Genomic DNA, 56,619 nt, shown 5'->3' on the forward strand with positions numbered 1-56,619 from the left:
GCAGCAGCAAGTCCAACTCCGACAGCAGCACCTGGCAGAACACCACGCTCACCGGAAAGAACATCTCGCTGAAGGCAGAAGGTGACACCACCCTGCGCGGCGCAACCGCAACGGCCGACCGCATCGACGTGAAGACCGGCGGCACCCTCACCATCGAATCGCTGCAGGATATTGCCGAGAGCATGTCCAAGGACAGCCAGGTGGGCGGGCGCGTGCAGGTGTCGGTCGGCACCGCCTGGGATGCCAGCGGCTATGCCAGCGCCAGCAAGGCTAACGGCAGCTACAAGGGCGTGGGGCAACAGTCCGGCCTGTTCGCCGGAGACGGCGGCTACCACGTAGACGCCGGGCACGTGAACCTGGTGGGTGGCGCCATTGCCAGCACCAACGCAGCCAATAGCGAGCTCACCGCACAGACGCTCATCTTCACCGACCTCAAGAACGAGATGGACTACCGGGCCAGCTCGGCCAGCATCAGTGGTGGGTTCGGCGCCGGCGGCGAGAAACCAACCGATGCGGATGGGAAGCCGCTAGCCACGCCAAACGCCGCTGGCCAGTTCAAGGACATCGGCAGCAACGTAGCGAACGGCAAATACGGCCAGGCAGACGGCAGCAACTTCAGTGGTGGCGTGCCGATGACCACCAGCGGCAGCGACAGCTCTACGACGTACGCAACGCTGACCGAAGGCAACATCACCATCGGTGGAAAGAAGGTCACGGCTGCGGAGCTGGGCGTGAACACCGACGCCAGCAAGGCCCATGAGGCGATCAGCTCGCTGCCGGACCTGCAGAAGTTGATGCAGGAACAGCAGGCGATGTCGTCTGCCGCGGGCACAGTGGTGTCTACCAGCAAGCAGATTGCAGGGGACGTGGCAGCCGCGAAGACCAAGGCCGCCACGGACGCGTATCTCGCTTCTTTGGGTAGCGACAAAGACAGGGCCGACTTCCTGGCGAAGAGCTCGGAGGCCCAACGCGCAATCCTGTCCACCCGTGAGGACTACAAGGACGCACAGAAGTGGACGACGGGTGGCTCATATAGCCGGGCGCTGGATGCAGTGACTACAGCCATCGTTGGAAGCGTTGCAGGGCAGGGTGGCGGCCAAGTTGCAGCGAACGCGCTTGCGCCTTACGCAGCTGAGTTCATTGGCAGCAAATTCGATCCCAACCACGGTAAAGATCCGAACGCAACGCTTCAGTTAATCTCTCACGCATTGCTCGGTGCGCTTCTGGCGGAGGCGAATGGGGGATTGGCCAGCAACGGGGCAGTTGCTGCGGGCGGAGGAGAGCTCGCGTCCCAATACCTGACAGATGTCCTCTATGGGGGAGGGGACCCAGCAAAGCTGGAGGAGAGGCAAAAGGAAAACATCCTGGCGCTGTCGCAAGCGCTGGGCGCCTTGGCCGGAGGGTGGGGCGGCCAAGGGCTCTCTGGAGCCGCGGTTGGGGCAAACATCGCAGGCAACTCGGTCAAGAACAACCGAATGCTGAAGAGCGAGGAACTGGCTCGCATCAAAGAGATGAGCAATGGGGATGCGGTTAGGGAAGCAGAGCTGACGGCAGCAGCGTGTGCGATGGTCGAGTGCTCATCTGGATTTCCCGAGGGCAGCGAAGAGCGCGCTCAGTGGGCCGCTATTGAAGCAATTGGCTCTGCTCCGGAAGCACTTGATGACAGGGCATGGTTGAAGGCCCAAGTCCTGCCTGGCTATGTCTATACGGCCGGCAACAGCATGGCGGTCGACAACCTTCTATTCAACTATGACGGGACAGATGCATTCCTTGACTGGAACTCTAGAAACCAGATTGGCACGCGTGCGTTGGGCGGCCTTCAGCTCCTCGGCGGGGGCCTGCAGGCGGCAGGCGGTGTTCTGGTATCGACCACGTGTGAGACCGTCATTGGCTGTGTGGCGGCCGCCTACCTTGTGGGAACAGGATATGACAACGCAATCGCTGGGTACTCTACGCTTGTCAGCGGTTCGCCAACGACCACTTGGGGCTCTCGGCTGATTCAGGCAGGTGGCGTCTCACCTCAAGTGGCTGAGTTGCTGTACGGCCTGACGCAGGTGGGTGCGGCGGCAGGCGCGCCAGTAATCAAGACGGGCGCTGCGTCGCTCGATAGCATCATCCCTCCCTCATCAAGTGGCGCAGTCGACACTGCTCAATGGGCGAAGCGCGTGACCGATCTCCGTTCAGGGCTTACCTCCGACCTAAAGAGAAGCGGAAACGTCGCCGTCGCAGACGTAAATGTCGATGGTCTGCCCACCAGCATCGCGGCGCATAGCAGCATCGCGAATCCTACAGCGCAGCAGAAGCTTGGCGGTCTCGTCGGGGATGCGGGAGACGTGTTCGAAACTTTTTCAGTGCCAAACAAAAGCGGCGTCCCTGTGCCACGATCCGGCGACTCTGAAGCGAAGATACTGGGGAACCTGGCCCAGCAACTCGGAGAGAATCGAGGCGCCACGGGTACAATCTCTATCTTCACTGAGCGCGCCGCTTGCGCAAGCTGCATGGGAGTTGTAGAACAATTCATGGCGAAGTACCCAGGAATCAGGGTCAGCGTTTTTGACAACAAAGGCGTTCTCCTGCGCCCCCAATCCGCGAGTCCAAAACCGTGACTGACCGAGCTACTTATTCAGAAATAAAATCGATGATCCTTGCCTGCTACTGGCGAGGCTGCAGGGACCATGCGTTGTCTGGTTGGTCGCAGGAGCAGGTTTGCGCTTGGACGTACGGTGAGTTTGACGGAGCCTTTGACCTTGAGGTAGAACTCTTGATGCTCGAGGTTGCAAGCTTGATATTGAGTGGGGGTTGGTCATCTCAGCTCGTTGCACACCATGCCTCCGAGATTTCACAGATTCTGAGTAGTTCGAGCATTGACCTTCTCTTGGAAGGCGTTCCAGCGGAAGAATCTGAAGAGTTGAGGGGGGACCTGGCCGCTATAGGGCGGCGCACTTGAATTCCCAGTTATGCGTCAATGATCACTAAGGCGAGCGAGCCCGGACTAACAGCAAGGGTGATCGAGGTGAACTTCAAATGAGTAGCTACCTTCTCTCGGGAGGTGAGCTTTCAGAGCTCGCGGCGCAGGTCGGGATGTGTGACGTCAGCGCGATTTGGTACAAGACTTATGAGTACCGGCCGGAAATGGGATGCGAAGATAGGAAGAGGATGTTCTTCATCGTCCTGAGATTGATCCTGGAGGAGGGGCGCGCAAGGTTGCAGACTGCGGGCCAACTACTCGCCACCCCAATTCCGGAGCAGCTTGATGAGTTTTCGCGGGCTTGGCCGCCGGAGGATGACTGGGATGACGACATGTTCTGGATCACCAAGAGTGGCGTAGGCTGGACTCCAAGCGGCTTGGTCTGGAAGGTGGCAGACGGGAGCGATTTTTGGACTTGAACGCACCCATGCTGATGAATGGCTAACCCGTAGCGATCCTCAGATCGGATTGATCCGCCGTCAGCAGTGGTAGTTGATGAATCCCAAGAAGTTGGGCAATGCGAACCTCCAAATGACCCAAAGCGAGCATGAGCTCAAGTTCTGCCCTCTCACCTGCGCAGGTCCAGGCAAACAAGTACAGTGAGACCTAAGTGTACGAATACAGAATTCTGGCGATCGCTGACAAGCTCCTTGGCTGGATGGACCTGGTTCTCATCGATGGCGCATTGGATTTCTTGGAGCACAACGAAGCAAGGCGCGGATTCGAGATGCTCTGCGACAACATATGCGAGGTTGATGTGGCGTTGACGGAAGCGGAGTACATGGAGATGGTCTCACTTGGATATGACTTCGGTCTCGACTTGCATGGGGCGCGCTTCAAATGCATTGATGGATTGCGGACTTAGCCAGCAGCGCGTCGCGAAGAGACAGCTATGCGTCCTCCAAAGCCGCCGTGGGAAGCCACAAGTCCAGCACCGACAGCAGCATTGCAGCTTCTACTGTGCGCTCCTGCTTGCAGTATGGGTGTTCAAGCCCCAGCTCGAACTCATCTATCGAACGCCCGCTTACACTTCGCAGCCACTACGGGTAAGCAGGCAAACTTCGAAAGGTACAGCGTAGATCCGGCATCAGGCGATCGCACAAGATTGAGTAGCGGGCACCTCAACATTACTGACTAGGAAAATGCGTGAAAGCCGTTCTTCGTAGTATTTCAAGCGACACTTTCGATATTCAAACCTGGACTCCAGATGACACTGGATTCTTCAAGGTAGATCTCTTGCTGAAGATCGGCGCAGAGGGTTCTGCCGGGGCAGACAACTTCGACGTGACGGTGTGCAGCCCCGCCTGGTTGGAGAATTCGTCATGGCGTCCTCGCTGGGGTCGAGGATTATTGATAGTTGGGGAGTACGATCTCAGCGCAATCAAGAAGGAAATTGTGGCGCACGTCGCCGCTTGTCAAGGCGAAACCTGGTCGGACATTGCACATAAGCTGTCCCACACTTTGCTGTGGGAGTTTGACGACTACATTCAGTAGATATTCGTCTTTGAGAAGATGCGGGGTGGTCGCCACCGCATGTGTACGGTTGATGCCAGGGCCGCGCATCTGTTCAGCGCCATGAAGGCGAACGTGCTCAAGGGGAAATCGTGGGTCTAACAATGTGCATTGAGATCGAGCAGGGCGCGAGCATGGAAGGCATTGCCTGTTCCTTGAAGGCCCTCGACGTTCAGCTGGATGCTGAGGGGGCGTCAGTCTCGGGATTCTTTCAGCGTTCGCACTGTCAGTTTGGGTTCGAGTACGACTCATCTCCTCTGCACCTCTTGGCTGAATCGGTACAGGTAGATTGGCGCGTCGGGCTGAGAGGTTCGTTCCACTACAGGGCAGATAATCTGCACAGCAGCTGGGCGGACATAGTGGCGTTCATTCAGCGCTACGCCGCTTCGCAGCCATTCGAGTTCGTGGTGTCATTTCAGTTCGAGAGCGCTTACGCGGTGAGAGACACGGCAGGTCTACGGATTGTAGGGACAGTGGGCGAAACCGGATGACGAATGTCGCACAAGATGCGACCAAGCTCCCAAGCGCCGAGATAGGCTGCTACTACTTGCCCAAGCCAGAACTGTCTCTCGGCAATCGTTCTCGACTTGGTGGCCGGTACGCTGTACACAACTATCTGGCCGCGCGTTCTTGGCATGCTCGGCGTCAACAAGGCGACGTGACAAGCGCAGTGAACCGCCCGCTTGAGTAAGGATCAGGTCTTCCAATGAGTACATGGAACTGGGCCGCAAGAATGATTGCGGTGCCCCTCAGTACGGCGGTCGCCGGAAGCGTCGTTTTTCTGGCCCCGTCGCTCCATGCAGGCAACGTCCCGCTGGATGACGCCCTACGGGTGTTGCCCCTCTTCGCCATCATAGGCGCCGTGATTGGATTGATCGTGGGATGCCCGCTGGTGTGCCTGATCGATGGAATGTTCGAGCGCTGGCGGCTTCGTTACCTGATATTTGGCGCTGTAGGCGCGGTACTGGGTTGGCTCCTGATGGAGGGAGCGTTCGCCAGTGGCTCGTGGGATGCCATCTGGTCCAGTCGGACGTTCTGGATGACGTGGGCACCCAGAAGGATCCTGGTCTTCTCGATCATCGGACTCATGAGTGGGCTGCTCTACATGGGTCTGGTCTCTCTCATTGATCACGCCATACCCCGTGAGCGCTGGTAGAGCCACGCCCTGCGTGGGTGCGATGACTCTGGAACTCAGGCCTGCATGATCGCTGGCAGCCACGCATGGCGTGGCTCTACGCATGGTGGGCCCGAATGACGCACAATCAGGCCATGCGCCGAATCCGCCTTCCGCTCGTGCTGCTCGCCACTCTCCTGCTTGCCGCCTGCGCCAGCACCAGCACCGATGTGCGCAGCCCGCTGGCCACTTGGGTACCTTCGCCGAACCACAACGTGCGCAACCCGGTGATCATCGTGTTGCACCACACCGACCAGGACAACGTGCAGCAGAGTCTGCGCACGCTGCGTACCGCCAATAGCGGTGGCCGGGTCAGCTCGCACTATCTGTTGGGGGCGGATGGGCACATCTATCAGCTGGTCGCCGACAACCGCCGTGCCTGGCATGCCGGCGGCGGGCGCTGGGGCAGCATCACCGATCTCAACTCGGCCTCGATCGGCATCGAGATCGACAACGACGGCAGCAGCCCGTTCGCGCCGGCCCAGATCGCCGCGCTGATCCGTCTGCTCAACGATGTCTGTACCCGCCTGAACATCCCGCGCAGCCAGATCATCGCCCACGCCGACCTGACACCGGCCCGCAAGCAGGACCCCAGCCGCTACTTCCCGTGGCAGCAGCTGGCCGAGGCCGGCTTCGGGGTGTGGCCGCGCGTCAGTGATGGTCCTGCGCCGGAAGGGTTCGACCCGTGGCTGGCGCTGGAGGCCTTCGGCTACCCGCTGGACGACCGCGCTGCGGCAGCCGGCGCCTTCCACCGTCGTTTCCGCGGCCGCGACGACCTGCCGGGCACCCTCGACGCCGAAGACGCCCGCATCCTGCATTCGCTGCTTCAGCAACGCCTACCTACAATCAACCGCTGACACCGCCCAGAACGAGCATCCATGAAGGCCAAGCGCATCACCGCCGCACTCAAGCACCCCGCCTTGACCCTCCTCGGCCTGTCCCTTCTCACCGCCTGCAGCGTCAGCACGCCCAAGCCCGATGCGCCGCCGCCCGCCAGTCCCGCCACCTACGCCAAGGCCGACTGGAAGGCACTCCCCGCCGTCAGCGACAGCGACCTCCAAGCTGGCTTCAGCGCCTGGCGCAGCGCCTGCCCGCGCCTGAAGAGCGATGGCACCTGGGCGCCCACCTGCGCGGCCGCCGCCAATATCGCCAACACCCCAACCGCCATCCGCCAGTTCCTGCAGGAGAATCTCGAGGTCTACTCGCTCCGTGCCGGCGGCCACCGCGCCGATGGCCTGATCACCGGCTACTACGAGCCGGTGTACAGCGGCAGCCTCACCCGCACCGCGAAAACGCCCGTACCCGTCTACGGCGTACCGGCCGACATGGTCAGCGTGCAGCTCGATGAGCTCTACCCCGAACTCAAAGGCAAGCGCCTGCGTGGCCGCGTGGAAGGCCGCGTGCTCCGCCCCTACGACGACGCCGCGAAGATTTCCGCCAAGGGCGTCAACGCGCCCGTACTGGCCTGGCTGTCCAACCCGATGGACCTGCAGTTCCTGCAGATCCAGGGCTCGGGCCGGATTCGCCTGGACGACGGGCGCCAGCTGCGCATCGCCTACGCCGACCAGAACGGCCATCCCTACCGCCCGATTGGCCGCTGGCTGGTGGCGCAGGGCGAGCTGAAGAAGGAAGACGTCACCATGGACGCCATCCGCGCCTGGGCCGACGCACACCCGCAGCGCGTGACCGAGCTGCTGGCCAGCAACCCCAGCTATGTGTTCTTCACCAAGGGGCCGGATGGCGACGAAGGCCCGCGCGGTTCGTTGAACGTACCACTCACCGCCGGCTACAGCGTCGCGGTGGACCGCACCGTGGTGCCGCTGGGCAGCCTGCTGTGGCTGTCCACCACGCGCCCGGACGGCAGCCCGGTGGTGCGCCCGGTGGCCGCGCAGGACACCGGCGGCGCCATCGCCGGCGAAGTCCGTGCCGATCTGTACTGGGGCACCGGCGATGACGCCGGCAAGCTGGCCGGGGACATGAAGCAGAAGGGCAACCTATGGCTGCTGTGGCCGAAGGGCGCGGCGCTGCCGGCGGCGACGTCTACAGACAATTGATGCCACGCGACCATTCGTTCGGCCAGTACAACTACTGCACCACACACAGTGATTCTGCGCAGGCCCCCCCGCCAACCCCGGGCTAGCATTTCCGCTCATGCTGCGGAGACCGGACCATGCACGAAGGGCTGCTCAAAAGCTGGAACCACGGCGCCACCCGCCAGGCCATCATCTCCTTCGTTGCGCGGGTCACGCTGGAAGGCGGCCCGGACTACGTCGCGCCCGCAGCCCGCATCGCGGTCTTCGACAACGATGGCTGCCTGTGGTGCGAAAAGCCCATGCCCATCCAGGCCGACTTCCTGCTGCGCCGCATCGCCGAACAGGCCGATGCCGATCCCTCCCTCCGCGACAAGCAGCCGTGGAAGGCCGTGCAAGGTCGGGACCAAGGCTGGTTGGGCGATGTAATCACGAAGCACTACGAAGGCGATGACACCCAGCTCAAGCAGATGGCCGCAGGCCTGCTGTCGGCCTACGTGGATGATGAAGTCGGCGAATTCGCGAAGAAGGCCGAACACTTCCTGCGCACCGAGCACAACCCGGTGCTAAAGCGACCCTACCTCAAGACCGCCTACGCGCCCATGCGCGAGCTGCTGCACTATCTGGAGGCCAACCAGTTCACCAACTACATCGTCTCCGGTGGCGGACGTGACTTCATGCGCCCCATCACCCACGAGCTGTACGGCATCCCGCCAGAGCGCGTGGTCGGCACCACCGTCCTGCTGGAATACCGGGAAGAGAACGGCGTCGGCAAGGTGGTCCACACCTCGAAGCTGGATGTGTTCGATGACGGCCCCAACAAGGTGGTGCGGATCTGGAGCCGGATTGGCGCGCGGCCGATCTTCGCCGCCGGAAATTCCAACGGCGACATCCAGATGCTGCAGTTCGCCACGCAGGGCGAGGGACCTTCGCTGGCACTGCTGGTCACCCATGATGATGACGAGCGCGACATAGCCTACACCTCCGGCGCCCAGACGTCGGTGGCGCTGGCGAAGGAACGCGGCTGGCCGCTGGTCAGCGTCCGGGATGACTGGGCCAAGGTGTTCGTCGATTAGGCCACGCAGGCTGTGGCCCTACCGGGGGGCGGACCTGCTATGACCTGCTGGTTCGCGTCAGCTGCGCGCCCGGGGCCCGTTTCGTACTACATTGGCGAAACGACCGCTATCCGAATGCGGCCTTGCCCACTGCGGCCGCCGGCCCGAGGACTGAACATGTTGTTCTGGTACGCAATTGTCGGCGTGATGGCATTGGAAATCGTGCTGCAGGTTGCGTGGAGCCCGACCTACTTCGGGCTGGGCATCCGGATGTTCAACGAGCGGATCCCGGCCTCGGCGGAGATGCGCCAACGGCTGGTGCTCAACTGCCTGGAGCGCGACGTGGCCACGCAGCAGTGGACGCCACTGGTGTTCCGCTCGCTGCCAGACGGCCGCATGGCGTTCCGCGAAAGTTTTTTTGCCGGCTTCGCCGGGCGCTACTACCCGGTGATGCGTGGGATGGTGGTGGTGGACGCCAAGCGCAACCAGGTACGGGTGGAAGGCATCTGCAACTGGATGACCCTCGGGATTGCGGTGCTTTGCGTGTCCATGCCCATGGTGGTCGCGTCCACCTGGCCGATGTTGCTCATGCTGGCGATGTTCGTGTACTGCTACTTCATCCAGCGTCGCCGCTACCACGGCATTGCCGAAGCCTTGCGTGAGCAGATGCGCATCGAGCTGCCCGAGGCCATCATGCAGTTGCGGCGAAACTCCCGTTGAGCTGGCCGAACGCGAGCCACTGGCGGACATCCTGATGGATGCCCGCCAATGCGGTTGTTTCACTTCGGCATCAGCACCGTATCAACGACATGGATCACGCCGTTGGACTGCTTCACATCCGCAATCGAAACGCCGGCCTTGCCACCCTTCGCATCCACCACCCACAGCTTGCCTTCATGCAGCTTGATGGTCAGCGGCTCGCCCTGCACGGTTTTCAGGGTGGTCGCGCCGTTGTGCATCTTTGCTTCGGTGAGCAGCTGCGTCGAGGTGTAGGTACCGGGCACCACGTGGTAGGTCAGCACCTTGGTCAGGTCCGCCTTGTGCTCGGGCTTGAGCAGGGTCTCGACCGTGCCGGCGGGGAGCTTCTCAAAGGCTGCGTTGGTCGGTGCAAAGACGGTGAAGGGTCCCTTGCCGTTGAGTGTATCTACCAGGCCAGCAGCTTTGACGGCGGCGACCAGGGTGGTGTGGTCCTTGGAGTTGACGGCGTTTTCTACAATGGTTTTGTTCGGGTACATGGCTGCACCGCCGACCATGACCGTGTCGGCGGCGTAGCTGAACGAAGCGCTGGTCAACAGCACGGTGAAACCGGCAATGGCGGTAATGCGTTGTGCAATGGCGCGCATGGTGTGTCTCCAGGATTCTTGGTCCTCGGATTGAGGACATGGAAGGTACGTCCCAGCCCGCCAAATGGATGCAGTCCGATGCAGAAGCGGCACGGGGGGCCGTCCTGCACCATGTTGGTGCAATGACCCCCGGTCCGGGGTCCCCCGAAGGAGCCGCGAGCGGCGGCGCCCGAGACGCCAGCCCTCACGAAGCCCGTCAAGCCAGCTGCGGTGGAAGGCATTCGGTTGATCGGATGATGGCTTGCTGCGGCATGGATCTGGTCATGATCAGCCACCTGCCGCCTAGCGGCTGCTGAAAAGAGCCGCGACAGCTGGGTCCGTTGAGAATACGAAACGGTGCTGCAACTGGTCACCAAGCGGCTCATAACTGTGGACTGCGCCGTATCTGCGAGCGGCAGGATCCTTGACCAGGCGACGACTCCACGCTTCATGATCCGCCTGTGTAAGGGACGTAACCGAGCCAATGCAAAGGCTCAGGCCGCAGGTCAGGTCATTGACTACGCCAAGCTCTCCTACTGCACGCTCCAGCACCTCTCTATGATGCCTGGCGAGCTGCTGTGCCTCAGCGCTTGTCCCTTCTTCGCGCCGCATCCTCTCCAGTGCTCTCGAGAACAGCGCATTGTCGTCCAGTATCTCGTTGGACACATCGATCGAGAGGGAGCTGTGAACAATCAACTCCGACTCGGTTGCAAGATAAGGAGAGGCTTCAGTGTTCGCCGCCTTCCGATGCTCCGCCGGTGTTCGAAGGACCGCCGATGCGGCGATGGGATCGATATCGGCCCGCGTCGCAGCTGGTTCCCGCCTTGCATCTTTCCGTACCTCTGTCGCCGTACGCGCATCGTCGAAATCTGTATCCACTGTGTCAGCTGCACAGCCAGCACACTGCAGAGCAATTGCGACAGTTGTAATACGGACCAGACACTTGATCATCTGAAGCACCTTATCTGCGGAAATTGGTGTGGGGTGAAGCGATGCCTACAGCTGTATCCTTCGTGTCATTTGTCGCGCCTCGGCGGAAGAACGATGCCCTTGATGGCAGCATCGGCCGAGAACATAAATCGGTTATGAAGCCGGTCACCGTTCATTTCGAACACATCGAATGTCACATGTCTTGCGGCGTCGGCATCCTCATACAGGCGCTCCGCCCAGGCGTCACGATCGGCCCGTGATCGGGAAGACACCGAGCCCATGCAAAGGCTCACGCCGCAGGTCAGGTCGTCGATTGCGCCTTGTGCCCCCACGGCACGTTCCAGTGCATTCCTGTAACGCCTGGCGAGATTCTGCGCTTCCATGCTCTTCCCCTCGTCTTCGCTCATGCGCTGAAGCGCGTTCGAGAACAGCTCCCTGGATTCCAGAAAAAGGTCAGCCCGTTCAGATGAAATTCCACCCCGGTCGATGAATTCGGATTCGGTGGCAAGGTACGGTGAGGCTCTCGGATCGTCTTCCGCAGGTTTGGAACCCCAGGTTGGCCGATTCGCAGCAACGGAAGTGGTTATCGGGTCGCCCGGCTCACTCGAAGTGCCTTCAGAACCTGCAGCTTCCGCGAGGCTGCGCGCTGCACGTGCGTCGGAGCTGTCCATGCCCACGGCGTCGGCCGCACAGCCGATGCATTGCAGAACCACTGCAAGAAGTGCACACATGGCGGGCCACTTGATTTGCGTGCTCATCGAGTTCCCCCAATCGCTGACGGAACTGCCAGCCAGGACAATAGTTCAGCAAGGTGCAGCACCGCGCTCTCGTATAAGTCCCAAACCTGGTCTCGCCATCACAGCGTCGATGCGCCCGACGGGGTGAGCTGCCAGGCCGAGCCACCGCCCCCGTTTTGCACTACATTGGTGCAATGACCACCGCTCCACCGTCCCCGTCCCTTGAAGTCCTTGGCACCCCGGTCGCCTGGGCCGATGCCGAAGGCCGCGTGGCCGGCTGCAACCCGGCCTTTGCGCGCTGGCTGGGGGTGAGCGTGCGGCGCCTGCTGGGCCAGCCGCTGGCCTCGCTGGAGGTGCAGGGCGAGGCCTTGGCCCACTTCCTGGCGCGCGGCGAACGCGACACCCTGCGCCTGCACCGGCTGGCCCTGGCCCTGCCGGGCGAGGCCCCGCGCTTCGCCGAGGGCTGGCTGAGCCGGCATGAGGAAGACGGCTGGCTGCTGGAAGCGCACCCGGTGGACGAGTTCCCCGGGCTGGACCCGACCCAGGCCCTGCCCAGCGCGTTGAGTGCCGCCCTCAAAGGCCTGGCCCACGAGCTGCGCAACCCGCTGGCCGGGCTCAAGGGCGCGGCCCAGCTGCTGGCCCGTCGCAGTGCCCAGCGCGACCCGGACGAGCGCGAGCTGATCGAGCTGATCGGCTCGGAAATCGAACGCCTGAACGGACTGTTGGAACAGCTGCTGTCCCCGGCCCCGGCCGCACCGCACGCGCCACTCAACATCCACGCCTCGCTGGAGCGCGTGCTGCGCCTGGCCGAAAGCGAAGGCGGCTGGGCGGTGCGGCTGCAGCGCGATTACGACCCCAGCATTCCCGAATTCGAGGGCGACGCCGACCGCCTCACCCAGGCGGTGTGGAACCTGGTGCGCAATGCAATCCAGGCCGGAGCCGGTACCGTCACCCTGCGCACCCGGGTGGAACATGGCGTGCGCATCGGCGACCAGCTGCAGCCGATGGCGCTGCGCCTGGAAATCGCCGATGACGGCCGCGGCGTGCCCGAGACGTTGGCCGAACACCTGTTCCTGCCGCTGGTCAGCGGCCGCGCCGAAGGCACCGGGCTGGGCCTGGCACTGGCCCAGCAGGTGGCGCGCGAACACCGCGGCACGCTGACCTACCGCTCGCGCCCCGGCCATACCGTATTCACCGTGCAGCTGCCGATCGGGCAGGGCACCCCCGCTGCCGAGGAGACCGCGCATGGCGGATGACAGCCAGACCACCGCCCAGCGTGTCTGGGTCGTGGATGACGACCGCGCCGTGCGTTTCGTGCTGTGCACCGCGCTTCGTGATGCCGGTTATGCGGTGGAAGGTTTCGATGGCGCGGCGGCGGCGCTGGAGATGCTGGCCAGCCAGGCCCCGCCGGACCTGCTGTTCACCGATGTGCGCATGCCCGGCGATGATGGGCTGGTGCTGCTGGACAAACTCAAGGCCGCGCACCCGCAGCTGCCGGTGATCGTGATGTCGGCCTATACCGATGTGGCCAGCACCGCCGGTGCATTCCGTGGCGGCGCGCAGGAGTTCCTGTCCAAGCCGTTCGATCTGGACGATGCCGTGGCGCTGGCCCAGCGCGTGCTGCCGGAGCCGGACACCACCCTCGTCGAGACCAGCCCCCCGCCGGTGGAGCCCGCGCCCGACCAGCGCCCGCAGCTGGTCGGCGACACGCCGGCCATGCGTGCGCTGTTCCGCGCCATCGGCCGCCTCGCGCAGGCGCCGCTGTCGGTGCTGATCAACGGCGAAACCGGCACCGGCAAGGAACTGGTGGCGCATGCGCTGCACCACGAATCGCCGCGCGTGCAGGGCCCGTTCGTGGCGCTCAACACCGCCGCCATTCCCTCCGAATTGTTGGAGAGCGAGCTGTTCGGCCATGAAGCCGGCGCTTTCACCGGGGCGCAGCGCCGCCACGTGGGCCGCTTCGAGCAGGCCAACGGAGGCACGCTGTTCCTGGATGAAATCGGCGACATGCCGCTGCCGTTGCAGACCCGGCTGCTACGCGTACTGGCCGAAGGCGAATTCTTCCGCGTTGGTGGCCGCGAGCTGATCCGGGTGGATGTGCGCGTGATCGCCGCTACCCACCAGGACCTGGAAACGCTGGTGGCGCACGGCCGCTTCCGCGCCGACCTGCTGCACCGGCTGGACGTGGTGCGCCTGCGCCTGCCCCCGCTGCGCGAACGCCGCGATGACGTCGCCCAGTTGGCCGACACCTTCCTGGCCGCGGCGGCCCGCAGGTTGGATACGCCACCCAAGCGGCTTACCGCCGCGGCGTTGCAGGCGCTGCGCGAGCACGACTGGCCGGGCAACGTGCGCGAGCTGGAAAACGTGTGCTGGCGCATGGCCGCGCTGGCCGCATCGGACACCATCGGCGTGGCTGATGTGGACAGCGCGCTGCATCGCGGCGCCGGTCCGCGCGCCCGCGTGCAGGGCGACCCCAGCCAGTGGGAAGCCATGCTGTCGGCGTGGGCGCGGCAGCGCTTGGCCGAAGGCGCCGAAGGCCTGCATGCGCAGGTGCGCGACCGGGTGGACCAGGCACTGCTGGAAGCGGCCCTGCAGATCACCCACGGTCGCCGTGCCGAAGCCGCCGCGCGCCTGGGCATGGGCCGCAACACGCTGACTCGAAAGCTCGGCGCGGGACGCCGACGCGGCGGATGAATCCCTGTTCATGGCATGTCAGCACCGCGTCGCGGTGCCTTTCATGGTCCGTGGACGACCATGACGTTAGTTTGCACAGAAGGAGTTCCAGATGCGTCGTTCCCACCTCGCCCTGCTGATCCCGTCACTGCTGGTGCTGGCCGCCTGCGGTACTGCGCCCGAGCAGCGCAGCGCGCCGGTGCCCGCCGTACCGGTGGCGAGCACCGCCAAGCTGGCCGAAGCCAACCTTGCGCCGGCGTCGGCCAGCATTGTCAGCGGTCGCCTGGCGCTGGTGCCCGATGCGCGCGGCGTGCACATCACCGGCACCATCGGCGGACTGCAGCCGCTGCAGACCGCCGCGTTCCACGTCCATGAGCGCGGTGATTGCAGTGCCGTTGACGCCAGCAGTGCAGGGCCGCATTTCAATCCGGCCAACCAGCCGCATGGCCGCAACAGCGCGGGTGCGCATCACGCTGGCGACATGGACAACCTGCGCGCGGATGCGCAGGGCCGGGTTGCCGTCGATGTACGCCTGCCAGCGGTTACCCTCGGCGGCGGTGCAGCCACCGATATCGTGGGCCGCGCGCTGGTGGTGCATGCCGACGCCGACGATTACCGCAGTCAGCCGGCAGGCAATGCCGGCGCCCGTATCGCCTGCGGCGTCATCAAGGTCACGCGCTGAACGCGCCGCCCCCCGACGTCGCTCTTCCACTCGTTACCCGCAAGGAGATCCACATGCGTCTGATCCACACCTCATTGTTTGCCGCCATTGCCGCCATCGGCCTGACCGCCTGCAACAAGCCGGCCGACGCGCCGGCCGATGCCGCCACCGCCACCCCGCCGATCGCCGAAACCGCGCGCACCACCGAAGCGCCGCCGGCCATGACCAGCGAAGCCCACGCCAACCACACCGCCGTGGCCGACCTCGCGCCGACCCAGGGCAATGACGTCAAGGGCAACGTGACCTTCAGCGTCGTCGACGGCAAGGTCCACGTGAAGGGCCAGGTCAGCGGCCTGAAGCCGAACAGCGAACACGGCTTCCACATCCATGAGAAGGGCGACTGCAGCGCGCCGAACGGCGACAGCGCCGGCGGCCACTTCAACCCGAGCAAGGAAGACCACGGCAACGTGGCCACCAGCCCGCACCACGGCGGCGACATGCCGAACATCAAGGCGGACGCCCAGGGCAATGCGGTGGTCGATGCCGACGTGTCCACCAACGTCAACATCGGCGAGGGCAACGACAACGACATCATCGGCCGCGGCCTGATCGTGCATGCCGATCCGGATGACTACAAGACCCAGCCGACCGGCAATGCCGGCGCGCGCCTGGCCTGCGCGGTGATCAAAGCCGCACCGTAACCGGTTGCGCCGGCCGTTGACCGGCCCCGCGTAATGATAAACGCCGGCAATGCCGGCGTTTTTTTATCGCGTCAACAGTTCCCGCGCATCCTGCCCGGCTTCGCAATGCACGAACAACACCGGCAGCCCGTGCGCTTCCAGCACGGCGGCCATCTGCCGCTGACGCATCAGGTACTGGTCGTAGATCCCCTGCAGGCGATCGCAGTTGCCGGTGTCGTGCCTGTAGTAACTGCACCAGCCCGCCGGATCGAACAGCGCCATACGCACTTCGCCATCGGCGTATCGAAGCAGCGGTTCCGGTGCGTCGTCCAGCCACTGCTCCGCCTGCGGCGCCATCAACGCTGTTTCAATCAGCGGCCACAACGCGGCCAGGCCCTGGTTGTCGTACTGCATCGACATCATCGCGGCCAGGTCGTTCACGGTGAAATACCGGGCGTGCTCGATCTGCGCACCGAAGGCGTTCTGCGCCTGCAGGGCGGTATCGGCCTGGGCCATGCCCTGGGCCAGCAGCACTTCTTCCAGTGCTTCGGCCACCGCCGCGGTCTGCGCCACGTCGGTGCCGGTCAGCAGGAACGGCACCACGCGCAGGCCGCCGCCGGTAAGGCTGGCATCGGCCTGGAACGGCAGTGGCACTTCGCCGTCGGCAGCGGCGCCGAACGCCAGCAGGCGCGGGCCTTCGTTGCGGCCGGGCGCGCGCATCTGCAGTTCTTCCAGGCGGCGGTGGATCGGCCAGCCGGGGCGCAACACCTCGGCGGGGTCGAAATGGGCGCCGGCGAACACGAAATCGAGTCCGCTCACGCCGGGCACCAGCTTGGCCAGGTCGCGGCCAACGCGGTCGGCGAGTTCGCCCGCCTGCGCGGAGGTCAGGGCCGCGTGGCGGGGGGCGTCTCCTCCGGCCAGTTCCAATGCCAGTACGCCAAGGGCATTCATGCCGGGGTCGGGTTTGCTCATGGGTTCACAGTTGGCCCATCACAGGGCGGCAGCTACACTTGGGTCCATTATGCCTGCTCCTTCGTGCAGGCCATGTTGCAGACACCCCTCCCATGCCAGGTATCTCCATGCCCAACGCTCGTCCCGTCGCCATTCTCGGTGGCGTCCGCATTCCGTTCTGCCGCCAGAACACCGCCTATTCGGACGTTGGCAACCTGGGCATGTCGGTACGTACGCTCGGCGCGCTGGTGGAACGCTTCGGTCTGCACGGGCAGCAGCTGGGGGAAGTGGCGATGGGTGCGGTGATCAAGCATTCCAGCGACTGGAACCTGGGCCGCGAAGCGACGCTGTCCTCGGGCCTGTCCCCGCTGACTCCGGGCATCACCATGCAGCGCGCCTGCGGCACTTCGCTGGACACCATCATCGCGGTAGCCAACAAGATCGCGCTGGGCCAGATCGAATCGGGCATCGGCGGCGGCTCGGACACCACCTCCGACGTGCCGATCGTGTACGGCAAGAAGCTGCGCGCGCGCCTGCTGGCCGCCAATCGCGCCAAGAGCACCGGTGACAAGATCAAGGCGATCGTGCGCGGCTTCAAGCTGGGCGAGCTGAAGCCGGAATTCCCGGGCGTGGCCGAACCGCGCACCGGCAAGAGCATGGGCGACCACTGCGAAGACATGGCCAAGGAGTGGAACATCTCCCGCGACTCGCAGGACGAGTGGGCGGTGTCCTCGCACAAGAAGCTGGCCGCGGCCTATGAGCGCGGCTTCTTCACCGATCTGATCGCGCCGTTCCGCGGCGTCGAGCGCGACAACATTCTGCGTGCGGATACCTCGCTGGAAAAGCTGGCCACCCTGAAGCCGGCCTTCGACAAGGTATCCGGCCGTGGCACGCTCACCGCAGCGAACTCCACCCCGCTCACCGATGGTGCCTCGGCGGTGCTGCTGGCCAGCGAGGAATGGGCGCGCGCGCATGGCCACGAGCCGCTGGCCTACCTGCGCGATTCGCAGGTAGCCGCCGTTGATTTCGTGCATGGCGAAGGCCTGCTGATGGCGCCGACCATCGCGGTGCCGGAAATGCTCAAGCGCAATGGCCTGACCCTGCAGGATTTCGACATCTACGAAATCCATGAAGCCTTCGCCGCCCAGGTGCTGTGCACGCTGCGCGCGTGGGAAAGCGAAGATTACTGCCGCAACCGCCTGGGCCTGGATGCGCCGCTGGGCAGGATCGACCCGGCCAGGATCAATCCGCTGGGCTCGTCGCTGGCCACCGGCCATCCGTTCGCGGCTACCGGTGCACGCGTGATCGCCACCGCGGCCAAGCAGCTGGCCGAACGCGGCGGTGGCCGCGCGCTGGTGTCGATCTGCACCGCCGGCGGCATGGGCGTGGTGGCGATCGTCGAACGCTGAGCCATCGGCATCGCGCAATGTAAAAGGCCGCCCGGTTGGGCGGCCTTTTGTTTTGGGGTCATGGCGCCTGATGGGCGGCTTCGGCGGGGCTGAACGTCGGGCGGGTGTTTGGGGACGACATTCTGTTGGCTTCGGAGACTTGCGCCGCGCTGGCGCGCGGTTCCCACCCATGGCGTGGCACTACGAATTGCTACGGACCCATTGGGATGGCGTCAGCGAAGCGGGTTGCCGAATTCATCGCGGACCGGCGCCGGTTCGCTCATGAGTGACTGTTCTTCGACCGTGGCGCGTTCGGGCACGACGGCAGCCAACGGGGCTACCGGGCGCGCGAGCACCACGCTGTCTTCGCCGCGTTGCTGGCGCAGGGCGTTGGTGTAGCACTGCGCGGCCAGGGCGGGCTCGCCCCGTGCGGTGAAGACCTCGCCCAGCGCTTCCCAGGCCGGGGAGCCAGCGCCGGCGGCGATGGCGCGGTGCAGGTAGTCTTCGGCCTGGACGTGCTCGCCCTGGCGCGCGGCGATGCGGCCCAGCGCCAGCAGCAGCGCCGGGCTGGACGGTTGCTGGCCCAGCCAGCGCTGCAGGTTGGCCTGGCGGGTGGCGAGCTTCTCCACCGGCATCTGGCCGTAGAGCGTCACCAGTGATTCGTCCCAGCGCGTATCCAGCGCCTGTTCCAGGTTGAGCAGAGCCGGCTCATCCCAATCCAGCGCCACGGCGCGCAGCGCGTAGGCCGACGCCACATCGGGGTCGCTGCGCAGGGCCTTGGGCGTGGCTTCCCACTGCGCGGCGAGCGCATTCACATCGCCCGCTTCCAACAGCGACTGCGCGGCCAGGCGCACTTCCAGTTCGGCCACCGCGTCGTCCGGCAGCACCTTCTGCTTGCGCAGCGCGCCCAGCTGTCCGTAGGCCTCGTGCGCGCGACCGGCACGCGCCAGGGCTTCGGTACGCAACCACAGGCCACGCGGCGGCAGCGGCTGGATGCCCGGGGCATCCAGCGCGTTGATCGCATCCACCGGGCGCTCCTGCTGCAGCAGGCGCTCGGCCTGCATCAGCGCGTAGGCGGTGGCGTCGGTGGTGGACAGGCGCTGCAGGTACGGGTCCACCGCGGCCTGGTCCCCGCGCGCTTCGGCACTGCGGATGGCGGTCACATAAGCAACCGCGCTCACTTCCTCATCCTCGGCAGCGGTGCCCAGCAGCTTTTCGGCACGCTGCCAGTGGCCGTATTCATACGCCTGCAGCCCTTCGATCAGGCGGGCACGGCCCTGCTTGCGGCGGTAGCGGCCCCAGGCACGGAACGGCGAGGCCACCAGGCTCCACAACAGCCACAGGACCAGCAGGCCCACCAGCACCATCAAGGCCACCTGCGGCACGGTCGAGCGGTAATCATTGCCGCCCACGCGGTAGATCACCTCGCCGTACTGGCGCAGGGATTCGGTGCCCAGCCATTGCGCGGCCACCACGCCCAACACCACGGCCAGCAATAGCACCACTACGGATTGAATCGGCTTCATGTATCAACTCCCATCGCGCATGGCGCGCAGTTGCTGCAGGGTGCTGCCCAGTTCGGGCAGCGGCGGGCGTAGCACTTGGGTGCGCAACTGCTGCAGTTCACCACGCCGCTCGCGCAGGCCGGGTGAATCCGGCCACAGCCGCGGCATCCACAGTGCCACCCGATCCAGCGCCTGTTCAAAACCAGCTTGGTCGCCGCGTTCAACCGCCGCACGGGCCAGGGTCAGCTCCAGCTGCAGCGAATCCCAGGCGGCAGTGCGCTCGGCGCGGGTGAGCGGGCCCTGTACGGCCGTGGGCGTGATGGTCACGAACGGGGCCAGCACCTGATGCCACCACGGCGGCGCGGCGGCGCCGGCCGCCGGTGCGATCTGTTCGGGCAACGCCAGCAGCGATTGCGAGAAGCTGCCAAGGCGTTGCTGGATGCCGGCGCGTACGCCAGGGCCGAGGGCATCGACCGCGTTGCGTTCCTGCATCAGCGCTTGGCGCAGGTTGAGGTATTCGGTGCCCTGGACGTCTTCCAGCGCCGTGGCCGCCAGCGCGTACAGGCGCTTGGCGCCCTCCACGTCATCGGCGAATGCCAGCCGCTGGCCGGCCTGGCTTAGCAGCAGTTCGGCCTCTTCCAGCTGCAGCGCCTGGGCGTTGTGGCGGGTGCTGTCAGCCAGCCGCGCCAGGTTCTCTTCCAGCAACGCATTGCGCTGGCTCAGGCCCAGCATTTCATCGCGCAGCACCCGATTGGTGGCGGCCGCATCCTGCACCCGTTGCGAAGTGGAGCGTTGGTCGCGGCGCAGCGCCTCAACGCTGCCGGCCAAGCCCTGCACCAGCACGGCGGCATCGGCCTCGCGCTGCGCGACGCGCGCCTGCTGCGCCTGCCACTGGGTCCAGCCCCAACCTGCGCCACCGGCCACCAGCGCGAATGCGGCAAGCGGCACGATCCAGCGCAGCGGACGGTGGGGCGGGGGCGGAACCATGTCGTTCATGCAGGCATCCTTGTCGATCGCGCCGGTGCATTCACGAGCTGGCGATCGGTGAAGCGCACAGCATCGCTCGCCGCCCGCAGGGCCTGCAAGGCCGCACGCGACCCCTGTTCAGGAAGTTGCGGCGGTGGTGATGGCCGCGTGTGCGGCCTGCGCCAGTTGCGCTGGCATCGGGCCGGCAGCAAGGGTCACCCGTGCAATCCCCGCCTGCTGCGCCAGCACGGCCAGCCGTTCGCTGGCCGCGACCGCATGGGCCTGCCGCAGCCGTGCAAGCAGGTCGGCTGGCAGCTGGTCGATAAGCAGCGACAGCGCTTCAGCGCTGCTCAGGGCCAGCACCCACGGCCCCGCGCGGTGGCGCAGCCGCTGCAGTTGCCGGGGCGGCAGGCGCAGCGCGACACGCTGGTACACATCCACCCGCTGCAGCACCGCGCCCCGGGCCCCCAGCGCATCGGCAATGACCCCGCGCCCACCTGGTGCGGTGACCAACGCCGCGCGCAGCCCCTGCAGCTGGGCCAGCACCGGCAGATCGAGCAGGCCCTCGCTGTCCATCCGCGTGGGCGCCACCACGTCGGCAGCGCCATGCCCGCGCAGCGCGGCGGCGGTACCGGCGCCCACGGCCAGCCAGATGCCGGCGTGCGGGGCATCCAGCGGCTGCAGCCGGGCGGCCGCATGCACGGCCGCCGGGCTGCTGAATACCACGCGGTCTGCCTCCAGCGCCTGGGCCAGGGCCGCGCGGGTGGCCGCATCGTGGCGGGCCACCAGCGCCCACGGCGACAAGCCGATCACCTGCGCGCCCAGCGCTGCGGCCGCGCGGCGCAGCGGTGCGTGCTGGCCGCGCGGGCGCAGCGACAGCAGGGTCCAATCCGGCACATGTGCGTGGCTGTTCATTGCGGGCATTATGCGAGGCCTTCGTTGCAACGTCGCCGTACCGATGTCTGAACATGATTCCCTCCCCGCCCACCTGGCCGCGCTGCAGCAGGTGCTTGAGCGCATGCCGCCGGTGGCGGCGATGCAGATCCGCGTGGATGCGTATGCCGATGGCGTGCTGAGCCTGCGCGCGCCGCTGGCCGCCAACGTCAATGACAAGGGCAATGCCTTCGGCGGCAGCCTGTCTTCGGCGCTGACCCTGTCCGGTTGGGCGCTGGTCACCCTGCGCCTGCGGTTGGCCGGCTTCGATGCCGATGTCTATGTGGCCGACAGCCATGTGCGCTACCTGGCGCCGGTCTACGACGACCTGCAGGCCCAGGCTCACGCGGGCGACGACGCCGACTGGGATACCTTCCTGGCCACCTTCGCCCAGCGCGGCAAGGCCCGCATCGAGGTGGTGGCGCGCCAGCCCGGCGAGGCCGGCAAACCGGCCGCTGAACTGACCGGACGTTTCGTTGCCTTCGCAAGGCGGTAGGATGGGCGCCTTGCCGATTGGGGAATTCGCATGCGTCGCACCATCCAGATCCTGCTGCTGGCCTTGCTGGCCCTGACCTCCGTGTCGGCATTCGCCGGTGAGCAGAAGACAACCAAGAAGCAGCGCAAGCAGCTGGAAGAAACCCAGGTCAAGTACGACTCGACCATGCGTTGGGGCACCGTGGACGACATGCTGCCCTACCTGGACCCGGCGTACGCCAAGGAACACCCGCTGACCGACCTGGAAATCCGCCGGTTCGAGCAGGTGAAGATCTCCAGCTACCGCGCCGGCGACAACGTGCCGCTGCCCGACGGTCGGGTTGGCCGCAATGCCGAGGTGAGGGTGATCAACGTCAACACCCAGTCCGAGCGGACGGTGCGGGTCAAGGAAATCTGGCGCTGGGACGCCGAAGGCAAGCGCTGGCTGCAGGCCAGTGGGCTGCCCGACCTCTGGCAGGAATCCTGAGCTGCCGCAGGGCTGGACGCCGGTTCGCCCGCATGTGCGACAATCGGCGCCCGCTAATCGACCCGTGATCTAAGTGAATTACGAAGAGTTGCTGGCCTTTGCCGGCCGAAACCCGATGTTGTCGATGGCCTTCGTGGGCCTGACTGTCGCCATCCTCGTCACTGAGGTACGCCGCCTGCTGCGCGGCTACAAGTCGATCAAGCCGGCCGAGCTGACCCAGCTGATCAATGCCGGCGGCGCGGTCGTGGTGGATCTGTCGGCGGGTACCGATTTCGAGAAGGGCCATATCGCCGGCAGCCGCAACGTGCAGCCCGCCCAGTTCGGGCCGGAGCACAAGCTGGTGGCCAACGCCAAGCAGCGCCCTGTGGTGCTGGTGTGCCGTACCGGCACCGCCTCTGAAACCGCCGCCAAGGCGTTGAAGAAGGCCGGTTTCGAGCAGGTGCACGTGCTCGACGGCGGCCTGCCCGCCTGGCAGCAGGCCGAGCTGCCGCTGGTCAAGGGCCGCAACTGATTTTGCCCGGATTGCGCGGCATGCCTTGTGCGCGCCGCCACACGCCCCCATCGCAGGGCATGTAACAATCCGTTTTTACTGCATTCATTCTGGAGCAACAGGAAATGTCCGAAGCGAACACCAACGGCGCCATCGCGCCGGCCGAAGCCGCCACCGGCCCCGCGTTCACCGTCGAAAAGATCTACGTCAAGGACGTTTCCTTCGAATCGCCCAACGCCCCGGCCGTGTTCAACGAAGCCGTGCAGCCGGAGCTGCAGCTCAACCTGAACCAGCGTGTGCAGCGCCTGGGTGAGAGCGCCTTCGAAGTGGTCCTGGCCGTGACCCTGACCTGCAAGGCCGGCGACAAGACCGCCTATGTGGCCGAAGTGCAGCAGGCTGGCGTGTTTGGCCTGGTCGGGCTGGACCCGCAGTCCATCGACGTGCTGCTGGGCACCCAGTGCCCGAACATCCTGTTCCCGTACGTGCGCTCGCTGGTGAGCGAGCTGATCCAGGCCGGCGGCTTCCCGCCGTTCTTCCTGCAGCCGATCAACTTCGAAGGCCTGTACGCCGAAACCCTGCGCCAGCGCCAGGAACAGGGCGAAACCTCGCTCGCCGATTCCGAGCCGGCCGGCAACGCCTGATCGGCGCTGCAGCAATGAGCAACAACGCAGACAAGGTCGCCGTTCTCGGCGCCGGCTCCTGGGGCACGGCCCTGGCCAGCCTGCTTGCACGGCACGGTCGCCAGACCGTGCTGTGGGGCCGCGACGCAGCGATGGTGGACGCCATCGACCAGCGCCACGAGAACACCCGTTACCTGCCGGGCATTCCGCTGCCGGAATCGCTGCGCGCCACCACCGACCTCGCTGCGGCCGTCAAGGACGCCACGTGGATCCTGGTGGTGGTGCCGTCGCACGCGTTCGGTGAAACCGTGCGTGCGCTGGCGCCGCTGCGTCCGGCGGCTGCCGGCGTGGCCTGGGCGACCAAGGGGTTCGAACCGGGCTCCGGGCGCTTCCTGCACGAAGTGGCGCGCGAGGTCCTTGGACCGGAGGTGCCGCTGGCCGTGGTGACCGGCCCATCGTTCGCCAAGGAAGTCACGCTGGGCCTGCCCACCGCGATTACCGTGCACGGCGACGATGCCGAGTTCGCCCAGCAGGTCGCTGAAGCCATGCACGGCCCGGCGTTCCGCGCCTATACCGGCGATGACATGGTCGGTGCCGAACTCGGCGGTGCCATGAAGAACGTGCTGGCCGTAGCCACCGGCGTGGCCGATGGCATGCAGTTGGGCCTCAACGCCCGGGCCGGCCTGATCACCCGCGGCCTCAACGAGATGCTGCGCCTGGCCGCTGCCATCGGCGCCAAACCGGAAACCCTGATGGGCCTGGCCGGGCTGGGCGATCTGGTGCTGACCTGCACTGGCGATCTGTCGCGTAACCGCCGGCTTGGCCTGGCGCTGGGACGTGGCCAGAGCCTGCAGGACGCGATCCGCGAAATCGGCCAGGTAGTCGAATCGGTGCAGACGGCCGACGAGGTCATGCGCCAGGCGCGTCGCCACGGCATCGACCTGCCGATCTCCGACCGGGTCCGCGCCGTGTTGCACGGCGAGCAGACCCCGGAAGAGGGCCTGCGCGCGCTGCTGGCCCGCGAACAGAAACCGGAATACCCGGACACGCTGTTCAAATGATGATGAAAACCCCGGCACTGCCGGGGTTTTTTTTGCCCTCCAGAACGCACAAACCCAGCATGCGCTGGGTTTGTGCGTGGCACCCCGACGAGGTGGGGCCAGATAAGTGAAGCCCGGCCTACTAAGCCGGGCTTCATGGCGTGAGGGAGAGAGAGATCACGCCATCCAACAACGTACCGTGCAGCGATCGCCTTACCAGGTGAAGCGCGGGCCGACGAACCATTCGCGGTCGCCACCCTTGGCCAGCTTCACTTCGCCGCTCAGGCCCCAGTTCGGGGTGAACTTGGCCTGGGCGCCGACGCGGCCGTAGAACTCGCCGTCCGGGTTGATGCCGTGCTTCTTGCTGAAGTCTTCGTAGCCGGCCAGCGCGTAGCCCTCGATCATCGGGGTGAACGCGGTGCGCACGCCCACTTCGGTGGAGTAGCCGTTGAAGTCAAGGCCGCGCTTCGGATCGAACTTCTGGTACGCGACGCGGGCCACCAGGTCGGTGGTCGGCGCGATGCCGTAGTTGTAGCCGACGCCGGCGCGCCACTGGTCAACATCGGCATTGCCGCGGTTGAGTTCCTGCGAGGTGTAATCGCCAAAGATGTGGAAGTTCGGTGCGACGGCCACCGAGCCCTTCACGGCCCAGCCGTCGGCATAGCCGCCCTGGGCATCGGTGTTCACATAGCCGCCTTCAGCGTAGTTGTACGACAGGCCATCGGCAGCCGAAGCAGCGAACGGCAGAGCCGCGATCAGGCCCAAGGCAAGCAGGGAGGTCTTCATCATCGGGAACACACCTATTCATTATTTGGTTTTGCCGACCGTCCCCTCTTGGGGAGGGGAGAGAGATGGACGGTCGACAGGTGTGAATTATCCGTTAGGCGCTCTAATAAACCCTGAATATTGAACTGACCGGTACATGAATGAAGCGCGCGTTCAGGGAACTACGGCAGGGGCTAGGCCAACGCATGGGCACTGAACCTCCCAGGTACAAAAGCAAATGAAGAATGTTACCTGCAGGCTCTAATCACGCTGCACATTTGTACCCTGTAGGGTATATTTGGCATATCGAAATAGACCCTGGAGGTGAGAAGTGGCGTCCAGACAAGGCTCGCAGATGCGCCGGTTGGCCAGGGCGAAACTAGACGAAATCGGTAACACGCTCCGCGCGCTGTTACCCAGACTTCCACACGCACCCCGTGGCGGCTGGATTGCCGGGACGCGCGAGGCATTGGGCATGTCCAGATCCGACTTGGCCCGCCGTCTGGGAGTGTCACCGGGCTCCGTGACGAAGCTGGAGACGAGCGAACGTGTCGGGTCCATCCGGATCGATACGCTGCGCCGCGCGGCAAGCGCCATGGACTGCGAACTGGTCGTACTGGTGGTGCCCCGTCAGCCGCTCCAATCCATGGTTGACCAGCGCCGCCTCCAGCTCTACGGCGCTGACATGGATCGGGCTGCTACGCATATGAGCCTGGAAGACCAGTCAATCTCTGAAACGATGCGACGGCACCTGCTGCAGCAGGCTGAAGCCGCCATTCCTGACAGCACCTTGTGGCGGGAGTCACCAATTGGCTGATCTGCCGCTGTTTCAGGAGCCACTCGACGCCGGCCAGACCCCTCTCGACCCTGATGAGGCGCGTGGATTGAAACTCGGTTGGGTGGCGACGCGCGCGGATCTCAACGACGCCGAAGGTGAAAACATTCTGCAGGGAATGCGCTGGGCGAACACTCAAGTCAGGAAGCGGGATGTCGTCGTGCATGGCGAAGCGTTTCTGCGCCAGCTGCACGAGCGCATGTTCAATCAAGTGTGGGAATGGGCTGGACGGTTTCGCCAGACGGAGCGAAACATCGGCGTTGCGCCGTACCAGATTGCCATGCAGCTTCGACAACTGTTCGACAATGTCAGTGCATGGCAGGAGTTCCAGACCTATTCCCTGGATGAGCAGGCAGTGCGGCTCCACCACCAGCTGACCTTCATCCATCCATTCCCAAATGGCAACGGTCGCTGTTCACGGGTAATGGCTGACATGTTTCTCCTGCGGAATGGTGGAAAGCCGTTCACCTGGGGCCCTCCACCCCACGGTGCACAGGTTCGCCAGGATTATTTGAATGCGATACGCCGCGCGGATGCCGGAGATGTCTCTCCACTGCTGGCGTTTGTGAGGAGCTGAAGCTTCACCTGACAGAGGTGGCCCTCAATACTCACGATGGCATCCAGGCGAATGCGCCTGCCCTCGTCCAGCAGCATGTGCTCCCCGCGGGGCACCGTCGGGCGTGCGCGTCGCGCCAAGGCGCTGCTCGATCCACTGCTTGAAATCGCGCACCACGCCCTCGCGCCCGGCATCGTTGAGCAGGTCATGTGCATGGTCCTTGTACAGCAGCAGCGTCTTGTCGGTAGAGCCGGCGTTCTCGTTGAACACCTGGCTGCCGGCCGGCACGGTGACCTTGTCGGCGGTGCCATGCGCGATCAGCACCGGCAGGCGCAGCGTGGGGAAGCCGCGGCGCAGCCGGTCGATACCCACCAGCATCTGCGCCACGGTCAGCGCGGTCTGCTTCTCGTTGGCGATGAGCGGATCGGCATTCAACGCGGCCACCACCTCGGGCAACCGTGAGAATTCCTTGTTGGGCAGCTTGAGCACGCGCAGCTTCGGGAACGGGCCACTGAGCCAGCGCACCAGCGCCAGCACCGGCGCTGTGCCCGAGCAGGAACACCGGCAAGCCGGGCTCGCGCGCACGCGCCACGTCCAGCAGCGACTGCACATCGGCGAGGTAATCGTCGAAGTGCTCCACATGGAAGCGCTCCCCACTGGATTTTCCGCGCCCGCGCAGGTCCACCGCATACACCGCAAGACCCATCGCGGTGAACTGCGCGGCGGCCCACTGGTAGTGACCGCTGTGCGAGTTGAAGCCGGGCACGATCGCCAGCACTGCACGCGCCGGTCCACTGGGGCGCCAGCTGCGGATGAACAGCTCGCGCTCGCCACCACTGATCAACTCTTCGCTGCGCGATGGACCCGTGCCACGCCCGTCGGCGGGCACGGCATGCAGGGCGGCGGCAGGGGGTACGCTGTTCATGGGCAGGTCCTCGAAGACAGGGGGAGGGACGAACGTACGTGCGCTCAGCTCTGCAGGAAGGCGAGCAGGTCCTGGTTGAGCTGTTCCTTGGCGGTGTCGCCGAGGCTGTGGCCACCGCCGGGATAGATCTTCAGCTGCGCGCCTTTGATCAGCGTCGCCGAGCGCAGCGCTGCGGCCTTGATCGGTACGATCTGGTCGTCATCGCCATGGATGATCAGGGTGGGAACATCGAACTTCGCCAGGTCGGCGGTGAAGTCGGTTTCCGAGAACGCCTTGATGCAGTCGTAGGCGTTGAACGGATCAAGCCTTCGGAGACCTTCGCGCCCGGGCGATTGAAACCGAAGAACGGACCCGTCGCCACATCCAGGAAGAACTGCGCGCGGTCGGCGAGGTAGGCGCTGCGGAAACCATCGAACACCTCGATGGGCAGGCCGTCGGGATTGTCGGCGGTCTTGAGCATGATCGGCGGCACCGCGCCCATCAGCACCGCCTTGGCCACGCGGCCGGTGCCATGCCGGCCGATGTAGCGCGCCACTTCGCCGCCGCCGGTGGAATGGCCGACCAGTGTCACGTCGGTTACGCCAAGGTGTTCAAACAGCTGGGCGAGATCGTCGGCGTAGGTATCCATGTCGTTGCCGTTCCATGGCTGGCTGGAACGCCCGTGCCCGCGCCGGTCGTGGGCGATGCAGCGGTAGCCGTGGCCGGCCAGGAAGAACATCTGCGCTTCCCAGGCATCGGCATTGAGCGGCCAGCCATGGCTGAAGGACACCACGGGGCCGCTGCCCCAGTCCTTGTAGTAGAGGGAGGTACCGTCGGAGGTGGTGAAGTAGCTCATGGCAGCCTCGGCAGAAGGGACGTGCGCAGCCTCCCACGCACGCGAGGGACGGGGCATCGGTCGTTCGGGCGCGCGGGTGCTCCCCCATCCGGGGGCTGCGGCGCCGTCGCCCCCACATGGGGGATTTACGGATACCCCGGCCGGCGGCGGCCACCGGCCCGCGCCGCCGCTACCCTTGCCGGCAGCACGACGTCCTCGCCGTGCATCGGGAGAACGCCATGCTCGATCACCTGGCGGTGCTGGACGAGATCCTGGAGCGCCACGCAGAGGTGCTGGGCCGGGACTATCATCCTTACCGCAACCACACCTACCGCGTGGCCAATTTCCACTGGTGCATGCTGCCGGGCACGGTGCACGATCTGTACGTCCTGTCGGTGGCCGTGGCATTCCATGACCTGGGCATCTGGACCGCAGGAACGTTCGATTACCTGGCGCCTTCCGAAGCGCTGGCCCGGCAGTACCTGCTCGAACAGGACCGGCCGGAACTGGTGCCGGTGGTGGTGGCGATGATCAGCGAGCACCACCGGATCTCGCACGTACCGCCGGACCAGGACCGCCGCATCGAGGCGTTCCGCCGCGCCGACTGGATCGATGTGTCGCTGGGGCTGCTGCGCTTCGACCTGCATCCGGATGACTTCGCCCGGGTGGTGCAGCGGTTCCCGCGCCTGGGCTTTCACCTGCGCCTGGTGCAGTTCTCGCTGCGGCATGGACTGCGCCATCCGCTGCGTCCGCTGCCGATGATGAAGCGCTAGTCGTCCAGTCGCACCAGTCCGCGACGCAGGGCGATATGGATCGCCTCGGTGCGCGTGCGGGCGCCGATCTTCTCGAAAATGCGTGCGAGGTGCGATTTCACCGTTTCCGACGAAATGCCCAGGTCATTGGCAATGCGTTTGTTCTCCCATCCCTGCGCGAGGGCGGCAAGGATGGACTGCTCGCGTGCAGTAAGGGGTTCCTCGCCGATGTGCTGGGCGATCTCTTCGGAGATCTCCGCCGACAGGCAGCGCTTGCCTTGCGCGACCCGATGCAGCGCATCGACCAGCTCACGGCGCAGCGAGCTTTTGAGCAGATAACCGCTGGCACCGGCCGCGAGCGCGTCGCGTGCGTTGGCATCGCCCCGGTAGGTGGTGAGGATGACCACGCATGCCTGGGGAAACTCCGCGCGCAGGCGTCGAGTCAGCTCGATGCCGTTCACACCGGGCATCTGCAGGTCGACCAGCGCGATGTCCGGCAGCAGCCGTCGGTACTGCCCGATGCCATCCAGTGCGTCGGCAGCCTCGCCGACCAGCTCAAGGCCGGGTTCCACCTCCAGCATGGATGCGATGCCCTGGCGGATCAGGGGATGGTCATCGATGGTCAGGATGCGCAGTGTCATGGCCAGGGTCCCGGTAAGGAATGCACCGTGCATCGTGGCGACGCACAACGCAAGCGGCCCCCGCCGGCCGAGGCAGCAGTGCTTGCGGCCGCAAACCTAACACTGTTAGATTCGCTCCCTAACAACGTTAGGTAGAAGCCCCCAGTGCGTCAGCCCATCGCCCGGGACAACATCGTCGGTGCCGCCTTCAAGATCCTCGACGAGGCTGGCATGGAGGGCGTGACCCTGCGCAAGGTGGCCTGCACGCTGGGCATCCGCGCGCCGTCGCTTTACTGGCACTTCAAGAGCAAGCAGGCGCTGGTCGATGCCATGGCCGACGCCATGATCGTGGACGTGGCCCGCCACATCCCGGAGGGCCAGCCGTGGCGGCAGACCCTGCTGCAGATCGCCCGTGAGTTCCGGGTTGCCTTCAAGGCCCGCCGCGACGGCGCGCGGGTCTACGCCGGCACCTTCCTGGCCACCGAGAACGTGCTGCGGGTGGGCGAGGCCAGCATCGCCGCGCTGGTCGGTGCCGGGGCGCCGGTGCGCTTTGCGGCCACCGCATCGATGGACCTGGTGTATTACGCGATGGGCTTCGTCATCGAAGAACAGTCCTGGCCCGGCGACGGCAGCATGGAGGCGCTGGGTGAGGCGTTCATGGCGCTGGCCGAAGCGCGTTTCCCCCATTGCTGGGATGCCCGCGAGGTGTGGAGCGAGGTCGATTTCGACACGCGCTTCGAACAGGGCCTCGGCCTGATGCTGGACGGCATCGAACTGCGCCTGGCCCGCGTGCCCTGATTTCCCTTTCCCCTGTTACCGTAGTTCCGACACGGAAGCTCACTGATGCGCCCCTCATTTTTCCGCTGCACTTCCCTGCTGCTGATGGCCACACTGCTGGCCGCCTGCGGTGACAAAGACGACAAGGCTGCCGCCGATGCCGCCGCGTCCTCGGCGTTGCCGGTATCGCTGGCCAGCGCGGAGCAGCAACCCATGGCGCGCACCGTGCTGGTGTCCGGCCCGGTCACCGCGTACGAGGAAATGCAGTTGGGCGTTGAAATCAGCGGCCAGCGCGTGACGGCACTGCCGGTGGACGTGGGCCAGTGGGTCAAGCAGGGCCAGGTGCTGCTGCAGCTGGACCACCGCACCCTGGACAGCGAACTGGCGCAGGCCGATGCCTCGCTGAAGCAGGCGCAGGCCTCGCAGGAACTGGCGCGCCTGAACTACGAGCGCAGCGCCAAGCTGGCCGCCCAGCGGCTGATCAGCGAAAGCAGCCTGGACGAGCTGCGCGCCTCGCGCATCAACGCCGAAGCGCAGACCGCCACCGCCCGCGCCGCGCGCGATGCGGCCAAGCTGCGCCGTGACTTCGCCGACCTGCGCGCGCCGGCCGATGGCCTGATCTCCAAGCGCCTGGTCCAGCCGGGCCAGGTGGTTTCGGCCGGTACCGAACTGCTCCGCTTGATTCGCGACGGCCGCCTGGAATGGCGCGCGGAACTGCCCGAAGACCAGCTGACCGGCGTGGCCGTGGGCAATACCGTGGAGCTGCCCTACGCCGACGCCGTGGTCAGCGGCCGCATCCGTGCGGTCACCCCGGGCGTGGACGCACAGACCCGCACCGGTACGATTTTCGCCGACCTGCCCGAACCGGGCACGCTCAAGCCGGGGGTGTACGTGGAAGGGCGCATCGTCACCGGCGAAGGCCAGGCGCTGACCATTCCTACCGCCGCCATCGTGCAGCGCGACGGCCACAGCTACGTGTTCACGGTGAATGACAAGCAGCAGGCCGCGCGCCTGCGGGTGCGCACCGGCCAGGCCGTGCAGGGCCGCACCGCGATCCTGGAAGGGCTGAAGGTGGGCGACCGCGTGGTGGTCGACGGCGCCGGGTTCCTCGGTGAAGGCGACCGGGTGCGCGTGGTGGCCGATGCCAAGGCGAACGCCAAATGAACTTTTCCGCCTGGGCGATCAAGCGCCCGTTGCCCGCGCTGCTGATCTTCTTCGTGTTGTGCGTGGCCGGCCTGTGGGGCTTCTACCAGCTGCCCGTGGCACGCTTCCCCGACATCGCGTTCCCGATGACCACCGTGACCGTGACCCAGCCGGGCGCTTCGCCCAGCCAGCTGGAAGCCGAGGTCACGCGCAAGGTCGAGGACTCGGTGGCCACGGTCAACAACGTCAAGCGCGTGATATCCACGGTCAGTGAAGGCGTCAGCACCACCACCATCGAGTTCCAGCTCGAGGCCGACCTGGCCACTGCGTTGGATGACACCCGCGATGCGGTCACCCGCATCCGCACCGACCTGCCGCAGGACATCCAGGAACCGGTGATCTCCAAGGTCGACATCGGCGGTTCGCTCATGACCTATGCGCTGGTCGCCCCGCACATGACGCCCGATGAGGCCAGCTGGTTCGTCGACCGCGATGTGTCGCGCGCGATGTACGGCGTGCCGGGCGTGGCCCGGGTGACCCGCGTGGGCGGCGTGCAGCGCCAGGTGCGCGTGGACCTCGACCCCAACGCGTTGATCGCGATGGGCATCACCGCCGGTGATGTGTCCCAGCAACTGGCCCGCATCCAGGTCGAACGCGCCGGCGGCAAGGCCGAGATCGAAGGCGCGCAGCAGACCATTCGCACACTGGGCACCGTCGGCGATGCGCAGGCCTTGCGTGATTACTCCATCGCGTTGCCGGATGGCCGCGCCGTGCGCCTTTCCACCCTCGCCAACGTCACCGACGCTGCCGCCGACCCGACCGAAGCCGCCTTGCTGGACGGCAAGCCGGTAGTGGCGTTCTCGATGTCGCGCACACGCGGCTCCAGCGAAGTGAAGGTCGAGGCCGGTGTGCATACCGCGCTGGACCAGCTCAAGGCCAGCCACCCGGGCATCGACTTCCGCCTGGTCACCACCGCCATCGACGAAACCCACCGCTCCTACGACTCGTCCATGACGATGCTCTGGGAGGGCGCGCTGCTGGCGCTGTTGGTGGTGTGGCTGTTCCTGCGCGACTGGCGTGCTACCTGGGTATCGGCACTGGCATTGCCGCTGTCGATCATTCCCACTTTCGCGGTGATGTACTTCTTCGGCTTCACGCTCAACATCATCACGCTGCTGGCACTGTCGGTGGTGGTCGGCATCCTGGTCGACGATGCGATCGTGGAGATCGAAAACATCGTGCGCCACCTGCGCATGGGCAAGCCGCCACTGGAAGCAGCGCGCGAAGCGGCCGGTGAGATCGGCAACGCGGTGATCGCCACCTCGCTGACCCTGGCGGCGGTGTTCGTGCCGGTGGCGTTCATGCCGGGCATCGCGGGCAAGTTCTTCCGCGAATTCGGTTGGACCGCCGCTACGGCGGTGCTGTTCTCGCTGCTGGTGGCGCGCCTGCTGACCCCGATGATGGCCGCCTACCTGCTCAAGCCGCACGGCGAAGAGAAGCCCGAATCGAAGCTGATGACCTGGTATCTGGGCTGGGTAGACGCCGCGTTGCGCTACCGCGGCCGCACGCTGTGGATCGCCACCGGCCTGTTCGTGGCCTCACTGGCGCTGGTGCCGTTCATCCCGGCCACGTTCATTCCGCAGTCCGACCTGGGCCGCAGCAACCTCAACCTGGAACTGCCGCCTGGTACACGCCTGCAGGAAACAGTGGCGGTGACCGAACGCGCCCGCGCGCTGCTCCAGGACATGCCCGAACTGAAGCAGGTCTATACCGCCGTGGGCGCGGTGCTGGACCTGGGCGATCCCAGCACCACCGGCGTGGGCGAAGCGCGCAAGGCCACGCTGGTGCTGGATTGGGGCGTGGCCGACGACCGCGACCGCGACCAGCGCGCGCTGGAGCGTGATGCCCGCCAACGCCTGGCCAACCTGCCCGGTGTGCGCGTCAGCTACGTCAGCTCCGAACCGGGAAACCTGCTGCAGCTGGTGCTGTCCGGCGACGACCCGCAGCGCCTGCAGGAGGCCTCTACCGCACTGGAACGCGACCTGCGCGGCATCCAGGGCCTGGGCAGCGTGACCTCCACTGCCTCGCTGCTGCGCCCGGAACTGCAGATCGTACCCAACGCTGCGCGCGCTGCAGACCTCGGCGTGGCCACCCAGGACATCGCCGAGGCGGCGCGCATCGCCACCGCCGGCGACTACGAGCAGCGGCTTGCCAAGCTCAACCTGCCGGACCGCCAGGTGCCGATCCGCGTCGGGTTCGCCGAAGCCACGCTGGCCAACCCGGCGCTGATCGGGCAGCTGCGCGTGCCCGGTCGCGACGGCCCGGTACCACTGGCCGCCGTTGCCGAGATCCGCCAAGGCAGCGGCCCGTCGCAGATCTCGCGCTACCAGCGCCAGCGCAACGTGACCCTCACCGCCGAGCTCAACGGTCGCCCGCTGGGCGATGTAATGACCGAAGTGCAGGCACTGCCCAGCGTGAAGCAGCTGCCGCCAGGCGTGACCTTCCTCAACACCGGCGATGCCGAAGTGTTCGTGGAACTGTTCATCGGCTTCATGCTGGCGATGGCCGCCGGCCTGGTCTGCATCTACATGGTGCTGTTGCTGCTGTTCAACCACGCGCTGATGCCGGTCACCATCCTGGCGGCGGTGCCGTTGTGCGCCGGCGGTGCGTTCGGTGCGCTGCTGATCACCCAGAACATGCTGTCACTGCCAGCGTTGATCGGATTGCTGATGCTGATCGGCATCGCCACCAAGAATTCCATCCTGCTGGTGGATTACGCGGTGATGGCCGAAGACGAGCAGGGCATGAGCCAGCACGATGCGTTGATTGACGCCTGCCGCAAGCGTGCGCAGCCGATCATCATGACCACCCTGGCGATGGGCGCAGGCATGATGCCGATCGCCCTGGGCTTTGCCGGTGATTCCAGCTTCCGCGCACCGATGGCGATCGCCGTGATCGGCGGCCTGATCACCTCCACACTGCTCAGCCTGATCGTGATCCCGGCCGCGTTTACCGTCATGGACGACCTCGGCGAATGGCTGTCGCGAAGGTTCCGCCACCGCTCCACGCACGGCGCGCATTGAGGGAATGACACATGCGCGCGGCGGGGCGGCCGTCGCGCGCATGTCATGGGCACGTAACCGCAGCTGCCAATACTGCCGGCCGACCCCACTGCCGCGCCCATGACCGATGCCCACTGCTGGCCGTTATCCCCGCGTATCGCTGCTCGCCCTGTTGCTTTCTGCTTCCGTGCAGGCCACCGCTGCCGAACCGGCACCCGCTGATGACGCGCGCACGCTGGACCAGGTACAGGTCATCGGCCAGGCCACCAGCTTCGCCAAGACCACTGTCAGCCAGGAAACCCTGCAGCGCCAGCAGATCCTGGGCAGCGTCAACAACGCGCTGAACGAACTGCCCGGCGTGGTGGTCAGCGAAGCCGATGCCACCGGCTCCTCGGTCTGGGGCACCCAGATCAGCATGCGCGGCTTCGTGACCAACCGCGACACCCAGCAGATCGGCACCACCATCGATGGCCTGCCCAACGGCGGCTCCGGCTATGGCGGCGGCTCGCTGGCCAACCGTTACATCGATACGCTCGACCTGGAGACCATCGAGGTCAGCCAAGGCACGGCGGACATCTCCTCGCGCTCCAACGAAGCGCTCGGCGGCACGCTGAACTTCCTCACCAGCGACCCGCTGCAGGACGCGCGCCTGCGCATGGTCGCCGGTGGCGGTGACAATGACGCGCGCAAATACTACGTGCGCTATGACACCGGCGTGCTGGGCGGCAACACCCGCACGTGGATCAGCGCTTCGTCGGCCCGGGTCAATGACTGGATTGACGGCAGCGGCCACGTCAGCAACGATCACCTTGCCGCAAAATTCATCACCGAGCTCGACCGCTGGACGCTGAGCGGCTACGCCTCGTACAACGATGCCGACGAACCCGAGTACACCAGCGTCACCCCGGAAGCGTTCGCGACCAACCCGGACCGTGATGGCCTCACCGGCACGCTCACCGGCATTCCGTACCTGGACCAGAACTTCCGTTCCGGCTCGCGCGCGCTGCGCGAGAACACCTTCGGCTACCTGCGCGGCGCATTCGACAGCGGCAATGGCTTCAAGCTTTCGCTCACCGGCTACGCGCACAAGATGGAAGGCCGCGGCGACTGGCTGCCGCCGTACCTTGTGCAGGCGCGCAACGACGGCGCGGGCGCGCCGGAATCCGAATACCTGGGCGGCAGCACCGTATACGGCGGCAGCGCGCAGGGCCAGTTCTACTTCGTCAATCCCGACGGCAGCGCCGCGCAGATGCGGGCCGGCTGCGTGCCGCGCGCCGGGTTCAGCGCCGAGTACGACCCCAACTGTTACGCAGCGGGCGTACAGGGCGTTCAGTCCTACCGCCATTCGCACTATGACAACGACCGCGCCGGCTTCACCGCCGACGTGGAATGGAAGCAGACCCTGGGCACGGTCGACAACACCGTGCGCGCCGGTGTGTGGCTGGAACAGTTCGACCGCAGCGTGCGCCGCGACTGGCACCGCCTGCTCAACGTGGGCACCGACATCAGCTTCGACCACCAGCCGTACTGGGTGCAGTTCGAAGACCGCTACAAGACCGATGAGCAGATGTACTACGTGGAGAACGTGGCGCGCTTCGGGCCGTTCAGCGCACGCGTGGGCGTCAAGCAGTTCTTCGTTGACCAGAAGCGCAACCGCGTGATCGGCAGCGCCGAGAACGTGCGCTCGGATTCGAAGTCCGACCCGCTGATCTCCGCCGGCGGCACCTGGACCCTGCCGGTGGACGGGCTGGAACTGTTCGGCGGTTTCTCGCAGAACTTTGCCGCCATCCCCTCCGGTGTACTCGGCGAAACCGATGCGCAGCGCTTCTCCCGGGTGGAACCGGAAACCGCCGACAACATCGAGCTCGGCCTGCGCGTGAGCCGCTGGCCCTTGACCGGCTCGCTGACCCTGTACAACATCAAGTTCGACAACCGCATCGTCTACCTGCCCGCGCGGCTGGCTGACGGCATCGATTACCTGGACGAGACCGATGGCGTCTACGAGAACTTTGGTGGCGTGGAAAGCAGCGGCCTGGAAGCCGCGCTCGGTTACGGCTGGGACAACGGCTGGCGCATCAACGCTGCCTACACCTACAACCGCTCCAGGTACCTGGGCAGCGGCAACGTGGCGCGCGACACAGAACTGGGCATCGTCGATGGTGCACAGGTGATCGGACAGCCCAAGCATGTGCTGGTGGTGTCGGCCGACTGGCAGGGCGACAGCTGGAACGTCGGCCTGTCGGGGCGTTACCTGGGCGAGCGCTACCTGGATGCGGCCAACGACAATCGCCTGCCATCGGCCACGGTGTTCAACGCCAACATCGGCTTCGACCTGCAGAGCCTTTCGCCGAAGCTGAAGGGCGTGGGCGCAAACCTCGTGGTAAGCAACCTCACCGACCGCCGCTACCTGGCCGGCGTGGACGGCAGCGACTCGGCCTTTATCGGCGCGCCGCGCACCGTAGGCTTCTCGGTCCGGGTCGACCTGTGAGCCCGGCGCGCCCGCCCTTGCCCGACAGCAGCCGGCGACGGCTGCTGCAGGCCGGGCTGGCCGCAGGCATCGGCGCGCTGATGCCCAGCATCACGCGTGCGGCGGCGATCGCGCCGCATGCACGCAGCCGCAGCCTCGAGGATGTGCAGCACATCGTGGTGTTCATGCAGGAGAACCGCTCCTTCGACCACTACTTCGGCACGCTGCCGGGCGTGCGCGGCTTCGGCGACCGCTTCGTGGTGCCGGCGGCCCCGCTCGCCGCGGGACAGCCACGCCGCAACGTGTGGCTGCAGCCGAACGCGGCCGGTACCCACGGCATCGCCCCGTTCCCGCTGGATACCGCCGCACACTTCGGCCATATGCGGGTGGAAGGCACCCCGCACACCTGGCCCGATGCGCAGCGCGCGTGGGACCACGGGCGCATGGCCCACTGGCCAGCGGCCAAGCAGGACCATGCGATGGGCTACTACCGTCGTGCTGACTTGCCGTTCCAGTTCGCGTTGGCCGAAGCCTTCACCGTATGCGATGCCTACCACTGCGCGATGCAGGCCGGCACCAATCCAAACAGGCTGTTCCTCTGGACCGGCCACAACGATCCACATGGACGCGGCGGCGGCCCGGCCGTAGCCAACTCGCACGACAACTTCCCGGAACTGGGCGGCCACCCCGATTCCTACACCTGGACCACCTACGTCGAGCGCCTGCAACGGTCGGGTATCGACTGGCGGATCTACCAGGACATGGCCGACAACTTCACCGACAACCCGCTGGCCGGCTTCGAGCCATTCCGCCAGGCCTGGCGCGGCGCGCCCGGGCATGACGCAGCGCTGCGCGAGCGCGGGGTCGGCACCCGTGGCCTGGCGCAGCTGCGCGAGGACGTGCTGAAAGGTCAGCTGCCGGAGGTGAGTTTCATCATTGCCGATGCCGCCGGCAGTGAACATCCCGGACCGTCCAGCCCCGCGCAGGGCGCGGCCTATACCGCGCGCGTGCTGGATGCGCTCACCGCGGACCCGGACGTCTGGAGCCGCACCGCGCTGCTGCTGATGTTCGACGAGAACGATGGCTTCTTCGACCACATGCCGCCACCTGCACCGCCGTCGCGTGACCCCGCCGCGGCGACGGGTTGGGCAGGTGCTTCCGCAGTGCCCACCGATGGCGAGTACCACCTGCAGCCGTCGCCGGGCAACGAAAAGGCCAACCCGCACGACCTGCGTGGCCGCCCCTACGGGCTGGGCCCACGCGTGCCGCTCTACGTCATTTCGCCGTGGAGCCGTGGCGGCTGGGTCGATTCGCAGGTGTACGACCACACCTCGGTGATCCGCCTGATCGAGCGCCGCTTCGGCGTGGCTGCACCCGAACTGTCGCCGTGGCGCCGCGCGGTGTGCGGCGACTTGACCGGTGCCTTCGATTTCACTGCCTCCGATACGCGGCCCTTCATTGCGTCGCTGCCGGCGACCGCTGCCGTCGCTGCGCGGGCGGCGGCCCTTCCCGGGCGCACGGTGCCGGCGCTGCCGGCAGACCTTGAACCGGCGAAGCAGGAACCGGGTGTGCGCCCGGCGCGCCCGTTGCCGTACCGTCCGCAGGCAGAGATCGCGCTGGATGCAGGCAACACCCACGTGCAGCTGACCCTGGGTTGTGAAGGTGCCGCTGCGGTACTGCATGTCTACGACCGGTTGCGCCTGGAGGCGATTCCGCGCCGCTACACCGTAGCGCCCGGTGCGCAGCTGCGGGATCACTGGCCGATACACACAGGGGAAGGCTACGACCTGTGGCTGCTGGGCCCGAACGGCTTCCACCGGCAGTTCCGTGGCGAGGCGAACGCCGGGGTACCGGTGCGGGCGTCAGTCAGCAGGGAGGATGAGCAGCTGTTGCTTCAGCTTCACAACACCGTGGCTACGGGGCGCGCGGTCACCGTACGCGCCGCCGTCTACGCGGGCCGCATGCCCGAACGTGAGCTGCAGCTGGCGCCGGGGCAGGCCATGCAGATCCGCTGGAACGCTGCTCCCACGGCGGGCTGGTACGACCTGGAGATCCAGCAGTCCGGCGTGATGCAGCGCCTGGCCGGGCGCATCGAAGATGGCCGGCCGGGCAGCACCGACCCGGCACTGGGCACCGCGGCGATGCGCTTCCTGCTCGACTGACATGGCAAGCGCCGGCTTTCGTGCCGGCGCGCACGCCTAGCGCGGTTTCAGTGCGGCCCCGGCATGGCCCGCCGCCGACCAGGCGCGCAGGCCCATCACCGCCAGGCCGACGAACACCAGGTACAGCCCGGCGGTGATGTCCAGTGACTTGGCCAGGTACATGCCCACATAGACCACGTCCACCACGATCCACAGCCACCAGGTGGCCACGTGGCGGCGTGCCTGCCACCACTGCGCCACCAGGCTGAGCGCGGCCAGCATGGCATCCAGCCACGGCAGCGCCGCGTCGGTCCAGGTGTGCATGGCCGCGCCCAATGCGATGCCGGACACGATGCCCACGGCCAGGTCGCGCAGCAGCTGCCGGCGCGGCAGCGGCACGATCACGATCGCGCCATCCTGTTCGGCGTGCCGGTGCCAGCTCAGCCAGCCATACAGCAGGAAACCACCAAAGGCGACCTGCAGCAGGGTGTCCGAATACAGCCGCGCTTCGATGAACACCACCGCGTACAGGGCGACGGCCAGCAGCCCCACCGGCCACGCCAGCACGCGGCGCTGGGCCATCAGCCACACGCCGAGCAGGCTGGCGGCGACAGCGCTCCACTCGAGCATGAGCGCGCTCACAGGCCGAAGGTGACCGACAGCCGCGCCTGGCGCGGCGCACCGGCGAACAGGTAGTAGTCGCCGTAGCTGCTGCCGGTATCACGCCAGTAGAAGCGGTCGAACACATTGTCCACCGACAGCGTCCAGGTCACCGGATGCGCGCGCAGCGCGTGCTGGAAGCGCAGGCCGGCATCGAACACCGAATACGAAGGCGCCTTGACGCTGCCATCCACCGTCGCCGCATTGGACGAGGCATAGCGCCAGCCACCACTTACCGCCAGCCCGGGCGCGAACGGCAGGGCGTAGTCCGCGTGCACGGCCGCGCGCACCTTGGGCACGTTGACCAGCTGCTGGCCGTCATGGAACGCGGTGCCGGAATCGCGCGCACGTGCCTGCAGCACGCTGGCGCTGGCCGTCAGGCCCAGCCGTTCGGTGACCTGGCCATTGGCGGTCAGCTCCAGTCCGGTGTGGGCCTGGGTGCCTTCCTGCACGAAGGTGAAGCCGGCATCGCTGGCGTCCGGCTTGGCGTACTGGAAGGGCTGGGTGGTGCGGAACACTGCCGCGCCCAGCATCAGGCCGTCGGTGGCAGCGTACTTGACGCCCAGCTCGCGCTGGCGCGACTGCAGGGCCGGCAGGAAGGTGCTGCCGTTGGACGTCCAGAACGGCGCTTCCTGGCCCAGCGACAGGCCTTCCACGTAACTGGCGTAGACATTCAGCTGTTCGGTCGCCTGCCACACCAGTGCGGTCTGCGGAAGGAACTGCGACAGGCGGCTGTGCCGTTCCGGGGTACCGCGCTTGTCGTATGCGCGCTCATCCAGGCGCACGTAGCGGCCGCCGGCCAGCCACTGCCAGTCATCGCCGATGTGCATGCGGTCCAGCGCGAACACCGCGCGCTGCCAGCTGTCCAGGCGCCGCGCCGACGGGCCCGGCTGCAGCGGGGAGGGATCGAACACCGGCACCTGCGCATCGCCGATGTTGGCCGTGCCCACGTACTCGTTGACGTTCTGGCGCTTGTCCACGGTACGGTGGAAGGCGCTCAGGCCCACCGACAGCTCGTGTTCCACCGCCCCGGTGCTGAAGCGGCCGCGCAGTTCGCCGCGTGCCTCATCATTGCGGCGCACGTCGTCGGGGCTGCGGTAATCGTAGATGTCGTAGTCGCCGTTGGGCGCGAAGTAGTTGCCCGGCACGCTGCCATCGGCGCAGCCAGCAGCGTAGTAGCAGCCGTACGCGAAGGCCACGTTGTCCTGGATCACCGAACGGCTGTGGCCGACCGAAACGCGTGACTGCCAGGCAGGGCTGAAATCGTAGGTGTGCAGCGCGGTGAGGTTGGTGCTGTCGATGCCCACCGGCTGCTGCCACGGCTGGTGGCCCAGCATGCGGCTGCGGTCCACGCCGCGCGGCAGTTCGCTGCCGCCCAGCAGCTGGTAACCGGACGCCGAGCGCTGCGCGCTGGTCTGGTAGTTGGCATCCACCTCCAGCTTGCCGTGTTCGCCGATCAGCCAGTCGGCGGCCAGCGAATAGAAATTGCGGCGGCCGTCGGCATGCTCGATGTAGGACGACGTGTCATCCCAGGCGGCGTTGAAGCGCAGCCCGAAGCGCGGAGTCAGCCAGCCGCCCAGATCCACCGCCGCGTAGCGCGAGCCTTCCGAATCGGTGGCCAGGGTAACGTTGCGCACCTCGGCGGGCCGCTTGCCGACGTAGTTGATGATCCCGCCCGGCGCCATCACGCCAGCCGCCAGGCCGGCCTCACCCTTGAGGATCTCCACCTGCTGCACGTTCTCCAGCGCCAGCCGCTGTTCGCCGGCGATGGACAGCCCGTTGAAGCGGTAGCCGGTGGCCGGGTCCAGCGCGAAGCCGCGGATGGCGATGTTCTGGTAATAGCCCACCGGTGCGTAGCTGTCGCCCAGCGAGGCGTCGTGCCGGGCCAGCTCGGACAGGGTGCGCACCTGCAGGCGGTCCAGGAAGGCGCTGTCGAGTACGTTGACCGAGGCCGGCGTGTTCTTCCATTCGGCGCTGCCGAAGCTGCTCGACGGTGCCAGCGGCGTGGCGGGCTTGCGCGCCTGTACGCGGATGCCGGCCAGGTCGGTGGGGGAGCGCTTGCCCGCGGCGGTGTCGGCGTCACTGGCGTACAGCGGCAGGGCGGCGCAGAGGGCGGCGGTCAACAGCGTGAGGCGGTAGCAGCGGTTCATTCGATTCGTCATCAGCCAGAGGAGACGAAGCGACGGCGCGCAGGCGCACCGGCCCGCAATGGGGGTGCGCTCGCTGCTCAAGCTCCCTACGCCGGTGCAAACCGGATCAGGTTCCAAGGGACTCTCTCAGCCTGGCAACGCCAGGCACCCCCGCTTCAGTGGCCATTTTCACACCAATCGGCCCCCGTTGCGACCCCGGCGGTTCAGGCAGCGGCGTGCAGGGCATCCAGCAGGGCCCTGCCCGGGCGGCGGGTGAACCAGTCGGCATGGCCCAGCAGGAACGTGTGGTATGCCACGTCGGCGTTGGCCGGGGAGCCGGTAACCCCTTGGAAGTACTCCACTTCCGAGAGGGCGAAGTCCAGGTGTACCACCGGCAGCAGGTCGGCCAGCAGGTGCACCTGGGCAGCCGCCAGCGGGCGTACCTGGCGGTAGCCGGCCAGCAGCGCCAGCGCGATATCGGCATGCGGCACCGGGCCCCCGCCGCGGGCATCCAGCCACGCGATGGCATTGCGCTCGATTGCGGTGGCCAGGTCGAACAGAGCGCTGGTCGGCGAGGCCAGGCCGAAATCGAAGACGGTGCTGATCGTCGCCGCGGGGCCGTGGCCGTGCCAGAGCAGGTTGGACACATGCCAGTCGTTGTGCCCCCACAGCACCGGTTCGGCGGCCAGCTGCTCGACCACGGCCGCGTGCCAGGGCAGCACCGCGCGCTGCAGGTCGTGTGCCCAGGGCTGTCGCGCCAGGTAGCTGGCCAGCGCCGGTCGGTCGGTCAGCTGCTGGCCGAGCAGCGCCAGCGGATCGTGGGCGCGGATCAGGTCATCGCGCGCCACCAGCAGGTGGGTGCTGCGCTGGGGCGCGTGGTAGCTCGCCGACGCAAGGTGCAGCCGGGCCAGCATCGCACCCGCCGTGCGTGCCTGGGCCACATCGCCCAACGGTGTCCATGAAGGACTGTCGCGGTACAGGTCGTGGCCATCGCCTTCGGCGTGCAGTTCGTAGGTCCAGTCGCCGTGTTCGATCGCGGTTGCGCCTTCGCGCGTGGGCAGCATCTGCACCACCGGCAGTCCCGCAGCGGCCAGGTGCGCGATGAAACGATGCTCTTCGGCCAGTCCCTCGGCCGTGCGCACGCTGCGATGGTGGCGTTTGACAAAGCAGCGTCGCGATCCGCCTGCCAACAACGCCGCGGCGGAAAACGGGCGCGGGCTGTGCCACAACACGTGGCTGTCCTCGTCGAGCGCGCTGTACTGGCCGCGCAGCCACGCCAGTTCCTGGTTGAGGATCGCTGGCCAGTCCGCAACGACGGCGTCGTTGTCCAGGCCCTGTACGCGATGGTCTGAATTCGTCATGCAAACTGAATGTTCAGTGGCAGCCCGGAGGCGTGCCACGCGAAGTCACAACGGCCATTGCTGCAACCAGTCGAACAGCTGCGCATCGTTCTTCAGGCCGAGCTTGAGCATCGCATCGCCCTTCTGCCGGCTGATCGTGCTCACGCTCTTGTGCAGCTTCGCGGCGATCTCCTTGACGATCAGGCCACTGGCGAGCAGTCGCAGTACTTCCACCTCGCGCGGCGACAGCGCCCGCGTGCGTTCATCACCCAGGCTCTGCGTGCCGATGCGGTCGATGAGATTCTTGAGCGTACGGCTCACGTATGGCTGGCCGCGATGTACGGTCTGGATGGCCACCGGCAGCTCCTCCATCGAGGAGGTCTTGTCGACCAGCCCCAACACGCCAGTGGAGACCACCATGCGCAGGATCGCCAGATTGTTGGAAACACTGAGCATCAGCACCGGCAGGTCCGGATAGTGACGGCGGACCTGTCCGATCATGGCAAAACCGTCAGGTTGCGCGCCGCCGGGCATTGAATAGTCGGTGACCAGCACATCGCACTTGTTGGCCTTCAACGCGGCCAGAAGCTCGTCCACGCTGCTGGCTTCGGCCACCACCTGGCCAACGCCGCTGGATTCGATCACGGATCTGGTGCCGATGCGGACCACTGGGTGGTCGTCGGCGATGATTATGCGCAAGCTCATGGAATAGTATGGCCGGTAAGGCAGCGGCCCCTTGGGGCACGTCGCGGTGGGCGGATCACTCCTGGGAGAACTGACAGCATGCGTACCTCGGTTGTCCGCTGGCTGGTCGTGCTGGGCCTGGTGATCGCGCTGGGCGCCACCGCCTTCGCGACGCCGGCGCCTGCACCGTCGCTCTCACCGCGCCAGGCTGAATGGATCGACCGGAACCCTACCATCTTACTGGGGCTGTACGACAGCGGCTGGCCACCATTCGAATTCATGCACAACGGCCGCCCGGATGGGCTTGGCTACGACTACTTGATGTTGCTGACCCGGCAGCTCGGCGTACGGGTGAAGGTGCGGGTGTATCGCGATTGGGCCGACGTGCTGGATGCGGCATGTCGGGGCGAGGTCGACGTGGTGATGAACATCACCCTGACCCCGGATCGGACCCGCTGCATGGTCTATACCGGCTCCTATGCCGATGCGCCGCTGGCGCTGGTGGGACGGATCGGGGATACCCGCACCTCGACCGACCCGGACCTGGCCGGGCTGCGCGTGGTCACCGAGCAGGAATTCCTCACCAGCCACCAGGTGCGCTCACGTTTCCCCGCCGCCCGCCAGGTGACCGCACCCAACACGCGCGCCGCGCTGGCGATGGTGGCGCAGGGCAAGGCCGATGTGTACATCGGCAATGCGCACGTGGCCAGCACGTTGATCCGTCAGCAGGGCATTGACGGCATTGCCCTGCTGCGGCCCAGCGACCTGCCGCCCGAACGCCTTCACTTCGGCGTGCCCAACGCGCGCCAGCCGTTGGCCGAAGCGCTCGACAGCGCGCTGTCGACCGTGACCGCCGCGCAGCGCGAGGCGCTGTACAAGCGATGGCTGCCGCCGCTGCAGTGGTCGGCGCAGTCGCGGCTGATCCTGGGCGAGGCCGAACGCCGCATCCTGGCTACCCCATTGCGCATGGGCTATGCCCCGACCGGCGCGCCGCTGTCGTTCATAGATGCGGCCGGCGAACCCAGTGGCGTGGCGGGCGATTACCTGCGCCAGCTGCGCATGGTCGGCGCGCAGTTGAACCGCGTGCCGGCGCACGACTGGTTTGAAGTGCGCGAGCAGATGCGCCGCGGCGATGTCGATGTGGTGATGGGCATGCCCAACGACGCGCATTACCTGGGCGATGACTGGGTCTTCAGCCAGCCCTTCATCAGCGTGCCCAACGTGATCGTCACCCCGAACAACAGCCGTTCGGTGCTGGGCCTGGGCGACCTGGACGGGCGCAGCATCCTGCTTTCAGATCCCGAGCGCCTGCGGGGCTACATCCTTCAGTACGCCCCCAAGGCGCGCATCGTGCCGGCGCGCGGCGTGGAGCAGGCGCTGTCGCGATTGGCCAATGGCGACGCCGACGCCTACGTGGGCAACCTGGCCATGGTTGACCGCGTGGTGCGCGAGCTTTACCCGGCCAAGCTGCACGTGGCCGCGCCAGCGGGTTTCAGCGACCAGCTGTCGTTGGCGGTCAAGCGCCAGTACGCGCCGTTGGCCACCACCTTCGACCGGGTGCTGGCCAACCTCACCCCGCGCGAGCACGCTGCCATCCGCGGAGACTGGTTGCTGGCCGAGTACCGCGCCGGGCTGGACTGGCGCTCGGTCGCGCGCTGGGCGGTACCGCTGTCGCTGGTGCTGCTCACCGGCATCATCGTGCACGGCTGGGGTTACTGGCGGCTGCGCCGTGAGGTCGGCATGCGGCGCCGGCTGGAGCAGCGCCTGGTGGAAGTGACGGACAACCTGCCGGCGATTGTCTACCAGGCGCGACGTGACAGCGATGGCCGGGTCACGTTCCCGTACATCACCGGCGACCTGCAGTCGATGTTCGGGGTGAGCACCGCCGAGGTGGTTGCCGATGAAACGCGCCTGGTGGACCAGATCGACCCGCGCGACCGCGACGCCGTCAACCGCGCGCTGAACGAGGCCGCGCGTGATTTCTCCGCATTGGACATGGAGTTCCGCACCAGCCCCCACGGCGTGGTGCGCTGGGTGCGCACCCGCGCATTGCCGTATGCCGCCGAGCACGGCGTGGTGCTGTGGAGCGGTTATTGGGTGGATGTGACTGAAGCACGGGCGCAGGCCGATGCACTGGCGGCCGCCAAGTCCGACGCCGAGCGCGCCACCGCGGCAAAGTCCAACTTCCTGGCGACCATGAGCCATGAAATCCGCACGCCGATGAGCGGCGTTCTGGGCATGGTCGAAGCGCTGTCGCACACCGACCTGGATGGCGAACAGCGGCGCATCATCGCAGTCATCGAAGATTCGGCGCAGATGCTGCGGCAGATCCTGGATGACATCCTCGATTACTCCCGCATTGAAGCCGGGGCGCTGCCGCTGGAGCCGCAGCCGGTGATGTTGCGCAGCCTGCTCGACAACGTGCAGCAACTGTTGTCCCCGCAGGCATCCAGCAAGGGCCTGTCGCTCAGCCTGGAGGTCGACGCGGCGGTTGCCCATCAGCATCTGGTCGATGGCATGCGGTTGCGCCAGATTGTATTCAACCTGCTCAGCAATGCCATCAAGTTCACCAACGAAGGCTCGGTGACCATCGCGTTGAGCGTGGAACGCGATGATGAGATGGCGCAGGCGTTGCGCCTGACCGTGACCGACACCGGCATTGGCATTTCCCCCGAGCAGCGCGAGCGGCTGTTCAAGCCGTTCGCCCAGGCGGATGTCGCCATTACCCGACACTACGGCGGCACCGGGTTGGGGTTGAGCATCTGCCAACGCCTGGTGGGGTTGATGCGCGGGCGACTGGAGATGCACAGCGTGCCAGGCGAAGGAACCCGCGTGGACGTGCAGTTGAGTCTGCCGCTGGTGCCTGGAGAGGAAAGCGTGCGCGACGAGCAGGGCCCGGGCGGTGATGTCGACCCGTTGCCGCCCGGCCAGGCGCGCCGCCGCGTGCTGGTAGTGGAGGACCATCCCACCAACCAGGCCTTGATGCGCTGGCGGCTGCAGCAGCTTGGCCTGCAGCATGAGCTGGCCGTGGATGGCGAGGCCGCACTGAGGTTGCTGGCGTCGACCGGCTTCGATCTGGTCATCACCGATTGCCGCATGCCGGTGATGGACGGTTACACCCTTACCCGGCACATCCGTGAACGCGAACGCGGCAGCGGCCGGCGCATGCCCGTGCTGGCGCTGACCGCCAGTGCGCTGGCCGAAGACGTGCAGCGTTGCCGTGAGGCCGGCATGGACGACCTGCTGGCCAAGCCGGTGGCGCTGGCCACGCTGCGCCAGGCACTGCGCCGGTGGCTGCCCTCGGACGAGGCGGACGAGGCCGCGCGCGAAGCCACGCCGCGGGTCGAAACCGCGCCTGCTGCCGCGCCTACGCGGGCGGCGATCGTGCGCCGCTTCGGTTCCGAACATGTGGCGACGGTGCTGATCGACAGCATGCGCAAGGCCACCGCGGACGACCTGCAGCGCGGCTGGGAAGCACGCGACGCGGGTGACAGCAACACCGCGGTGGAGGTGCTGCATCGTATTGTCGGTGGGCTGGGCACGCTGGGTGCCGAATCACTGGCAACGCAGGCACGTGCGTTGATGCAGCGGATTCCGGAACAGGGGCTGGCGGCAAGCGCCGACGACATCCGCGCGTTCGAAGAGGCGCTGCAGGTTTACCTGCTCAGCCTGGACGAATCGTAGGGGCACGCAGGGCGTGGCTCTACGGCTGTTCCTTCAGGTACTCGATGACCAGCCGCCTGCGCTCCGGGTCTGCCGTCGCATTCACCATCCTCGACCCTGGCACCACCGCTGCCGGCGAGCGCAGGAACGCATCCAGCGTCTGCTCGGTCCACACCAGGTCGGCGCGTTGCATCGCCGGTGAGTAGGGATAGCCGGCCACGCTGCCTGCGCGGCGGCCAATCACGCCGTGCAGGTTCGGGCCGAAGCGATGCACGCCCCCGGCGTTGACTGTGTGGCAACCGCCGCAGATCGCGAACGCGCGCTGGCGCTCCCGTTCCCGGGCCTGCTCCGGCGTCTGCGGCGCACGCTCGCAGGCGCCCAGCAGCAGGCCGCACACCATCACCAGGAAAACGCGCGGCAGCGACATCACATCGCGGGGTAGTTCGGCCCGCCGCCGCCCTGCGGAGTCACCCACACGATGTTCTGGGTGGGGTCCTTGATGTCGCAGGTCTTGCAGTGCACGCAGTTCTGCGCGTTGATCTGCAGCTGCTCGTGGCCTTCGCTGCCGACGAATTCGTATACACCGGCCGGGCAGTAGCGCGCCTCCGGCCCGGCGTACTCGGCCAGGTTGACCCGCACCGGCACACTCGCGTCCTTCAGGGTCAGGTGTGAAGGCTGGTCTTCTTCGTGGTTGGTGCTGCTCAGGAACACCGAGCTGAGCCGGTCGAAGGTGAGCACGTTGTCCGGCTTGGGGTACACGATTCTCGTATGCTGCGACGCCGGTTCCAGGCACTCGTGGTCGGCCTTGCTGTGGCGCAGGGTCCACGGCGGGTTGCGGATGCCCAGCTTGGGCAACAGCCACTGCTCGATCCCGGTCATCAGCGTGGCCACGCTGCGGCCCTTCTTGAACCACTGCTTGAAGTTCTTGGACTGCTTCAGCTCATCGTGCAGCCAGCTGCTTTCGAACGCGGCCGGGTAGGCACTGAGCTCATCGCGCTGGCGATCGGCCGCCAGCGCATCGAAAGCGGCATCGGCAGCCAGCATGCCGGTCTTGATCGCCGCGTGGCTGCCCTTGATCCGGCTGGCGTTGAGGTAGCCGGCTTCGCAGCCGACCAGCGCACCGCCGGGGAAGACCGTCTTGGGCAGCGACAGCAGGCCGCCGGCGGTGATCGCGCGCGCGCCGTAGGCGATGCGCTTGCCGCCTTCCAGGTGCCTGCGGATCGAGGGGTGGGTCTTGAAGCGCTGGAATTCCTCGAACGGGCTCATCCATGGGTTGCGGTAATCCAGCCCGACCACGAAGCCTACTGCGACCTTGCCGCCGTCGGCGTGGTACAGGAACGAACCACCGTAGGTATCGCTGTCCAGCGGCCAGCCGGCGGTGTGCACCACCAGGCCCGGCTCATGCTTGGCCGGGTCGATCTGCCACAGCTCCTTGATGCCGATCCCGTACGCCTGCGGGTCCTTGCCGGCGTCGAGCTGGAAGCGCGCGATCAACTGGCGGCCGAGGTGGCCGCGCGAGCCTTCGGCGAAGATCGTGTACCTGGCATGCAGTTCCATGCCACGTTCGAAGTTGGGGCCGTGCGAGCCATCCTTGCGGATGCCCATGTCACCGGTGGCCACGCCCATCACCGCGCCGTTCTCGTCGTACAGCACTTCGGCGGCGGCAAAGCCGGGGAAGATCGCCACTTCCAGCGCTTCGGCCTGCTGCGCCAGCCAGCGGGTGACCTCGCCCAGGCTGATGATGTAGTTGCCTTCGTTGTGGAAGCACTCCGGCAGCAGCGCATGCGGGGTGCTGCGCGCGCCGTCGGCGCTGAGGAACAGGAACTCGTCGCGGGTGACCTTCTGCTTCAGCGGCGCGCCGCGCTCGGCCCAGTCCGGAAACAGTTCGGTCAGCGCGCGGGTATCCATGATCGCGCCGGACAGGATGTGGGCGCCGGGTTCGGAGCCCTTTTCCAGCACGCACACCGACAGTTCGCGCCCGGCCTCAATGGCGCGCTGGCGCAGGCGGATCGCGGTGGCCAGGCCGGCAGGGCCGGCGCCGACGATCACCACGTCGAATTCCATGGCTTCACGCGGGGGCAGGGCAGTGGTTTCTTCGCTCATGGGGGTGCGTAACTCGTGGGTAGTGCCGTCCCGGCCGGAGCCGGCGGCGGTTGCCTGGGAATCGCGCGACGTGTCACTGCGCAACTACTGGATCAGTACATCAGGGTACCGGCACGCGCGGTTTCCGCCTAGCTCGAAGACGTGGGCTGCCGCATGCTGCATTGCATCAAACCAGCCCGCTGACACCGCGCGGTCCGGCCCACGCCCCGCCGCCGTCAGCCGCTGGCCCCAAACGCTGCGTGATATTCAACCTCTGCATCCGGCCACTCCCCGCGCAGCAACCGCGCCTGGAAATACGCCGCAGGCACTCCGGCCAGCCGCAGTTGCCGCACGGCCTGGAACCCGAACCGGCCGTAGTAGCCTGGATCGCCCAGCAGCACGCAGCCTGCGGCACCCCGCGCGTCCAGAGCCTCCATCGCGGCCTGCATCAACGCACTGCCCACGCCTTCACCCTGCCGCCCCGGCGCCACCGAAATCGGCCCCAGCCCATACCAGCCCTGGCTGCCGTCACTGAGTTTCACCGGCGACAACCCCACATGCCCCACGATGCCCTCGGCGTCCACCGCCACCAGCGACACCGCCAACGCACCGGCATCGCGCAGCGCATCGACGATGTACTGCTCGGTGTGGCTGCTGTGCGGCGCATCGGCGAACGCGTTGCGGGTGAGGGCATGGATGGCGTCGGCGTCGCCGGGATGCTCGCTGCGGATCTGCATGTGCGATGACCTGTGCGGTGGTAGGCGGCCATCATACGGGCGTGCTGCGGCGTGCCTTGGCCGGTTCCGGGCCAGGCATCACAATGGGGGTCCTGTTACTGCCCGCGACGTCGCCGCCATGGCCCTCAATCCGTACGATCTGTTCGATGTCCGCTCGCTGCTAACCGAAGAGGAACGCGCTGTGCAGGCCACGGTGGCGCGCTTCACCGACGAACGCGTGCTGCCGATCATCGGTGACGCCTTTGACCAGGGCCGCTTCCCCGATGAACTGATCCCGGAGATCGCGTCGCTGGGCCTGCTCGGCTCCAGCCTGCCCGAAACCTATGGCGGCGGCGGGCTCAACGCGGTCAGCTACGGGCTGATCTGCCAGGAGCTGGAGCGGGGCGATTCGGGCCTGCGCAGTTTCGTTTCCGTGCAGAGCTCACTGTGCATGTACCCGATCTTTGCCTACGGCAGCGAAGAGCAGCGCCTGCGTTGGCTGCCGGACATGGCGGCCGGGCGGGTGATCGGCTGCTTCGGCCTGACCGAAGCCCACGGCGGTTCGGACCCGGCCGCGATGAAGACGCGTGCGGTGCGCGACGGCGGCGATTGGGTGATCAACGGCAGCAAGATGTGGATCACCAGCGGCCCGGTGGCCGATATCGCCATTGTCTGGGCGCATACCGAAGACGGCATCCAGGGCTTCGTGCTGGAAAAGGGCATGGCCGGCTTCACCACGCAGGAAATCAAGCACAAGATGAGCCTGCGCGCCTCGCTCACCGGCGCGCTGTTCTTCGACAACGTGCGCGTGCCCGAGCGTAACCGGCTGCCCAACGTGCAGGGCCTGAAGGGCCCACTGGGCTGCCTCAACCAGGCCCGCTACGGCATCAGCTGGGGCCCTATCGGCGCGGCCGTGGCCTGCCTGGACGAAGCGCTGAACTACACCAAGGAACGCGTGCTGTTCGGGCGCCCGGTGGCCGCCACCCAGAGCGCCCAGATCAAGTTGGCCGACATGGCCCGGCGCATCACTACCGCGCAGCTGCTGTCACTGCAGCTCGGGCGGTTGAAGGATGCCGGCCAGCTGCAGCCGCAGCAGGTCAGCCTGGCCAAATGGAACAACTGCCGCATGGCGATCGACATCGCGCGCGAGTGCCGCGACCTGCTTGGCGGCGCTGGGATCACCACCGAGCACGTGGCGATCCGGCATGCGCTGAACCTGGAATCGGTGATCACCTACGAGGGGACCGAGACCGTGCACCAGCTGGTGATCGGCCGCGAACTGACCGGCATCAACGCGTTCTGACGGACGCACGACCAACGGTCGTGCGCTACCCGCAGGTATCGACCGTTGGTCGATACGCGTTCGGTAGGTATCGACCGTTGGTCGATACGCGTTCGGCAGGTATCGACCGTTGGTCGATACGCGTTCGGCAGGTATCGACCGTCGGTCGATATGCTTCACGCCCCGCCCGCGAAACCGGATTGCCGCCATGCTTCGTACATCACCACAGCAACCGTGTTTGAGAGGTTGAGGCTGCGGTTGTCCGGCTGCATGGGCAGGCGCAGGCGGCGGCCGTGCGGCAACGCGTCGAGCACGTCCTGCGGCAGGCCGCGGGTTTCCGGGCCGAACAGGAACGCATCTCCGTCTTCAAACTGCTGGGTGTCATACCGCACGCTGCCGCGGGTACTGAGGGCGAACAGGCGCTTGGGGGCTATGGCCTGCAGGGCGGTATCCAGGTCCGGATGCACCTGCAGCCGCGCGTACTCGTGGTAATCCAGGCCGGCGCGCTTGAGCTGCTTGTCGCTCAGGTCAAAACCGAGCGGCTCGATCAGGTGCAGTCGCGCGCCGGTGTTGGCGCAGAGCCGGATCACATTGCCGGTATTCGGAGGAATTTCCGGCTGGAACAACACAACATGGAACGTAGGCGTGGCGGTCATTCGTACAGTTTACGCCGCGACCCTCTGGCAGGTATCGACCGTTGGTCGATACCTGCCGTTACGGACGAACCAGAACCGAAGCGGTTTCAACCGCGAAGGCCTGCAGGTCGTTCGGCGACGGGCGCACCTGCAGGGTCGGCAGGTTGATGATCACGTCACGGGCGATCGTGCCGGCGGCGGAAGCCAGGGCACCCATGTAATCGGTGCTGCGGTCGTTCTGCTCGGCAGCCAGGGCTTCGCGCTGTTCGGCGGTCGGGCGGACTTCAACGGCGGCCAGGGTGGTGACGCGCTGGCTGTTGGCCAGTTCGGCACGGTATTCGGCGATCTGGCCGGCGGTCGGGCGGACTTCCACCAGCGCCAGCGTCGGAATGCTGCTGGTGCGTTCCACCTCGGCCTGGGCCAGCTGGTCGGCGGAGGGGCGGACCTGCACGGTCGGCAGGGTGGTGATGGCGGAAGCGGCATGCACGTTCGAAACAAACGCGGAGCCGGCAGCGAGGGCGATGGCAATTGCGATGGTCTTGGTGTTCATGACGGGGCCTGTTTAGTGTTGGTGATCAGTGGTGTGGTAGTAAGGTAGTACACCGAATCTGGGAGCGCAAGAGAAATTTTCAGATTCCGTGTTGTGTTCAGCGATCAGTCAGCTTTGGTTTGATCGTGTCCTTTCCGCACGTGGGTATAAGCAGGCCCCGTGCCAACTTTTAGTTGTTGATTTGAAAGGGTTTTATGCGGTGCTCGGAGTGTCCGCTGTCCGGACACCTGTCCGATCAGGGGCTGCGCGACTGTCCGGACAGGGGTTCAGGTGGCGGCAGAAGGCGCCGCAGCGGTCAGCGACGCGCCTGGAAAGTTCCCTGACAAAGGGAGTGACTGTTGGCCGATGCCTTTACCCGTGGTCCCGGGCTAGCATCCCCCTTCACTTTCATGACCAAGGAAACGGAATGACCGCCCAACTTCGACCGCGTGCCGCGCTGCTGGCTGTAGCGCTTTCCGCCGCCCTGGGCAGCTTCGTCCCGGCGCCGGCGATGGCCAGGCCGGCGCAGGTCGCCAAGGTCGACATTCCGTTTGAAGAGTTCACCCTGCCCAACGGCCTGCGCGTGGTAGTGCACACCGACCGCAAGGCGCCGATCGTGGCGGTGAACATCTGGTACCACGTGGGCAGCAAGGACGAACCGGCCGGCCGCACCGGCTTTGCGCACCTGTTCGAGCACCTGATGTTCCAGGGCAGCGAAAACCACGCCGGCGAATACTTCGAACCGTTCAAGCAGGTCGGCGTGACCGGCCAGAACGGCACCACCAACACCGACCGCACCAACTACTTCGAGAACGTGCCCACCACCGCGCTGGACATGGCGCTGTGGATGGAATCGGACCGCATGGGCCACCTGCTCGGCGCGATCGACCAGGCCGCGCTCGACGAACAGCGCGGCGTGGTGCAGAACGAAAAGCGCCAGGGCGAGAACCAGCCCTATGGGCAGGTGTGGGACAAGCTCACCCGCTCCATGTACCCCGAAGGCCACCCGTACCACCACGGCGTGATCGGGTCGATGAATGACCTCAACGCGGCCTCGCTGGACGACGTCAAGAACTGGTTCCGCACCTGGTACGGCCCCAACAACGCGGTGCTGGTACTGGCCGGCGATATCGACGTGGCCACCGCCAGGGAAAAGGTCGCCCGCTACTTCGGCGACATCCCGGCCGGCCCGAGCATGGCCCAGCCGGCGGTCAACGTGGCCAAGCGCGGGAAATCCACCCGCGAAACCATGACCGACAAGGTGCCGCAGGCGCGCATCTACCGCGTGTGGAACGTCGCACAGACCGGCACCACCGACATCGACCAGCTGCAGCTGTTCGCGCAGGTATTGGGCGGGGCCAAGTCCTCGCGCCTGGACCAGCGCCTGCTGCATCAGGACAAGCTGGTGGACAACATCAGCGCCGGTGCCTACACCTCGCAGCTGGGCTCCAACTTCGTGATCATGGCCACGGTCAAGCAGGGCGTGGACCCGGCCAAGGTCGAAGCGATCATCGATGAGGAAGTGCGCCGCCTGGTCAAGGACGGCCCCACCGCCGATGAGCTGAGCCGCGGCAAGACCGCGTTCCGCGCCGGGTTCATCCGTGGCATCGAGCGCATCGGCGGGTTCGGCGGCAAGGCCGACGCGCTGGCCGAGTGCGCCGTGTTCGAGGGCGACCCGGGCTGCTTCCGCCGTTCGCTGGCCAACATCGACGCCGCCAGCGCCGCCGACGTGCGCGCGGCCGGCGCCAAGTGGCTGGGCGTGGGCGACCATACCCTCGTGGTGGAACCGGGCGCGCGCGTGGCGCTGCCCGAACTGCCGTCGGCCACGCCCAAGCCGTTCACCGTGCCGCCCGTGGACCCGAAGTTCAGCACCAGCCCGACCGGGGTGGACCGCAGCACTGGCGTGCCGCAGACCCGGAGCTTCCCGGAACTGAAGTTCCCGCAGCTGCACCGCGCAACGCTGAAGAACGGCACCCAGGTGATCCTGGCCGAGCGCCATGACATCCCCGTGGTGCAGTTCAGCTATGAATTCCCCGGGGGCTTCACCGCCGACCAGGGCCGCAAGTCGGGCACCGCCAACTTCACCATGGACCTGATGGGCGAGGGCGCGGGCAAGCTGGGCGCGCTGCCGTTTGCCGATGCGGCTGACGCACTGGGCGCCAGCCTGGGCGCGTCCGCCTCGCTGGACAGCGCCAGCGTGTACCTGTCGGCGCTGAAGGAAAACCTGGCCCCGTCGTTGGCCCTGTACGCGGACATGCTGCGCCAGCCGCGCTTTGACCAGGCCGAGATCGACCGGGTCAAGGCCACCTGGATCGCCGGCATCCAGCAGGAGAAGGTCAACCCGAACGCCTCGGCCATGCGGGTGCTGCCCACCCTGCTGTATGGGGCCGGCCACCCGTACGCCATTCCGTTCACCGGTAGCGGCAACGAAGCCGACATCCAGTCGCTGACCCGTGCGGACCTGGTTGACTTCCACCGCGATTGGCTGCGCCCGGAGCAGGGCACCCTGATCGTGGTCGGTGACACCACCCTGAAGGAGATCGTGCCGCTGCTGGAGCGCCAGTTCGGCGACTGGAAGAGCAGCACCCCGGCACCTCAGGCCAAGCCGCCGGTGGATGTCGCGCGCCCGACCACGGCCCGCGTCTACCTGATCGACCAGCCTGGCGCGGTGCAGGCCAACCTGTTCGCTGGGCAGGTGGTGCCGTCCACCATCGACGCGGGCGCCACCCGCTTCGACATTGCCAACGGCGTGCTGGGCGGCGACTTCACCTCGCGCCTGAACATGAACCTGCGCGAGGAGAAGCACTGGTCCTACGGCGCCCGCACCATGGCCAGCAGCACCCTGGGCCAGCGCCCGTGGATGGCCGTGGCCCCGGTGCAGATCGACAAGACCGCCGAGGCGATGAAGGAAATGCAGAAGGAGATTGCCGACTTCGCCTCCGGTGCCGAGACGATCACCCCGGCCGAGGTCACCCGCATCCGCAACATCCAGAACCTGAGCCTGCCGGGCGCCTACGAGACTGCCAGTGCCGTCATGGGCACCATCAGCGGCATCGTCCGCTACCAGCGCCCGGACGATTACGTGTTCAAGCGCAAGGCCGAGATCGAAGCGATGACCCCGGCCCAGGTGCAGCAGGCGGCCGCCACGCTGGATCCCAAGACCCTGACCTGGGTGGTGGTGGGCGACCTGAAGCAGACCGAAGCCCCGGTGCGCGCGCTGAACCTGGGCGAGGTGACCATCATTGATGCCGACGGCAAGCCGGTGAAATAAAGGTCACCCCGTAGAGCCGGGCTCTGCCCGGCTCCTCGGTGTCTGTGCACCCGCGATTCAGCCTGTTCAGGCAGAATCGCCCCAACGACCTTCACGAGCCTCCCCGCCATGCGCCTTCTGCTGCTTTCCGTTCTGACCCTCAGTGCCACTGCCTGCACCTGGGTGCCGATCGAAC

General features: G+C 66.4%; 50 protein-coding genes, 2 pseudogenes and 1 riboswitch (1 of these 53 only partly in view). Of the genes and pseudogenes, 31 read left to right on the forward strand and 21 right to left on the reverse strand.

The window, feature by feature from the left end; all coding sequences use genetic code 11:
• From ACTJI4_RS13170 to ACTJI4_RS13210, 9 genes are all read left to right on the forward strand, one after another.
• Positions 1-2,606, forward strand: a 2,606-nt coding sequence (locus tag ACTJI4_RS13170; protein WP_440869579.1) for a deaminase domain-containing protein, incomplete at its 5' end; no start/stop codon positions are given.
• Between the two features lie 418 nt (positions 2,607-3,024).
• Positions 3,025-3,387 carry a DUF596 domain-containing protein gene (locus tag ACTJI4_RS13175; protein ID WP_440869580.1) on the forward strand — a complete coding sequence of 121 codons (363 nt, stop codon included), beginning with the start codon at positions 3,025-3,027 and terminating at the stop codon, positions 3,385-3,387.
• A gap of 191 nt (positions 3,388-3,578) precedes the next feature.
• Positions 3,579-3,833 (forward strand): MafI family immunity protein, encoded by a 255-nt coding sequence (locus ACTJI4_RS13180; RefSeq protein WP_440869581.1) that lies wholly within the window; start codon positions 3,579-3,581, stop codon positions 3,831-3,833.
• 281 nt (positions 3,834-4,114) lie between these two features.
• Entirely contained in the window at positions 4,115-4,462 is a 348-nt protein-coding gene (locus ACTJI4_RS13185) for an immunity 8 family protein (protein ID WP_440869582.1), read from the forward strand.
• A gap of 724 nt (positions 4,463-5,186) precedes the next feature.
• Positions 5,187-5,636, forward strand: a complete 450-nt coding sequence (locus ACTJI4_RS13190) for a hypothetical protein (RefSeq protein WP_440869583.1) — start codon at positions 5,187-5,189, stop codon at positions 5,634-5,636.
• A 113-nt stretch (positions 5,637-5,749) separates the two neighbouring features.
• A complete protein-coding gene (locus ACTJI4_RS13195) occupies positions 5,750-6,511 on the forward strand; it encodes an N-acetylmuramoyl-L-alanine amidase (protein ID WP_440869584.1) in 762 nt (253 codons plus the stop codon).
• 21 nt (positions 6,512-6,532) lie between these two features.
• Entirely contained in the window at positions 6,533-7,708 is a 1,176-nt protein-coding gene (gene mltA, locus ACTJI4_RS13200; RefSeq protein WP_440869585.1) for a murein transglycosylase A, read from the forward strand.
• A gap of 116 nt (positions 7,709-7,824) precedes the next feature.
• The gene (locus tag ACTJI4_RS13205; RefSeq protein WP_440869586.1) at positions 7,825-8,760 is read left to right on the forward strand and encodes an HAD family hydrolase; all 936 of its coding nucleotides are present in this window, start codon (positions 7,825-7,827) and stop codon (positions 8,758-8,760) included.
• Positions 8,761-8,916: 156 nt separating this feature from the next.
• Positions 8,917-9,459, forward strand: coding sequence for a hypothetical protein (locus ACTJI4_RS13210; protein ID WP_440869587.1), 543 nt, complete (start codon positions 8,917-8,919; stop codon positions 9,457-9,459).
• Between the two features lie 59 nt (positions 9,460-9,518).
• Here the strand turns inward: ACTJI4_RS13210 and ACTJI4_RS13215 are convergent, their stop codons facing one another.
• The 3 genes from ACTJI4_RS13215 to ACTJI4_RS13225 all read right to left on the reverse strand — a co-directional run bounded on the left by ACTJI4_RS13215 (position 9,519) and on the right by ACTJI4_RS13225 (position 11,749).
• Positions 9,519-10,082 carry a fasciclin domain-containing protein gene (locus ACTJI4_RS13215; RefSeq protein ID WP_440869588.1) on the reverse strand — a complete coding sequence of 188 codons (564 nt, stop codon included), beginning with the start codon at positions 10,080-10,082 and terminating at the stop codon, positions 9,519-9,521.
• A 282-nt stretch (positions 10,083-10,364) separates the two neighbouring features.
• A complete protein-coding gene (locus ACTJI4_RS13220; RefSeq protein WP_440869589.1) occupies positions 10,365-11,012 on the reverse strand; it encodes a hypothetical protein in 648 nt (215 codons plus the stop codon).
• Positions 11,013-11,077: 65 nt separating this feature from the next.
• Positions 11,078-11,749: a hypothetical protein gene (locus ACTJI4_RS13225; protein ID WP_440869590.1), complete on the reverse strand. Its 672-nt coding sequence runs from the start codon at positions 11,747-11,749 to the stop codon at positions 11,078-11,080.
• A 173-nt stretch (positions 11,750-11,922) separates the two neighbouring features.
• Between ACTJI4_RS13225 and ACTJI4_RS13230 the strand changes: the two genes are divergently transcribed.
• From ACTJI4_RS13230 to ACTJI4_RS13245, 4 genes are all read left to right on the forward strand, one after another.
• Entirely contained in the window at positions 11,923-12,984 is a 1,062-nt protein-coding gene (locus tag ACTJI4_RS13230; RefSeq protein ID WP_440869591.1) for a two-component system sensor histidine kinase NtrB, read from the forward strand.
• Positions 12,974-14,422, forward strand: a complete 1,449-nt coding sequence (gene ntrC / locus ACTJI4_RS13235; protein WP_440869592.1) for a nitrogen regulation protein NR(I) — start codon at positions 12,974-12,976, stop codon at positions 14,420-14,422. The genes ACTJI4_RS13230 and ntrC overlap by 11 nt, the downstream gene beginning before the upstream one ends.
• A 91-nt stretch (positions 14,423-14,513) precedes the next feature.
• A complete protein-coding gene (locus tag ACTJI4_RS13240) occupies positions 14,514-15,083 on the forward strand; it encodes a superoxide dismutase family protein (RefSeq protein ID WP_440869593.1) in 570 nt (189 codons plus the stop codon).
• Positions 15,084-15,136: 53 nt separating this feature from the next.
• Positions 15,137-15,763, forward strand: a complete 627-nt coding sequence (locus ACTJI4_RS13245) for a superoxide dismutase family protein (RefSeq protein ID WP_392923412.1) — start codon at positions 15,137-15,139, stop codon at positions 15,761-15,763.
• Positions 15,764-15,826: 63 nt separating this feature from the next.
• Here ACTJI4_RS13245 and ACTJI4_RS13250 read toward each other — a convergent pair whose 3' ends face one another.
• A complete protein-coding gene (locus ACTJI4_RS13250; RefSeq protein ID WP_440869594.1) occupies positions 15,827-16,714 on the reverse strand; it encodes a hypothetical protein in 888 nt (295 codons plus the stop codon).
• A 92-nt stretch (positions 16,715-16,806) separates the two neighbouring features.
• Between ACTJI4_RS13250 and ACTJI4_RS13255 the strand changes: the two genes are divergently transcribed.
• Positions 16,807-18,102 (forward strand): acetyl-CoA C-acetyltransferase, encoded by a 1,296-nt coding sequence (locus ACTJI4_RS13255; protein ID WP_440869595.1) that lies wholly within the window; start codon positions 16,807-16,809, stop codon positions 18,100-18,102.
• 212 nt (positions 18,103-18,314) lie between these two features.
• Here ACTJI4_RS13255 and ACTJI4_RS13260 read toward each other — a convergent pair whose 3' ends face one another.
• From ACTJI4_RS13260 to ACTJI4_RS13270, 3 genes are all read right to left on the reverse strand, one after another.
• Positions 18,315-19,607, reverse strand: a complete 1,293-nt coding sequence (locus tag ACTJI4_RS13260; RefSeq protein WP_392923421.1) for a heme biosynthesis protein HemY — start codon at positions 19,605-19,607, stop codon at positions 18,315-18,317.
• Between the two features lie 3 nt (positions 19,608-19,610).
• Entirely contained in the window at positions 19,611-20,582 is a 972-nt protein-coding gene (locus ACTJI4_RS13265; RefSeq protein ID WP_392923423.1) for a uroporphyrinogen-III C-methyltransferase, read from the reverse strand.
• A 108-nt stretch (positions 20,583-20,690) separates the two neighbouring features.
• Positions 20,691-21,467 (reverse strand): uroporphyrinogen-III synthase, encoded by a 777-nt coding sequence (locus ACTJI4_RS13270; protein WP_440869596.1) that lies wholly within the window; start codon positions 21,465-21,467, stop codon positions 20,691-20,693.
• A 43-nt stretch (positions 21,468-21,510) separates the two neighbouring features.
• On the opposite strand from ACTJI4_RS13270, the gene ACTJI4_RS13275 reads away from it, so the two are divergent.
• The 5 genes from ACTJI4_RS13275 to ACTJI4_RS13295 all read left to right on the forward strand — a co-directional run bounded on the left by ACTJI4_RS13275 (position 21,511) and on the right by ACTJI4_RS13295 (position 24,617).
• On the forward strand, positions 21,511-21,981 hold the full coding sequence (locus ACTJI4_RS13275; RefSeq protein WP_392923428.1) for a YiiD C-terminal domain-containing protein: 471 nt from the start codon (positions 21,511-21,513) through the stop codon (positions 21,979-21,981).
• Positions 21,982-22,011: 30 nt separating this feature from the next.
• The gene (locus ACTJI4_RS13280; RefSeq protein WP_392923431.1) at positions 22,012-22,446 is read left to right on the forward strand and encodes a hypothetical protein; all 435 of its coding nucleotides are present in this window, start codon (positions 22,012-22,014) and stop codon (positions 22,444-22,446) included.
• A 73-nt stretch (positions 22,447-22,519) separates the two neighbouring features.
• Positions 22,520-22,957: a rhodanese-like domain-containing protein gene (locus tag ACTJI4_RS13285; RefSeq protein WP_184126254.1), complete on the forward strand. Its 438-nt coding sequence runs from the start codon at positions 22,520-22,522 to the stop codon at positions 22,955-22,957.
• Between the two features lie 104 nt (positions 22,958-23,061).
• On the forward strand, positions 23,062-23,577 hold the full coding sequence (gene secB, locus ACTJI4_RS13290; RefSeq protein ID WP_392923435.1) for a protein-export chaperone SecB: 516 nt from the start codon (positions 23,062-23,064) through the stop codon (positions 23,575-23,577).
• A 14-nt stretch (positions 23,578-23,591) separates the two neighbouring features.
• A complete protein-coding gene (locus tag ACTJI4_RS13295) occupies positions 23,592-24,617 on the forward strand; it encodes an NAD(P)H-dependent glycerol-3-phosphate dehydrogenase (protein WP_392923438.1) in 1,026 nt (341 codons plus the stop codon).
• Between the two features lie 192 nt (positions 24,618-24,809).
• On the opposite strand, the gene ACTJI4_RS13300 is transcribed toward ACTJI4_RS13295, so the two are convergent.
• Positions 24,810-25,382 carry an OmpO family porin gene (locus tag ACTJI4_RS13300; protein ID WP_392923607.1) on the reverse strand — a complete coding sequence of 191 codons (573 nt, stop codon included), beginning with the start codon at positions 25,380-25,382 and terminating at the stop codon, positions 24,810-24,812.
• A gap of 334 nt (positions 25,383-25,716) precedes the next feature.
• Here ACTJI4_RS13300 and ACTJI4_RS13305 point away from each other — a divergent pair, with 334 nt between their 5' ends.
• Entirely contained in the window at positions 25,717-26,178 is a 462-nt protein-coding gene (locus ACTJI4_RS13305) for a helix-turn-helix domain-containing protein (protein WP_440869752.1), read from the forward strand.
• Entirely contained in the window at positions 26,171-26,773 is a 603-nt protein-coding gene (locus ACTJI4_RS13310) for a mobile mystery protein B (protein ID WP_440869597.1), read from the forward strand. The genes ACTJI4_RS13305 and ACTJI4_RS13310 overlap by 8 nt, the downstream gene beginning before the upstream one ends.
• Before the next feature lie 24 nt (positions 26,774-26,797).
• Here ACTJI4_RS13310 and ACTJI4_RS13315 read toward each other — a convergent pair whose 3' ends face one another.
• The 3 genes and pseudogenes from ACTJI4_RS13315 to ACTJI4_RS13325 all read right to left on the reverse strand — a co-directional run bounded on the left by ACTJI4_RS13315 (position 26,798) and on the right by ACTJI4_RS13325 (position 28,569).
• Positions 26,798-27,208 (reverse strand): serine aminopeptidase domain-containing protein, encoded by a 411-nt coding sequence (locus ACTJI4_RS13315; RefSeq protein WP_440869753.1) that lies wholly within the window; start codon positions 27,206-27,208, stop codon positions 26,798-26,800.
• Positions 27,096-27,677: pseudogene (locus ACTJI4_RS13320) on the reverse strand (alpha/beta fold hydrolase); the annotation flags it as partial. The pseudogene ACTJI4_RS13320 and the gene ACTJI4_RS13315, both read right to left, overlap by 113 nt.
• A 44-nt stretch (positions 27,678-27,721) precedes the next feature.
• Positions 27,722-28,569: pseudogene (locus ACTJI4_RS13325) on the reverse strand (alpha/beta fold hydrolase).
• 161 nt (positions 28,570-28,730) lie between these two features.
• On the opposite strand from ACTJI4_RS13325, the gene ACTJI4_RS13330 reads away from it, so the two are divergent.
• Positions 28,731-29,264, forward strand: coding sequence for a hypothetical protein (locus tag ACTJI4_RS13330; RefSeq protein ID WP_440869598.1), 534 nt, complete (start codon positions 28,731-28,733; stop codon positions 29,262-29,264).
• Here the strand turns inward: ACTJI4_RS13330 and ACTJI4_RS13335 are convergent.
• Positions 29,261-29,884, reverse strand: a complete 624-nt coding sequence (locus tag ACTJI4_RS13335) for a response regulator (RefSeq protein WP_392923452.1) — start codon at positions 29,882-29,884, stop codon at positions 29,261-29,263. The two genes, ACTJI4_RS13330 and ACTJI4_RS13335, sit on opposite strands and share 4 nt — an antisense overlap.
• A gap of 144 nt (positions 29,885-30,028) precedes the next feature.
• On the opposite strand from ACTJI4_RS13335, the gene ACTJI4_RS13340 reads away from it, so the two are divergent.
• The 5 genes from ACTJI4_RS13340 (at position 30,029) to ACTJI4_RS13360 (ending at position 39,474) form a co-directional block, all read left to right on the forward strand.
• Positions 30,029-30,661 (forward strand): TetR/AcrR family transcriptional regulator C-terminal domain-containing protein, encoded by a 633-nt coding sequence (locus ACTJI4_RS13340; protein WP_440869599.1) that lies wholly within the window; start codon positions 30,029-30,031, stop codon positions 30,659-30,661.
• Between the two features lie 45 nt (positions 30,662-30,706).
• The gene (locus ACTJI4_RS13345) at positions 30,707-31,804 is read left to right on the forward strand and encodes an efflux RND transporter periplasmic adaptor subunit (RefSeq protein ID WP_440869600.1); all 1,098 of its coding nucleotides are present in this window, start codon (positions 30,707-30,709) and stop codon (positions 31,802-31,804) included.
• The gene (locus tag ACTJI4_RS13350) at positions 31,801-34,866 is read left to right on the forward strand and encodes an efflux RND transporter permease subunit (RefSeq protein ID WP_440869601.1); all 3,066 of its coding nucleotides are present in this window, start codon (positions 31,801-31,803) and stop codon (positions 34,864-34,866) included. Before ACTJI4_RS13345 ends, ACTJI4_RS13350 begins: the two co-directional genes overlap by 4 nt.
• 106 nt (positions 34,867-34,972) lie before the next feature.
• A complete protein-coding gene (locus ACTJI4_RS13355) occupies positions 34,973-37,333 on the forward strand; it encodes a TonB-dependent receptor (protein WP_440869602.1) in 2,361 nt (786 codons plus the stop codon).
• Between the two features lie 17 nt (positions 37,334-37,350).
• Positions 37,351-39,474, forward strand: coding sequence for a phosphocholine-specific phospholipase C (locus ACTJI4_RS13360; protein ID WP_440869603.1), 2,124 nt, complete (start codon positions 37,351-37,353; stop codon positions 39,472-39,474).
• 36 nt (positions 39,475-39,510) lie between these two features.
• Here the strand turns inward: ACTJI4_RS13360 and pnuC are convergent, their stop codons facing one another.
• The 4 genes from pnuC to ACTJI4_RS13380 form a co-directional block, all read right to left on the reverse strand.
• Positions 39,511-40,083, reverse strand: coding sequence for a nicotinamide riboside transporter PnuC (gene pnuC, locus ACTJI4_RS13365; RefSeq protein ID WP_392923463.1), 573 nt, complete (start codon positions 40,081-40,083; stop codon positions 39,511-39,513).
• An 8-nt stretch (positions 40,084-40,091) separates the two neighbouring features.
• Complete coding sequence (locus ACTJI4_RS13370) at positions 40,092-42,263, reverse strand: TonB-dependent siderophore receptor (protein WP_440869604.1); 2,172 nt, start codon at positions 42,261-42,263, stop codon at positions 40,092-40,094.
• A 66-nt stretch (positions 42,264-42,329) separates the two neighbouring features.
• Positions 42,330-42,425: riboswitch (TPP riboswitch) on the reverse strand.
• A gap of 41 nt (positions 42,426-42,466) precedes the next feature.
• The gene (locus ACTJI4_RS13375; protein ID WP_440869605.1) at positions 42,467-43,603 is read right to left on the reverse strand and encodes a phosphotransferase enzyme family protein; all 1,137 of its coding nucleotides are present in this window, start codon (positions 43,601-43,603) and stop codon (positions 42,467-42,469) included.
• 45 nt (positions 43,604-43,648) lie between these two features.
• Positions 43,649-44,287, reverse strand: a complete 639-nt coding sequence (locus tag ACTJI4_RS13380) for a response regulator (RefSeq protein WP_392923471.1) — start codon at positions 44,285-44,287, stop codon at positions 43,649-43,651.
• A 78-nt stretch (positions 44,288-44,365) separates the two neighbouring features.
• Between ACTJI4_RS13380 and ACTJI4_RS13385 the strand changes: the two genes are divergently transcribed.
• Positions 44,366-47,950, forward strand: a complete 3,585-nt coding sequence (locus ACTJI4_RS13385; protein WP_440869606.1) for an ATP-binding protein — start codon at positions 44,366-44,368, stop codon at positions 47,948-47,950.
• A gap of 19 nt (positions 47,951-47,969) precedes the next feature.
• Here ACTJI4_RS13385 and ACTJI4_RS13390 read toward each other — a convergent pair whose 3' ends face one another.
• The 3 genes from ACTJI4_RS13390 to ACTJI4_RS13400 all read right to left on the reverse strand — a co-directional run bounded on the left by ACTJI4_RS13390 (position 47,970) and on the right by ACTJI4_RS13400 (position 50,748).
• The gene (locus ACTJI4_RS13390; RefSeq protein ID WP_440869607.1) at positions 47,970-48,356 is read right to left on the reverse strand and encodes a c-type cytochrome; all 387 of its coding nucleotides are present in this window, start codon (positions 48,354-48,356) and stop codon (positions 47,970-47,972) included.
• Positions 48,356-50,032 (reverse strand): electron transfer flavoprotein-ubiquinone oxidoreductase, encoded by a 1,677-nt coding sequence (locus tag ACTJI4_RS13395; protein WP_440869608.1) that lies wholly within the window; start codon positions 50,030-50,032, stop codon positions 48,356-48,358. The genes ACTJI4_RS13390 and ACTJI4_RS13395 overlap by 1 nt, the downstream gene beginning before the upstream one ends.
• Before the next feature lie 215 nt (positions 50,033-50,247).
• Positions 50,248-50,748 (reverse strand): GNAT family N-acetyltransferase, encoded by a 501-nt coding sequence (locus tag ACTJI4_RS13400; RefSeq protein ID WP_440869609.1) that lies wholly within the window; start codon positions 50,746-50,748, stop codon positions 50,248-50,250.
• Between the two features lie 118 nt (positions 50,749-50,866).
• Between ACTJI4_RS13400 and ACTJI4_RS13405 the strand changes: the two genes are divergently transcribed.
• Positions 50,867-52,030, forward strand: a complete 1,164-nt coding sequence (locus tag ACTJI4_RS13405; RefSeq protein ID WP_440869610.1) for an acyl-CoA dehydrogenase family protein — start codon at positions 50,867-50,869, stop codon at positions 52,028-52,030.
• A gap of 155 nt (positions 52,031-52,185) precedes the next feature.
• Here the strand turns inward: ACTJI4_RS13405 and trmL are convergent, their stop codons facing one another.
• Both trmL and ACTJI4_RS13415 read right to left on the reverse strand, forming a co-directional pair.
• Positions 52,186-52,665, reverse strand: a complete 480-nt coding sequence (gene trmL, locus ACTJI4_RS13410) for a tRNA (uridine(34)/cytosine(34)/5-carboxymethylaminomethyluridine(34)-2'-O)-methyltransferase TrmL (RefSeq protein ID WP_282244541.1) — start codon at positions 52,663-52,665, stop codon at positions 52,186-52,188.
• 58 nt (positions 52,666-52,723) lie between these two features.
• Complete coding sequence (locus ACTJI4_RS13415; RefSeq protein WP_392923489.1) at positions 52,724-53,194, reverse strand: hypothetical protein; 471 nt, start codon at positions 53,192-53,194, stop codon at positions 52,724-52,726.
• Between the two features lie 406 nt (positions 53,195-53,600).
• Here ACTJI4_RS13415 and ACTJI4_RS13420 point away from each other — a divergent pair, with 406 nt between their 5' ends.
• Both ACTJI4_RS13420 and ACTJI4_RS13425 read left to right on the forward strand, forming a co-directional pair.
• Positions 53,601-56,444 carry a M16 family metallopeptidase gene (locus ACTJI4_RS13420; RefSeq protein ID WP_440869611.1) on the forward strand — a complete coding sequence of 948 codons (2,844 nt, stop codon included), beginning with the start codon at positions 53,601-53,603 and terminating at the stop codon, positions 56,442-56,444.
• Positions 56,445-56,552: 108 nt separating this feature from the next.
• On the forward strand, positions 56,553-56,619 hold the 5' portion of the coding sequence (locus tag ACTJI4_RS13425) for a DUF4156 domain-containing protein (protein ID WP_093535545.1). 251 nt of this gene lie beyond the right edge of the window; the window shows 67 of its 318 coding nt (coding positions 1-67); the start codon lies at positions 56,553-56,555; its stop codon lies beyond the right edge, outside the window.

Origin of the sequence: Stenotrophomonas sp. 22385, from assembly GCF_052045085.1 — a bacterium.
Lineage (GTDB): Bacteria > Pseudomonadota > Gammaproteobacteria > Xanthomonadales > Xanthomonadaceae > Stenotrophomonas.

Coding starts and splice junctions, on each gene's coding strand:
- ACTJI4_RS13175 (WP_440869580.1), top strand. CDS start 3,025: ATGAGTAGCTACCTTCTCTCGGGAGGTGAGCTTTCAGAGCTCGCGGCG.
- ACTJI4_RS13190 (WP_440869583.1), top strand. CDS start 5,187: ATGAGTACATGGAACTGGGCCGCAAGAATGATTGCGGTGCCCCTCAGT.
- ACTJI4_RS13195 (WP_440869584.1), top strand. CDS start 5,750: ATGCGCCGAATCCGCCTTCCGCTCGTGCTGCTCGCCACTCTCCTGCTT.
- mltA (WP_440869585.1), top strand. CDS start 6,533: ATGAAGGCCAAGCGCATCACCGCCGCACTCAAGCACCCCGCCTTGACC.
- ACTJI4_RS13205 (WP_440869586.1), top strand. CDS start 7,825: ATGCACGAAGGGCTGCTCAAAAGCTGGAACCACGGCGCCACCCGCCAG.
- ACTJI4_RS13210 (WP_440869587.1), top strand. CDS start 8,917: ATGTTGTTCTGGTACGCAATTGTCGGCGTGATGGCATTGGAAATCGTG.
- ACTJI4_RS13215 (WP_440869588.1), bottom strand. CDS start 10,082: ATGCGCGCCATTGCACAACGCATTACCGCCATTGCCGGTTTCACCGTG.
- ACTJI4_RS13220 (WP_440869589.1), bottom strand. CDS start 11,012: ATGATCAAGTGTCTGGTCCGTATTACAACTGTCGCAATTGCTCTGCAG.
- ACTJI4_RS13225 (WP_440869590.1), bottom strand. CDS start 11,749: ATGAGCACGCAAATCAAGTGGCCCGCCATGTGTGCACTTCTTGCAGTG.
- ACTJI4_RS13230 (WP_440869591.1), top strand. CDS start 11,923: ATGACCACCGCTCCACCGTCCCCGTCCCTTGAAGTCCTTGGCACCCCG.
- ntrC (WP_440869592.1), top strand. CDS start 12,974: ATGGCGGATGACAGCCAGACCACCGCCCAGCGTGTCTGGGTCGTGGAT.
- ACTJI4_RS13240 (WP_440869593.1), top strand. CDS start 14,514: ATGCGTCGTTCCCACCTCGCCCTGCTGATCCCGTCACTGCTGGTGCTG.
- ACTJI4_RS13245 (WP_392923412.1), top strand. CDS start 15,137: ATGCGTCTGATCCACACCTCATTGTTTGCCGCCATTGCCGCCATCGGC.
- ACTJI4_RS13250 (WP_440869594.1), bottom strand. CDS start 16,714: ATGAGCAAACCCGACCCCGGCATGAATGCCCTTGGCGTACTGGCATTG.
- ACTJI4_RS13255 (WP_440869595.1), top strand. CDS start 16,807: ATGCCAGGTATCTCCATGCCCAACGCTCGTCCCGTCGCCATTCTCGGT.
- ACTJI4_RS13260 (WP_392923421.1), bottom strand. CDS start 19,607: ATGAAGCCGATTCAATCCGTAGTGGTGCTATTGCTGGCCGTGGTGTTG.
- ACTJI4_RS13265 (WP_392923423.1), bottom strand. CDS start 20,582: ATGAACGACATGGTTCCGCCCCCGCCCCACCGTCCGCTGCGCTGGATC.
- ACTJI4_RS13270 (WP_440869596.1), bottom strand. CDS start 21,467: ATGAACAGCCACGCACATGTGCCGGATTGGACCCTGCTGTCGCTGCGC.
- ACTJI4_RS13275 (WP_392923428.1), top strand. CDS start 21,511: ATGTCTGAACATGATTCCCTCCCCGCCCACCTGGCCGCGCTGCAGCAG.
- ACTJI4_RS13280 (WP_392923431.1), top strand. CDS start 22,012: ATGCGTCGCACCATCCAGATCCTGCTGCTGGCCTTGCTGGCCCTGACC.
- secB (WP_392923435.1), top strand. CDS start 23,062: ATGTCCGAAGCGAACACCAACGGCGCCATCGCGCCGGCCGAAGCCGCC.
- ACTJI4_RS13295 (WP_392923438.1), top strand. CDS start 23,592: ATGAGCAACAACGCAGACAAGGTCGCCGTTCTCGGCGCCGGCTCCTGG.
- ACTJI4_RS13300 (WP_392923607.1), bottom strand. CDS start 25,382: ATGAAGACCTCCCTGCTTGCCTTGGGCCTGATCGCGGCTCTGCCGTTC.
- ACTJI4_RS13305 (WP_440869752.1), top strand. CDS start 25,717: ATGCGCCGGTTGGCCAGGGCGAAACTAGACGAAATCGGTAACACGCTC.
- ACTJI4_RS13330 (WP_440869598.1), top strand. CDS start 28,731: ATGCTCGATCACCTGGCGGTGCTGGACGAGATCCTGGAGCGCCACGCA.
- ACTJI4_RS13335 (WP_392923452.1), bottom strand. CDS start 29,884: ATGACACTGCGCATCCTGACCATCGATGACCATCCCCTGATCCGCCAG.
- ACTJI4_RS13345 (WP_440869600.1), top strand. CDS start 30,707: ATGCGCCCCTCATTTTTCCGCTGCACTTCCCTGCTGCTGATGGCCACA.
- ACTJI4_RS13350 (WP_440869601.1), top strand. CDS start 31,801: ATGAACTTTTCCGCCTGGGCGATCAAGCGCCCGTTGCCCGCGCTGCTG.
- ACTJI4_RS13355 (WP_440869602.1), top strand. CDS start 34,973: ATGCCCACTGCTGGCCGTTATCCCCGCGTATCGCTGCTCGCCCTGTTG.
- pnuC (WP_392923463.1), bottom strand. CDS start 40,083: ATGCTCGAGTGGAGCGCTGTCGCCGCCAGCCTGCTCGGCGTGTGGCTG.
- ACTJI4_RS13370 (WP_440869604.1), bottom strand. CDS start 42,263: ATGAACCGCTGCTACCGCCTCACGCTGTTGACCGCCGCCCTCTGCGCC.
- ACTJI4_RS13375 (WP_440869605.1), bottom strand. CDS start 43,603: ATGACGAATTCAGACCATCGCGTACAGGGCCTGGACAACGACGCCGTC.
- ACTJI4_RS13380 (WP_392923471.1), bottom strand. CDS start 44,287: ATGAGCTTGCGCATAATCATCGCCGACGACCACCCAGTGGTCCGCATC.
- ACTJI4_RS13385 (WP_440869606.1), top strand. CDS start 44,366: ATGCGTACCTCGGTTGTCCGCTGGCTGGTCGTGCTGGGCCTGGTGATC.
- ACTJI4_RS13390 (WP_440869607.1), bottom strand. CDS start 48,356: ATGTCGCTGCCGCGCGTTTTCCTGGTGATGGTGTGCGGCCTGCTGCTG.
- ACTJI4_RS13395 (WP_440869608.1), bottom strand. CDS start 50,032: ATGAGCGAAGAAACCACTGCCCTGCCCCCGCGTGAAGCCATGGAATTC.
- ACTJI4_RS13400 (WP_440869609.1), bottom strand. CDS start 50,748: ATGCAGATCCGCAGCGAGCATCCCGGCGACGCCGACGCCATCCATGCC.
- ACTJI4_RS13405 (WP_440869610.1), top strand. CDS start 50,867: ATGGCCCTCAATCCGTACGATCTGTTCGATGTCCGCTCGCTGCTAACC.
- trmL (WP_282244541.1), bottom strand. CDS start 52,665: ATGACCGCCACGCCTACGTTCCATGTTGTGTTGTTCCAGCCGGAAATT.
- ACTJI4_RS13415 (WP_392923489.1), bottom strand. CDS start 53,194: ATGAACACCAAGACCATCGCAATTGCCATCGCCCTCGCTGCCGGCTCC.
- ACTJI4_RS13420 (WP_440869611.1), top strand. CDS start 53,601: ATGACCGCCCAACTTCGACCGCGTGCCGCGCTGCTGGCTGTAGCGCTT.